The following is a 57,671-nucleotide window of genomic DNA, read 5'->3' as shown; positions in this document are numbered from 1 at the left end:
GACGAGTTGTCGACAACAACAATGCCGGCTTCGGCAAACTTAGGGGCTAGGGCTAACGAGGTACCACCACCCGCCGAAAAAATCGCAATGGCAGGTTTGGCAGCAATAGCATCTTCGAAGCTTACGACTGTGTACGGTTTACCCTTAAACTCAACCTGTTTACCAACCGAACGCTCGGAAGCGACGGGAAGAAGTTCAGATACAGGGAAGTTCCGTTCTGCCAGAACCTTCAGGATTTCGCCACCGACCAGGCCTGTGGCGCCAACGACTGCGATTTTCATACTTGTATGCGGGTGGAAACCCGCTTTTAACTAGTTAATAAAAAGCGGGTTTCTACCCGCACTCTGAATTGGAGTGCAAAAGTACGGTAAAACTTTGACGGTCAGGAATTATATTCTAAAAAAATCAGAATCGTCCTATTAATCCTATTCCAGAATTAGACAGTGATGAATAAGGTGTTACTTGCCAGGAAATGCCTTGCTGCTTCAGAGAGCGGTTATAATACTGAACCGATCGACGAAGATGAGGGCCTGGCCGTAACATAAATCCGCCAATAGCGGCTACAATCAGCCCAGAGAAGAAAGTTGTTACGCCTGCTTTTACGGCCGCCGTGTTTGTGCGGTCTGGGACAGAATTACAATACCCATAGCATATGGTGCCATTGGTGACAACCCCGGTTGACGAAAAAGTCCCCTTGCTGGCTTCGCCTGAGTGATCGTTAGAGACGCCCACGATTAAGCCAACGCCCGCTGTTACGAGACCTCCCGCAATTAGCCAGCCACCCGCATGTCGGCTGGTCATATAGCTTTTAAATTCTCGAATGGCATCGGGGTCATTGGAGGCCATGATGTAGGGACCTAAATCTTTGGCGTGCCGAACATCTATCCCGTCATACACATACTGTGTTCGTATTCCACCCCCGTAACGGCCATTGTAAGTAGGAATAAGATCGCTTTCAATAGGCTTAAGATTCTCGGCAGAAACAGGCGGAGGTATTCTGTCTTGTTGTGCCCATACATGTAGTGGGCCTAGAAGCAGTAAAAGCAGAATTTTTTTCATAGTTGTTGTTCTTTTGAGAAAGTTAACAACAGCTAGGTACTTATTGTATTAAAATATAAATAAACTTTGATTAGATATTGCTAATCCTGATTAAATGTTATTAATGGGAGTTTTTAAAAATCTTAACTGCCTAAAAGCTAAATAATTGCCTAGGTGTGATGCAAATGTTCAGCCTGAAATCAGTCACTTCAATACTGTCGATTGCTTCAATCGGTTTAAAAAACGAAAGTCCCACTTTCAAGCAGTCTGGTCGACAGTTGGCTAAAAAACGGTCATAATAGCCTCCGCCATAACCAACCCGGTGTCCTTGTGTATCGAATACCAAAAGTGGTACGAGAACCAGATCGATTTGACGACTATCAATGGCCGATTTTTGCGTAACATCAATCGGCTCGGGAATGCCCCAGCGATTTTCCTGTAAACGAGTATCAGGATAGAAAGGATAGTGGGTGAGCTGATTAGCTGCGATATCGGTTACTGAGATGGCAAGCGTTATTTGTGGGAACTGTTTCCAGATGGAATCAATAATCAGCCACGTATCCACTTCATGCTGCCGCCGAATTGGCAAGAACGTATGAATCAGTAACGGTTTTGTGGCCAAATCCGTCTGGATAAGAAAATTTAGAAAACGCTGTGCTATTGCCTGACTCCGGTGCGCGACCTCATCGACTGTCAACGCTTTGCGCCTGCCCAAATACTCGCGACGTAGCTCCGCTTTATTCATACTCCGCGTTCCTTACTCCAGACAAAGCTGCATCCGGTAATCGAATGGATTGAAAGCGGCCAGCATTTTCTGGAGAAACTGGCGATCCGTCAGGTAAAATGTCAGGAAGTTTTCGCTTCGTTCCTGTAAACCTCCATTGGGAAAAAGCTCGTTTTTAACGGCCAGTAACTGGCGAACACCCGTTTCCTGATTTCGCTCTTCGGCCCGTCGCATTTTCTTTTCAAGTCGGGCAACGGCGTTGGCAAACCGCTTAGTTTCGGCCAGAACGGCTTTTTCGAGCGTTGGATCGACCATCTGCGCTTTATGCAAAATAGCATCCAATGCTTTATTTACGGTCTTGTTCTCATTGTCGAACTTGAGCGCATGTCGAGCATGGTGTTCTACATAGGCATGTTTGAGTGTAAGGGTATCCTGAAAGAGTTCTTCGGGTGTGAGACCGAGTTTGCCAATGCGTTTTGCGCTTACCGATGGAACATACATGGCAAAATTACGCGGCATCAGTATTGGAAATGGTGTCCGAAAATGGTCAAAAACACCTTTCAACTGCAACCAGTAAGGCACTTCAGAAGGCCCACCGATATAGGCCAGATTTGGCAGAATTGTTTCCTGATAAAGTGGACGTAAGACAACGTTTGGGCTGAAGCGTTCGGGGTTCTGTTCTAAAATGTTCAGTAACTCAGACTCCGAAAATTTTAGCTGCGTATTGATTACTTTATACGTACCATCTTCCTTACGTTCAATACGTTCACGAAGTTGATCGTCGAGGTAAAACAGGTTGATATCCCGAGGGGTAATTACGGTTTTATAGCCTAAACTTTCCAGCTCCTGCGTTTTCTGTTGGACTAACTCCCCTGACTGATGATGGATAAGCTCATCGCGCATGACAGGCGCAAAAAGGCGCTTGAGATCTGCATCGTCGGCGTCCAGACAAACTAACCCTTCGGCACCAAACAATTCATTGATGTAATACCGAACAGCATTCGCTAAGGTGTCCTGTTTGAAATAGGCTTCTTCAAACAAAGCTAGTTTCTCCGGAATCTGGGTAAACAGCGTTTTTAGCTCCCGTGGATTCATTCGCCCGACAGCACCACGCTGTTCGGTTTGCCAGACGTAACTTCTCCCGAACATCGAGAAATGGTTGATTTCGGCGAAGTCATGGTCTTCGGTGGCCATCCAGTACACTGGCACGAAATTGTAATCAGGATACGTTTCTTTCAGCTTTCGGGCCAGATTAATGGTCGTAATGAGCTTATAAACAATGTATAACGGTCCCGTAAAAATATTCAGTTGGTGACCCGTCGTAACGGTGAATGTATTGGGCTGGAGTAATGCGGAAAAGTCAGGTTTGTTGGCAATACCCGCATATTGCCGCTCAAGCGTATTGACTAAAACCTGCCGTTTCGATGCATCAAATGACTTATCAGCAATCTGCCCGCCAAAAGCAGCTACGTCCGGAAAGCGATTGTAAAAAGGAGTTAAACTATCTTTTTTGTTGATGTAATCGAGGAATAGTGACGAAAACTGGCCGGTCGAGGTAAGCGGCAGGTACTGACAGTCCATGCGATGGGCGGGGGTTGGGATTTATTCGGCTCAACAACGGAAAAACCCGCAAGGTTCGGGTTTTTCCGTCATTAAACTTCTACGTTTATAGAAAGCTAGGTTGCTTTTTGTCATCCCGACGCAGGAGGGATCTTCGATAAAGGGTTATTTATAGGCTCTACCGAAGATCCCTCCTGCGTCGGGATGACAAAAACACGCTAACCCTAATCTAGAAAAAGACAAATTTAGATAGCTTTAATCTATAGAATCTCTTTTGCCAAAGCACTAGTTTACACAACCTCTCCGTATAAATCAAAATCGTCGGCTCGGTTAATGCGCACGTTCGCAAAATCGCCCATCCGAACGTACTGACTGGCTGGTACCAAGACTTCGTTGTCCACTTCGGGTGAGTCAGCTTCGGTACGACCAATAAAATAGCCTCCTTCTTTCCGATCGAATAACACTTTGTAGGTTTGCCCGACTTTCTTCTGATTCAATTCGTGCGAAATGCCTTGTTGAAGCTCCATTAACTCGTCGGCGCGTTCCTGTTTAATATCGGCAGGAACATCGTCGGGCATCGTAAACGAGTGGGTCTGATCTTCATGAGAGTAGGTAAACACGCCCATCCGATCGAAACGCATCCGTTCTACGAATTCGTACGTTTCGCCAAACATGGCTTCCGTTTCGCCGGGGTGACCCACGATTAGCGTTGTACGGAGCGTAATACCCGGCACTCGATCGCGGATGGTATGAATCAGGTCTTCGGTTTTTTCCCGCGTAATACCCCGGCGCATGAGTTTCAGCAGCTCGGTTGAGCCTGTCTGTAAAGGCATGTCCAAGTAATTACAAACGTTTGGACGATCGCGCATCACATCCAGTACTTCCAGCGGGAAGCCTGACGGATAGGCATACTGCAACCGAATCCAGTCAATGCCTTCCACATCGGCTAACTGATTGATAAGGTCCGCAAGGTTACGTTTTCTATAGAGATCAAGCCCATAATAGGTTAGGTCCTGGGCGATAAGAATCAATTCTTTGGTGCCCCGCCTAGCTAATGACTTTGCCTCGGTGATCAGCTCTTCTATTGGGCGCGACACATGGCCTCCCCGCATCAACGGAATGGCACAGAATGAACAAGGTCGATCGCAGCCTTCGGCAATTTTCAGGTAGGCATAGTGAGCTGGGGTTGTCAGGAGCCGTTCGCCAACGAGTTCGTGTTTGTAATCGGCTCGGAGCGTTTTCAGCATTCGGGGCAGCTCGTTGGTACCAAACCAGGCATCAACGGTTGGCATTTCGACTTCGAGTTCGTCTTTATAACGGTGCGACAGACAACCTGTTACGTAAACTTTGTCGACAATGCCCGCTTCCTTCGCATCGACATAGCGCAGAATGGTGTTTATCGACTCTTCTTTCGCATTGTCTATAAAACCGCACGTGTTGATCACGACGATGTTGGCATCGTCTTTTTTCGATTCGTGCGTCACGTTCATACCATTGCCCTTGAGTTGCGTAAACAGCACCTCCGAATCCACAAGGTTCTTTGAGCAACCGAGCGTGACGATATTGATTTTATTAGTACGTACTCCTTTGGTTTTCATTCGTAATGCGGACATCCTGTCCGCTTTATTGAAAGCTATTGCGGACAGGATGTCCGCATTACTTATTTAAAACACGGCCTGATGCGTAATCTCGACCTTAATTTTCGCGCTCTTCCCTGACTCGACAGTCACCGGAAAAATATTATTCTTGGTGTCGTATAAGTTGGCGTATAAGCCTTTTGGTTCCTGCACAATGACTGAATATCGTCCCTTAGGAAGATTGACACAGAAGGTGCCATCTTTTCCCGATTTGACTGTCTTGATTGGTTTGGCCATACCAACCGAATGAATAAAGCCATTATCACCAGCTTCCACCTGACTCATATTCAACAAGGGGAAAATTAGTACCTCGCGCTCAGCAGGAGTACCATTGGCATTAGGTCTGGGTGAGCCTGGGCCTGGCATATAATTGCCCTGCTTTACCAACACAGTTCCGCATATTCCCTGAAGCGCAGCGGTGCTGGCGATTTTTTGCCGTTGAATTTTCTGGGCGTAGGCAGAATTTACCAATAATGGCACTAAGGCTAGTAAAAGGCCCAATTCTTGTGTTATCATAAACCCAATTCTTTTTTTACCTCATCTAACGTATGCCAAGTTGTTGTTGCATTTTTTACGTTTAGCGAATGAACGTAATCGGCAAAATCTTCAAGGCTGTCAAAAGACGAAAGACTTTGTTGAATAGCTTCGTATTCTTCGTAAGCAATAACCGCAAATGCTGGCTTGCCTTCTGATTGAATAATTTGAGCGTTAAGTGTCATTCGTAAATATCCTTTCGATGTCCAACATCAATTACTGCAATTATGCGGAGTGCGTCATGTTTGTCATACAAAACGCGGTAATTACCTACTCGTATCTGAAGATGGCTTCTGCATGATTATTCAATCGCTTTACATTGGTTTTGCTATCGGGAGCTATTGCCAATTCTTCGAGTGCTGTAATAATTCGTTCACTATCAGATTTGGGGATACGTTTAAGACTTTTAAGTGCTTTATCTGAGAAAGAAAGAGAATAAGCCATTCAAAAATCATTTCTTAAAGAACGAATCCACGAACTCCATCTTGTTGAACGTTTGCAAGTCCTCTATTTTCTCGCCAACACCAATATACTTAACCGGGATTTTAAACTGATCTGAAATTCCGATGACTACACCACCTTTGGCTGTGCCATCTAGTTTCGTGATCGCCAGTGCCGTAACCTCGGTTGCTTTTGTGAATTCGGTTGCCTGAATAAACGCGTTTTGCCCGGTTGATCCGTCTAAAACCAAAAGTACCTCGTGCGGTGCATCGGGGGTGAACTTCTGCATGACGCGCTTGATCTTGGTCAACTCGTTCATCAGGTTGATTTTGGTATGTAGTCGGCCAGCTGTGTCAATAATGACCACATCGGCATTCATATCGGTTGCTTTTTTAACAGCATCGAAGGCCACTGCCGAAGGATCGGTGTTCATTCCATGCGAAATGACGGGTACACCAACGCGATCACCCCAGAGCTTGAGTTGATCTACGGCTGCTGCCCGGAACGTATCGCCAGCACCCAAGACAACCTGTTTGCCGCGTTTGTGAAATTGAGCCGCCAATTTGCCAATCGTTGTGGTTTTGCCAACACCATTGACACCGACGACCATAATTACATAGGGCTTTTTCCCAACGGGCAAATCAAAGTCGTCCGACACATCGGTCGTGTTATTATCTGAAAGCAGCGTGGCAATCTCTTCGCGAAGTATTCGGTCGAGTTCATCGGTGCCCATATACTTGTCACGAGCAACACGTTCTTCGATCTGGCGAATAATTTTAACCGTTGTTTCAACGCCTACATCCGATGAAATCAGAACGTTCTCGAGTTCGTCGAGGACTTCTTCGTCAACGGTCGATTTGCCAACGACGGCCCGGCCAAGTTTCGAGAAAAAACTGTCTTTCGTTTTCTCTAATCCTTTGTCGAGTGTTTCTTTTTTTTCTTTCGAGAATAAGCCGAATAGAGCCATAAAAATGGGGCCGCTCGTGCGGTCGTGAGTCGATAGTGGATTAGCAATCAATGATTAACTTTACTGTGTCAGCCTGTGTATAGGCAGGCGCGGGCATAGTATATTAACTATTGACTGGTTCAACAAAACTACAGCAAAAAAAGTCCCACAGAACCATGAAGGCTGTGGGACAAATTTCTTTGTACAGAAACGGGTTCTCCAGGGCGCCGATTCGTCGACGTGGTTAACGTAGTCAAGACTAGCTTTTCAGCGCAGCCTGAATTTCATCAACGGGAACCATTTCTTCTTTGAAGGTATAAGCGCCAGTTTTAGGCGATTTAACGGCTTTGATGATTTTGGCAAATGCCTTACCGTTATCCTTCGTTTTCAGGGTTGCAACTACCTTTTTTGCCATGTCGATTTTGCAGTTTATGGTTTACGGTTCTCGGTTTTCGGATTCAAATTCAGATTATTATCTGCTGTAAACCGAAAACTATAAACCTAAAACCTATTTAATTTCTTTATGTACCGTTACTTTCTTCAGAAACGGGTTGTATTTTTTCCGTTCGATACGCGCTGGCGTATTTTTCCGGTTTTTCGTGGTGATGTACCGGGACATGCCGGGTACACCGCTGTCTTTTTGCTCGGTGCATTCCAGAATAACCTGGATTCTATTGGCGCCTTTCTTTGCCATCGCTAATGTTCGTTTTCTCGATAAGGAGCGCAAAGGTACGGAATTACTTTTATTTAGCCAATAGCTTTTTAAGAAAAACTGATGATTTGTAATGAATTAGGTCAGAAAAGTGCGTAAAGTTTGGCAATCGGATTCCCGCTTTCGACCTTTGGGGTTGTCATGACCACGCAAACAATTCAATACGAGTACGCTCCCGGCCATTTTCGGGCTTCGGAACCTGGTGTCTATCGCCCCGACATGCTTCAGGAAGGGGAGATGATTCTGAATATGGGGCCGCAACACCCATCAACGCATGGGGTATTGCGGCTCGAAGTGGTTACCGATGGAGAAATTATTGTCGATGTGATTCCGCATCTAGGTTATCTCCACCGTTGTTTTGAGAAACATGCGCAGTCGTTACCCTTCAATCAGGCAATTCCGTTCGTAGATCGGCTCGATTATCTGGCTGCTATGAACTGCGAACATGCCTTTGTGATGGGTGTGGAGCGAATGCTTGGTATTCAGAACGATATTCCGAAACGCACCGAATACATCCGGGTGCTGGTAGCCGAATTAAATCGTATTGCGGCACACTTTGTCGGCATTGGGACATACGCACTCGATATTGGTGCTTATACGCCTTTTCTCTGGCTCATGCGCGATCGTGAACACATTCAGCGGCTGCTCGAATGGGTAAGCGGGGCTCGAATGTTGTACAACTATATTTGGGTAGGGGGCTTATTTTATGATCTTCCGGTGGGTTTTGAAGAACGGTGCCGGGAATTCATTACCTACTTGAAACCCAAATTAGTAGAGCTGCAACAACTGGTTATTGAGAACGAGATTTTCGTAAAACGAACGGCTAATGTTGGGGTACTTCCATTGCCCGTTGCCATCAATTATGGCTGTACGGGTCCGATGCTTCGGGGCTCGGGTTTACGCTATGACCTGCGTCGGGTAGATGGCTATTCGGTTTACCCTGAACTGGATTTCGATATTCCGATTGGCGAAGGCAAAATGGGAACCGTTGGCGATTGTTGGGATCGCAATAATGTTCGGGTACTGGAGTGCCACGAATCCATTCGCATCATTGAACAGTGTCTGGATCAGCTTATGGGCGATCATAAACGAACGCGCGACTATGATCCACAAGCGGTTGTGCCGAAGAAAATTCGCCCGAAGGCGATGGATTTCTATGCTCGCGCGGAAAGTGCCAAAGGAGAGTTAGGGTTTTTCTTTCGTACGGATGGCAAATCAGACGTCCCCGTGCGCTGCAAATCCCGTTCGTGTTGCTTTCACAACCTATCCGTCATTCACGAAATCAGCCGTGGCGCTATGCTAGCCGATTTGGTGGCAATAATCGGATCAATTGATGTCGTGATGGGGGAGGTGGATCGATAAGTATTAGGAGCGAGGAGTTAGGACTGAGAATCCATTCGGCAGCAATTTGCTTGCGTCAGCCATTCTCAGTCCTAACTCCTCGCTCCTAATACTAGCTTATTCAAGCACCAAAATATTGGGTGTATTTCGACCTAGTCCATCATAATCCAGACCATACCCTAAAACGAATTTATTTTCGATTTCAAACCCAACGTACTGCAAATCAATTGGTTTTTGTAGGGCTTCGGGCTTGAAGAGTAGTGTAGCAATGGCAAGCGACGAAGGGCCTTGCGCCTGAAGTTGATCGCGGATATCGCAGAGGGTTTTGCCTGTATCAACAATATCTTCGACCACAATAAGGTCACGGCCGGCAACAGATTCGGTAAGGCCCAGGATTTCTTTCAGTTGCCCGGTCGATTCCGTTCCTTTGTAGGAAGAAACCCGTAAAAACGTGATTTCGCAAGGAATTGTTAAGTGCTTCGCCAGGTCAGCGGCAAACAGAAAAGCCCCATTCAGGATAACGACCATGAGAGGAGTTTTGCCAGCGTATGTCTGGTTAATCTGTTCGGCTAGTTCCTGAATGCGCGTCTGAATAGCTTCGGCAGTAATAAACGGGACGAACGTTTTATCTTTTATCGTTATCATATCGATGTCTGTGGGGCGGCAAAGATACGCCGATAGTAAGGTCGTGGACAAAAAAACGATTGAAAAATAACAATTGGCAAACGCAGAGCCAGCAGATTACGTTGATATACTAACTAATTGATTTTGACGAAATGAAGAAACTCGTGTTGACGGTTTGGCTGATGAGTATGGCTAGTTTAGCCCAGGCTCAGCTTTATGATCCGTCGGCGTTTGATAAAAAGTATGATGGTCTATTGAAGCATCCGGGCGTTCAAATTGAATCGGCGGAGGCTATCAACCAGATGTATAACTACAAATTCTACGAAGCCGATAAGGAGTTTCGGTGGTTACGGCTGCGTTATCCCAAACATCCGATGCCGACGTTCCTGATGGGACTGGCCGAGTGGTGGAAAATTGTTCCGAATACTGATGTGACGGATTACGATGACCAGTGCTTAATGTATATGGACTCGACAATCACGCTGGCCGAAGAATTATACGATAACAGTGAGAATAAACTCGAACCGGCTTTTTTCCTGGCTGCTGCTTACGCCTTTAAAAGTCGACTGTATTCGGAGCGAAAAAAATGGGCAAAAGCCACGTTTGCGGGTAAAAATGCCCTGAAGTATTTTGAAAAATGTAAGGGCAACGCCGATTTCAGTCCTGAGTTGCTCTTTGGGGATGGCATGTATAACTATTATGCCCAGTGGATTCCCGAAAATTACCCCCTGCTGAAGCCAATTCTGATCTTTTTTCCCAAAGGCAATAAGGCGACCGGTATCAAGGAGTTAGAGAAAACGGCGAATACGGCCTTCTATACGCGCGTTGAGGCCCGTTACTTTCTGGTTCAGATTTATAGTATGGAGAATCAGTACGATAAAGCGTATCAGATGTCAAAGTACATGGCCGAGCAGTACCCTGATAATCCATTTTTTGAGCGGTACTTTGCCCGGTCGGCCTTTGTAACAGGGCGCTTGAACGAAGCCGAACGGATTTCTAAAGATATTCTGGAAAAAGTGAGTCGCACGCAATCGGGTTATGAGGGCGTTAGCGGACGGACAGCGGCTTATATACTAGGCTACGTTAACAGCGTGTTTTATAACAACGTAGCCGAAGCGAAGAAATACTACCAGCAATCGGTCGACTTCTCAAAGCAGACAAATTCGACAACGTCGGGCTATTACTTGTCGTCGTTGATCGGATTGGCGAAGATTGCGAATGGAGAGAAAAATTACGACCTGGCCCAGACCTACTTTAATGAAGTACTAGACAAAGCGGAACGAAAATCCAGTCAGTACAAGGAGGCTAAGAAAGCGCTTGATGACGCGAAAAAAGCAAGACGAGAGGAGCGAAGGAAGAGGAAGGATTAGGCTTATGCTTATGTATGCTATAGGATGTATGATATAGTCGTTGTCTAAATATATCATACATCCTATAGCATACATCAAGGAATTGGTAACACTTTGCTTTCCTTGAAGGTCGACATGATTACCATCGTTTGGGTGCTGGCTACCTCATCGATTTCGTTAATGACGTCGAGCATTAGAGCCTGATACGATGAGATATCTTTCGAAATCACTTTTAACAGAAAGTCTCCTGAGCCAGTAATGTGGTGGCATTCGATAATTTCGGGAATCTGATTCACCCGATCCACAAACGACATTGTTGTGTCTTTTTTGTGGCCAACCAGCGTCACCATAACGAATGTGGTTACGCCCAGGCCAATTTTCTCCCGGCTTAACTGAGCATGATAGCTCTGAATAATTCCTGAGGTTTCTAGTTTTTTTACCCGCTCAAGTGTAGGGGCTGGCGAAAGGCCAATTTCTTTAGAAAGCTGTGCGTTAGTAATTTTAGCGTTAGCTTGTAAAATCTCTAATACGTTGCGATCTATCTGATCTAATTTATGAATTGACATAAACGGAGGTCGTCTGTTGAATTAGAATTTGTGTGCAGAACGGTGCAAATCTACTATCTTTTACAATAGAAAATTCTTAAAAACCTATGAATATTTAAAAAAGGCGAAACAAATATTGCATATCTTCCTCATAAACGGCACAATATTAAGATTTATAGACTAGTTGCCAAATCCTATTTTTATCATTCGGTAGTATTCGTATGATGTAGAGTTCGTTACTTCTTGTTGTTAATGAACTTCTTTGATTTAATAACCTCATTTGTTCGGGCTAATCCAGCTTTTCAAACGGTTCGATTTTTTCTATTGCCGTATATTGTTTGTACGGTTTATACCGAATAGGATTTGATGTTCGTATTAATAAAGTCGAATGTCATACAACCATTGCTTAGGCATGTGAACCAATCGAGTTGCGTTGTATGAAAATGCAGAAAAAGGAAAATCTGCCAACTAAACTTTGCCCGGCTTGTAATCGGCCGTTTAGCTGGCGAAAAAAATGGGAGAAGAATTGGGAACATGTCGTGTATTGTAGCGAGGCTTGTCGACGAAGTGGCAAGCGGCAAAAAACAAGCCCAGATCCAGAACAGGTATGACAAATCTAAACTATCGTTATTTTTGTCGATTAACCCGCCTTCATTAATGCGTCCAATTGCTTATTTGTTTCTGTTAGTTGCGGTTATTGGCTGGGATAGTTGCCGTCAGGCCAAGCCAGTGCCTGTTGTTACACGAAGACCGCCTGCCAGAGCTGTTAGCCCTGCTCGTCCAACTACCACGCAGCCTCCGGTTGCTCAAAAACCTGCGGTTGTTAAAACTACCCCGCCTAAGCCAGCAACGGTTGTGGTGGCAGTCCCTGAGGATTCGCTTGAAATGGATGGCGTGACGTTTCAAACACCAGCACCACCTAAACGGGAGTTTCGGGCGGTTTGGGTAGCTACGGTCGATAATATTGACTGGCCAAGTAAAAAAGGTTTACCAGTGGCCGATCAGCAGCGCGAAATTCTGAGTATGTTCGATATGTACCAGCAAATGGGGCTGAATGCTGTAATTGTCCAGATACGATCGGCGGCTGATGCATTTTACGCTAAAAGTTCGGAACCCTGGTCAGAATGGCTAATGGGGAAGCAAGGGCTGGCACCTGAGCCATTCTACGACCCAATGGAACTGATGATTGATCAGGCGCATCAGCGTGGACTTGAGTTTCATGCCTGGTTTAACCTCGATAGGGCCACATTCAGCAAATATTCCAGCATTGCACCGACCAATATTATTTACCGGAAGCCAGGTTGGATGTTAAGCTATGGCGGACGTAAATTATTTAATCTGGGTATACCCGAAGTGCGTTCATACGTGGCTGGTATTGTTGCCAATGTGGTTCGGGAGTATGATATCGATGGGATTCATTTCGACGATTATTTTTATCCCTATGCCGAGCCTGGCCAGGTTTTGCGGGACGACAGCACCTACAAGGCTAATTACAATGGCATGACCAAAGGTGACTGGCGACGAGATAACGTGAACAAACTCATCGTTGAAATTCGGGATTCGATTCGGGCCAATAAACCGTGGATAAAGTTTGGCGTTAGCCCGTTTGGCATCTGGAAAAACCAGAGTAATGATCCCGAAGGGTCGGCTACCAACGGTGGGCAATCTTATTACGATAATTACGCTGATTCGCGGAAATGGGCGCGTGAAGGCACAATTGACTACATCGTACCACAGGTTTATTTCAGTTCGGAATTTGGCCGAGTGCCTTATAAAACCTTGATCGATTGGTGGAAACGCAATTCAGGAAAGGCGCATTTATACATTGGCCATGCCGTTTACCGGGTTGGTCGGGGTTCTGAGCGTGATCCGGGCTGGGGGCGAGCCACGGAGTTCCCAAATCAGATACGTTATAATCGTCAGCATCAGGTTGTTCAGGGCAGCGTTTTGTTCAGTGCAAAAAATTTAAAACTTAACCCGCTGTCTTTCCGCGATTCGCTGCAAACAAATCTCTATCGGCATATGGCTTTAGTACCTGCCATGCCCTGGCTAGACAGTATTCCACCTTTGCCACCCCGCGATTTGAAAGCGGCTATCATACCCGAAGGCGTAGAGCTATTCTGGCAGGAATCGGCTGAAGCCTCTGATGGCGATGGGGCGAATGAGTACCTGATTTATCGTTTCGAAGGACGGCGCCCACGATTGGAACTGAACGACCCCCGTTATATTTTAGCCCGTTGTATTGGCGAATCGACCACGCGTTTTGTTGACAAGACCGCTGATCCGAAGAAGAAGTACGTGTACGCTATAACAGCCATAGATCGCCTTCATAACGAAAGCCAGGTTTCTGTCATAAAAGTGCAGTAGTTACCCCATCACATTTTCCATCACCTCGCCGATTGAACGGGCGTTTGGGAAAAAGCTGACGAGTTTTAACAAAATACCTTCAACAATAGCATCGGGGCATGAGGCTCCACAGGTTAGTAAGACTGTAACCGGCTCCGCGTTATCACGTTGAGGAATGAAGTTTTCGGTGACAACTTCTTGTTTGGTATGCCCATCGAAATGGCGGATTAGCTTGTCGGACAGGATTTTCTGCTCCGACTCAATAAAATAGGTCGGCAATTTCTCTTCGCAAAGCTCAACAATGTGCGATGTGTTGGAGGAGTTATATCCACCCGCCACAATAGCGAAATCGGCTGGGTAGTTGAGCAACGCATAGGTAGCATCCTGATTGTCGTTGGTTGCGTAACAGAGGGTATCACGCGTATTGGCAAAGTGTGTGTCAACCGAATCGGCGGTTAGCCCATACTTTTGAATCATCACCTGCTTTAAATAATCAGCAATGCTCTGCGTATCGGAGGCTAACATGGTTGTTTGATTCACAACCCCAATGCGCTCCAGATCACGGGTTGGGTCGAAACCAACCGAGTATTGATTGACAAACTCAGCGTAAAAGGCATCGGGTGGTAACTCGCCTAACATGTACTTTGCCAGGCGTTGTGTCTGAGCCATGTCTTTCACAACAACCGTTGGGGCCCCTTCTTTACTATGTGAGAAAGTAGCTCGGGTTTCTTCGTGGCTTGGCTTGCCATGCACAACAACGGTATAGTTTTTCTGCCCAATCTGGCCCGCTTTGTTCCATACTTTCTCAACAAATGGGCAAGTGGTATCATACTTGGCAACATCTAGACCCAGAGACGACAATTGATGCTGCGTTTCCAGCGTTGTTCCGAATGCCGGAATAATAACGACATCCTCAGGCTTAAGGTCCGACCAGGAAATAAGTTGTTTGCTTTTGGTATCCATAATGAAGCGAATGCCCCGACTCTGCAAGTCGGCATTGACGTCGGGGTTATGGATCATTTCACTCAACAGAAAAATCCGTTTGCCAGGATTTTCGGCAATTGCTTTATAGGCAATCTCAACTGCATTTTCGACACCGTAACAAAAGCCAAAATGCCGGGCAATCAATATCCGGATCGGACCAAAATCGAGTAGGGTAGGGGTGAAGTCCCTTTTCAGTTTATCCCGCTTCCGGCGAAATTCCTTCAGAGGGGTGATAATGCTACTACGGTAATAGTCGGGTATGTCAAACGATTTCATTAGCTGAAAGAGCGAACAAGTGGACTGGTGAAAGAATGAAACTCAGCTATCAGTATAGAGTGACAAGAAGGTCTAACACCTGACTCGATCATTTTAATAACAGAACGATAAATGGCTTCGTTCGCTGCAAAGGTAGCGACTAGATGTATTGATCTGTAACCTGTTAATCAATCCTGTTTAATGTAATTTGACTCTTTCGTTTATATTTGGCTATCGTTACCGCAACCTCCTCTTAGCCAATTCGTTTATGATAAATGCTCCTACTCACTCGCCCGAACAGTGGCCCGTGTGGCGTAAGTTGCTCTTTCGGTTTTTCTGCATTTATCTTCTTCTATATATGTCGCCCCTGAACTGGTTGGGCGATATTCCTTTCCTGAATCTGGTTGGTGAGTATTATAGTAGTGCCGAGGATTGGCTTGTTAACCTTGCCAATACCTATATTTTTCACGTAAAAGACGTGCTGGTTCCACTAAATGGTAGTGGTGATACCTCCTATGGATATGCTCAGCTTTGTTTTTTTATTCTGGCAGCATTTGTCGGAACGATTATCTGGACAATTGTCGATAAGCGTACGAATTACGATACGGCTTACTACTGGCTGTTAATCTTGGTTAGATATTACGTCGCCATGTTCGCCTTGAGCTATGGGTTGATCAAGCTCTTTGGACAGCAGATGGTCTTTCCGTCATTAAGCGCCTTGGCAACGCCCTTGGGTGATTTATTACCCATGCGTTTATCCTGGTATTTTATTGGTTATTCTACGCCTTATCAATTTTTCTCTGGAGCGGTTGAAGTACTAGCGGGCGTGCTGCTTCTGTTTCGCCGTACCAGCACGTTAGGGGCATTTGTTGCAGCAAGTGTATTTCTCAATGTGATGGTGATGAATTTCTGTTATGACATTCCCGTAAAGCTGTTCTCCACCCATCTGTTTCTATTCAGCAATTTTCTGTTGCTGGGCGATGTCAAACGACTACTCAACTTCTTCGTTTTTAATAAACCTACCCAACCGGCCGCTCGTATTGTATTGCCCAAAAAATGGATGCGAACGGGACAACTCGTTCTGAAGATTGCTTTTGTTGGTATATTTCTGATAATGCCTCTGATAAGATTATACTTAGGTTCTCGAAGTCCTCAAAGTGCATCAACATCGAAGAAACTAACAACGGGCTTTTTTGTCGTCGATCAATTTCGGGGTAACCCGGTGGATAGCCTGCGTTGGAAGGATGTTATTTTTGAACATAATAACGCAGGAAGTATTCAAACGACCGATACCTTGTTCCGGCAGCGGTATCGACGCGGGTATTTTAGCTATTCACTGGATTCACTCCAGCATACGATTGCGTTTAAAAAATTTGCTACCGATTCGTTGCCCCTGTTTACCATGCACTATAGCATGCCCGATACCAATAATATCGTGTTGCAGGGAAAAATCCGCAATGACTCAGTGGTAGTAGGACTCAAACGCCAGAAACGGCATTTTCAATTAGCAGAACGGCAATTTCATTGGCTCTCTGAGGCCAATCGATAGTATGAAAAGCTTATTCAACACAGAGACACGGAGAACGCAGAATTTAACGGCTGTTTTTTCTTTGTGTTTGATGATCTTGAACCTGTTTGAATTTGCAAGATTCCCTTTAGAAAGGGTAGTTTTTTGTCATTCCGACGCCAGGAGGAATCTCAACGTTGTGTACTAGTCAAGCTTGAGATTCCTCCTGGCGTCGGAATGACAAAAAACGGGCTAGTATTTTCTAAAAAAGAAAAGTCTAAACAGCTTCCTTATTTACAGCTCAAGGACTTTCCCCAGAATATCATCTAAATATTCACGGGAATTAGCCAGACGAGGCACTTTATGCTGTCCACCGACTTTTCCGCGTTGCTTCATCCAGGCGTAAAACGTACCCGGTTGCACGACATGAATGCGGGGATGCTTGAGCACCATATCATTGTAGCGCTTAGCGTCGTAATCCGAATTAACTTGCCGGAGTGTTTCGTCCAGAATTTGATTGAACCGCTGTTGATTGTCGGGCTCGTGGGTAAACTCAATCACCCATTCATGGCAACCAGTAGCTCCATTGCTCATGTAAACGGGGCCAGCGGTATAGTCGGCAATAATAGCACCTGTAGCTTCGCAAGCTCGTGTAATGGCAGTTTCAGCGTTTTCAACGATCACTTCTTCCCCAAAAGCATTAATAAAATGCTTGGTACGACCACTTACTTTCAGGCGATGTGGGTAGAGCGATGTAAATCGGACGGTGTCGCCTATCTTATAACGCCATAAACCGCCGTTGGTCGAAACGACAAGGGCATAGTTTTTATCCAGTTCAACTTCGTCGATAGTCAACGCGGTTGGAAAGGGCTGATCGGCTTCGTGAAAAGGGACGAACTCGTAGAAAATGCCATAGTCGAGCATCAGTAGCATTTCGCCCACGCGGGTCAAGTCGTCCTGAATGGCAAAAAAGCCTTCGGAGGCATTGTAAATTTCCTGATACCGAACCGTTGGTGAAGGGAACACCTGTTGCTGAAACAACTCTCGATACGGCTGGAAGTTGACCGCTCCGTGCATCATGACCTCAAAATTTGGCCAAACCTCCAGAATATTCGATTTGCCCGTACGCGCCAGAATTTTGTCAATCAGCACCATGCCCCAGGTAGGTACGCCTAGCATGCTGGTCACATTTTCTTCCGACGTGATTTCGGCCATACGCTCCAGTTTCGATTCCCACTCGTCCATGAGCGCAACCTGAATAGAAGGTGTTCGAATATACTGCGCCCAGCTAGGCAGGTTTTTCATCACTACTGCCGATACGTCGCCTGCTGCGCTATTGGAACCATATGGATTTGGATGAAGACTGCCGCCAATCGATAACCCTTTACCCTCAAACGCCTTACTATCGGGATTATTCGCGATATAAAGTGCCATCATATCCTTGCCACCTTTGAAATGACTTTCATCGAGCGACTCGGTGGTGACGGGAATGAATTTGCTACGGGCATTGGTTGTACCCGACGATTTGGCAAACCAGCGAACGGGCGAAGGCCAGAGGACTTTGCTTTCGCCTTTCATGACTCGTTCGATGTAGGGAAACAAATCTTCGTAGCTTGAAACCGGAACCTGTTGTTGGAAATCCCGAATCGTCTGGATGGATTTGTAGTGGTATTTTTGGCCCCATTCTGTCCGACGACCTGATCGGATCAGTTGATTGAAAACCTTCTGTTGCGCCACACCAGGCTCTTTCATCATTGCCTCAATACGCGGCAATCTCCGTTGCAGGAGCCATTTAAGGGTGGTGTTTAGGGCAGTCATAGGGCTAAAAATAGCATAAACTAACTGTATTGAACTAGTTAGCGACACAAATTTAATGGTACGGGTTGATTTATAAACCGATGGCTCGGTCGGGGTAATCCGTAATTAAGCCATCGACTCCCCACTCCTTGAGCCGGGCCATATCCTTGCGTTGATTCACCGTCCAGGGAATAACCTTGATTCCCTGTTCATGAAGTTGGGCAATTTTTCTTCGACTTAATAGCCGAAAATAAGGGCTATAAATGTCGGGTTTGAAACCAAGATCTTCTAAATTCTTCTCAGAGCTGCGGAGGTTTTCAACCAGAGCTGATAGCCTGACTTTAGGATACTTACCCGCATCGGCGCCCTGTTTCCAGTGCTTTAATATGGCAAAGTCGAAACTTTGAATTACTACCCGGTCTAGACTGACCCGATCTGGATTGATCCGGTCCGCTGCAAGATGCTCTTTTAGAATTGCTTGGACAAGATCACAGAAGGCGGCTGGTTCTGGCTGACTCTTATTGTATTCAGAAGGTTCGCTTTTTAACTCAATGTTATAGGAGAACAGAGGCAGATTTTTGGCTTTTCGATAAGTTTCAGCCTGCTCAATCACATCGCTTAATAGCGGTTTGTTTGTTTTTAACTTCTGTTGTTCTGGGTAAGCTGAATTACCGTTAGCCCCAACATCGTAGCGTTTAATATCGTCATAAGTCATCTGATATAAGATCAGGTTTTTCTGATCTTGTTTCGATACTGGTTGCCCATCAGGAGCGATGCTAAAAGCCGAATTGAAGTAAGGATCGTGCGAAACCACCACCTGATTATCCTTGCTGATGACTACGTCCATCTCCAGAGTCGTAACACCAAGATCTAAAGCTTTTAGAAAAGCTGGTACTGTATTTTCTGGCATCAACCCCCGGCAACCTCGATGCCCTTGTAAATCCAAACCCGTTGGTGGCTGAGCAAGAGTTAAAGTCGTCATGCAGAAAAACAATAGAGGAACACGCATAGATATGGACGGTAGGCTCAAAAGTACTGGTTCTTTTAATTGACACGGCCTCTGTTAATTTTAACAACTAGAATTCGTACGGGCTGCGTTGCAAAAATTGACCAAACGGCCATTATTCTTATATTTAAGAACGATTTTTCTGCTTCAGAAAAGGAATATTTTTTATTTGTTAAGTACAATAGTAAACTTGCGATAATACTACTTTCGTTCACCTTCACTCTATCATGCGTTATACAAAGGCTGTAGCCAGCTCTCTATTTACACTAGTACTGATTTGGGCCTTGAGCCGATCCTGGGGAAGTATCCCTGCCTTTGGGCCACTTCTAAGTCCATTTGTAGGTTTCTGGCAAAACGCCGAATCTGCAACTAGTGCGGACGAGGAAATCACGCTGAATGGTACCAAAGCACCCGTAACCGTTATTTTTGACGACTTAGCCATTCCGCACGTTTTCGCGCAGAATGATCACGACGCTTATTTCGCACAGGGTTATTTAACAGCCCGTGACCGACTTTGGCAGATGGAATTTCAAACCCATGCTGCGGCTGGGCGGGTTGCCGAACTAGTAGGCGACAAAGCCTTAGAACTAGATCGGTTTAATCGACATCTTGGTATGGGTTTCGGCGCTGAAAAAGCGGTAAAAGCAATGATGGCTGACCCGCGCTCCCGAGAATCAGTAGAAGCGTATACTGCGGGTGTAAATGCCTACATCAAAGAACTAAGCCCCGCCCATTATCCACTTGAGTACAAATTATTAGGCTATGCGCCAGAACCCTGGCAACCGATTAAGTGCGCTTACTTCCTGAAATACATGTCGGGTGTGCTGGCCCTCGGTGCTGATGACCTGAACATGAGCAATGTCCTTAAAAAATATGGCACCGTTGTAACGACTGACCTTTTCCCCGATTACCCGTTTCGGGAAGACCCCATTATACCTGTTGGAACGAAGTGGGATTTTACGCCTGTCAAAATCCCTGCCGTCCCTGCTAATACATCGCCAGATGGGAAGTCAGTTGCAATCAATTGGCCCGAACAGGACCCAACTATCGGCAGCAACAACTGGGCAGTTGGACCGCAAAAATCAGCGTCGGGTTATCCAATTCTGGCCAACGACCCCCACTTATCGCTGAGTTTGCCGTCAATCTGGTATCAGATGCAATTAGTAACGCCAACTATGAATGTATACGGGGCCACCATGCCAGGTTCACCGGGGGTAATTATTGGCTTTAATAAGCAAGTGGCCTGGGGTGTTACGAATGTGGGTGCCGATGTGCTGGATTTTTACCAGATTCGATTCAAAGACGCTTCGCGGAAAGAATACTGGCACGATAACAAATGGAAGCCCGTTACCCGGCGGCTAGAAGTGATTAAAGTGAAGGGTATGCCCGATGTGGTCGATACCGTTCTGTATACCCACCACGGCCCCGTTATGTACGAAGTGGGGCAAAAACCTTTTGCCAAAAATGTTCCGGTGGGTTATGCCGCTCGTTGGATAGCGCACGAAGCCTCTAACGATTTCCTGACCTATTATTTACTCGATCGCGCTAAAAATCACGACGATTATCGGAAAGCACTGAGTTATTATGGCGCACCAGCCCAGAATTTTGTTTTTGCCGATACAGCTAAAGACATTGCCATTTCACCGAATGGCCGTTTCCCGCTTAAATGGAAAGATCAGGGTAAGTTTTTATTAGATGGCACTAACCCTGCTCACGACTGGCAGGGTTGGATTCCGGCCGATCAGAATCCGCACGTGAAAAACCCACCGCGAGGATTTGTCAGCTCGGCCAACCAATCCTCAACCGATCCAACCTATCCTTACTATATCAACTGGCAGTTTGCGCCATCTGAGCGAGGTACGAGAATAAATCAACGCTTAACGGCAATGAAACAGGCTACGCCCGATAGCCTGCGGTCTTTGCAAAATGATAACTTCAATCTTCAGGCGGCCAATGCGTTGCCTGTGTTTCTGCCTTACATGCAGGAAAAATCGTTATCGGGTGAACAGAAAAAAGTCCTTGATATCATGAAGAAGTGGCATTATAACAATGACATTGCTGAAATAGGCCCGACCGTTTTTACCGAATGGATGCGTCAGTATCTGGATGGTGTTTGGAAAGATGATTTCCCTAGTAATGATACCATACCGATGCGTTATCCAAGTTTTGACCGTACGCTGCATATGGCCGAAAAAGAACCGACCGCCCACTGGTTCGATGATATAACAACTCCGGCTAAAGAGACCATTGGTAGTGTGCTAACACAAAGTTTTCAGATGGCCGTTGATTCGCTTACTAAGCAGCATGGTGCTATTGGGACAGCCTGGCAGTGGGGACCGCATAAGGCCACGCGAATTACTCACTTAGCCCGTTTGGATGCGCTTAGTGCATTGAACGTACAAATTGGCGGTGGCAGAAGTGTGGTCAATGCTACGAGTGAACGACATGGGCCGTCCTGGCGAATGGTTGTAGCATTAGGGCCAACGCCAAAAGCTTATGGGGTTTACCCCGGTGGGCAATCGGGTAACCCCGGTAGCCCTTATTACCTGAACATGCTCGAAACCTGGCGCACGGGGCAGCTTAATGAGTTGCTGTTTCTGCAAACCGCTCAGGATGCAAATCCGAGAATTAAACGGAAGATGGTTATTAGGTAACACGGCCAGTCGGCGCCCGATGGAAAGCCACGATTTTTAATCGACATACAACTTATTAAAAGCGGCTTTTCTGCCGCAGTACACGATGATTCAAATTATTCTCATAGCTGTTTTAAGCTTATTGGCTCAATTAATACTCCCCTGGTGGAGCTTGGCTATTGTGGCATTTCTGGTTTGTGTCTGGCGTAGCGCGAGTGCTGGTCAGGCGTTTTTTGCTGGCTTTTACGGAGTAGCGCTTGTGTGGTTGATCTATGCCGTAATCCTCCATACGCGTACCGATGGCGTTTTTACGGGTCGCATGAGCGAATTGCTTTTCAAAACCAATAGCGCCATTTTACCAGGGCTAGTGACTGCCATCGTTGGGGGGCTGGTTGGCGGGCTAGCTGGGTTATCGGGTTACTTTGTTAAAGAGGCTATCGGAAATGAAATCGCAAATCGTACCTCGTAACCGCGACGGCGGACCGTTCGTAATTTCCTCTATCTTTGTAGAATAAACTAATAACTAACTGATTCATTTCCTGTGAAGAATGCCTCGTTGATTCTAAACGTCATCCTGACGATTGCCGTAGCTGTACTGTATTACCTACATTTTAAAGGCGCCCAGCCTGAATCGGCGGCCCCCGTTGCAACAACGCCTGCCGATGCGAAGGGCAAATCCATTGTTTATGTGAATGTCGATTCACTGTTAACCAAATACGATTACTTTAAAGACACGCAGAAAGTCCTTGAAAGCAAGCGGTTCCAATTAGAAAATGACCTGGCTAGCAAAGGTCGGAACCTGCAGAATAAAGTAACGTTCTTCCAACAACGGGCTGCTACCATGACGCAGGAACAAGGTCGGGCAACGGAAGCTGCGCTTCAGAAAGAACAACAGGATATTCTGGCTTACCGTGAGCGGGCTGCCCAAAGTCTGGCTGGTGAAGAACAGGCTAAAAACAAGCAACTATACGATCAGATTTACGACTATCTGAAAAAGATAAATGGCCAAAACAAATACGAGTTCGTACTTGGCTATACCAAAGGTGGTGGCATTTTGTTCGCTGATTCGTCGGTCGATCAGACAAAAGCGATTCTGGATGGCCTGAACAAAGAATATGCGGCTAAGCAAACGAAAAAATAGGCTTCCTGTACTAGTTTAGATTGCTGCTTACTTCAAACCCGGCTTGCTGAACAAGAGCGTTCAACGAGCCGGGTTTGTTTATAAACCTGATTACAAAATTATTTTCCAGGCACAAACCTCCTTTGAGTTTCCTGTGTTCTTGAACTTACCCGGTTACCTTTTCGGCCCGGAATTTAGTCTAACGTATTTTCTCTTAGTTTCAACGTAGCTGAAAATCAGAAGGAAATACAGCATATATCCTACATCCTATATCAGAAATATGGCTTCTGCTTCTATTGTTAAACAAGTTGATATTCGAAATCGTCGTGCTTCTTTTGAGTATGCGTTTCTGGATAAGTATACGGCAGGCATTGTGCTTACCGGTACTGAAATTAAGTCCGTTCGGCAGGGGAAAGTGAATTTACAGGATGCTTACTGCCTGATTCATAATGACGAGATGTTCATCCGGCAAATGAGCATTGCCGTTTATACTGAAGGCACTCACTACAACCACGAGCCTCTGCGCGATCGAAAACTTTTGCTTACCAAACGGGAGATTAAGCGTCTTACCGAGAAATTGAAGGATCAGGGCTTGACAATTGTGCCCATCCGGCTTTTTACCAGCGAACGAGGCTTTGCTAAGCTTGAAATTGCGTTGGCAAAAGGTAAAAAACTGTATGATAAGCGGGATAGCATTAAAGAGCGTGAAGTGGAACGGGATCTTCAACGAGAGCGGTATTAGTTTCAGTCGGCAGTCGCTGGTCAGGAGTCATTAGTTAGCGGCAATTCCTAGGTTATTGAGTCGCCACTATTGATTAGCGACTAAGGACTATCGACTAATCCGACTAAATTTTCTGGAACTATTGCCGATATGTGGATAAGTCTGTAACTTGCTACCGTACAGAGGCATCTAAACGCGATATGGGTAGGAAAGTATTAGTCTTAAATCAAGATTACAGTGCTCTCAGCATTTGCTCCGTTCCCAAAGCATTCCTGCTGGTTTTTTTAGATAAAGCTGAACTCGTTGCCGAATCGGAACAGTTTATGCTTCGAACCGTCTCCGCCGAGTTTCCAATGCCGACCGTTATTCGGCTTCATCGGTATGTGAATCTGCCTTACAAAGGCGTCATGCTTACCCGGCAAAACATCTTCAAGCGCGACGGTCATCATTGTCAGTATTGTGGAACCACTGAAGACCTGACACTCGACCACGTACTGCCAAAATCGCGGGGTGGTAAGACCAGTTGGGATAACCTGGCCACAGCCTGCAAACGATGTAACTCGCGTAAAGGCGACTTTACGCCTGAAGAGGCCAATCTGAAACTTCGTCAAACGCCATTTAAGCCCACATTTTTGGTTTTTTTGCGTGAGTTCTCAGGGTCTATTGAGCAAAGCTGGATGCCCTTTTTAGCGAAGAAAGAAAAGGCATTCCGATAATATCCGCTAATAAAGGAGAAAAGGGAAGAAGGGGACGAGCGGGAAAAGGGGTCTGTCATAAGCAAATCCTTTCTCCCACTCGTCCCCTTCTTCCCTTTTCTGCCTCTAATTCAAAGACTTTTACTGATTTCGAAACTTTTTTCAGAAAGCAATTGCTATCTTTGCAGTCCTTTTTTGAGGACAAAATTTTACAACTAAAAGTCAGTTCGCCATTGACCCACGAACTGATGTACCGAGCGGGTCAGGGAAACATTTTTTATGAGCAAAACGCAGCAACGCGAACTGCCGGCATTTGATTGGGACCGGGCAGACAACAAAGGGTTTGGTAGTGGCTATTCGGTTGAAGAACATAACCGGATGTTGGAAATGTACGACAACACGTTGTCGGAGGTTAAAGAGAAAGAAGTAGTAATGGGAACCGTCGTTGGGATAACGGATCGGGAAGTATTACTCAACATCGGTTTCAAATCGGATGGTTTGGTTCCAGCTTCTGAGTTCCGGGATATGCCGGATCTGAAGATGGGTGATGAAATTGAAGTTTACGTAGAAAATCAGGAAGACCCGAACGGCCAGCTGGTTCTTTCGCGTAAGAAAGCGAAAGTGATTACCGCATGGCAGAAAATTCAGCGTGCGCTTGATGAAGACCTCGTTATTGATGGCTTTGTGAAACGCCGGACGAAAGGTGGTCTTATTGTTGATATTTTCAGCATTGAGGCTTTCTTGCCAGGTTCGCAAATCGATGTGAAGCCAATTCGTGACTTCGACATCTTTGTTGGTAAGAAAATGGAGGTTAAAGTCGTCAAGATCAATTATGCTAACGATAACGTAGTCGTTTCGCACAAAGTCCTGATCGAGAAAGACCTCGAAGCACAACGTGCTCAAATCCTGAACAACCTTGAAAAAGGTCAGGTATTGGAAGGTGTTATTAAAAACATGACCAACTTCGGTGTATTCATCGATCTTGGTGGTGTAGATGGTCTGTTGCACATCACGGATATTTCGTGGGGTCGTATCAGCCACCCATCTGAAGTTCTGCACCTCGACCAGAAAGTTAACGTGGTTGTTCTTGATTTCGATGAAGACAAGAAGCGTATCTCTTTGGGCATGAAGCAACTTCAGGCTCATCCTTGGGATGCTCTGGCCGAAGACATTCAGGTTGGTTCGAAAGTGAAAGGCAAAATCGTAAACGTTGCCGATTACGGTGCATTCCTCGAAATCCAACCAGGCGTAGAAGGATTGATCCACGTTTCAGAAATGTCGTGGTCGCAACACCTGCGTAACCCACAGGAATTCCTGAAAGTTGGTGATGAAGTAGAAGCCGTTGTGCTGACACTTGATCGTGCCGATCGCAAAATGTCGTTAGGTATCAAACAACTGACCGAAGATCCTTGGACTCGTCCAGAACTGCGTACGAAATACGCTGTTGGTACGAAACATAAAGGTGTTGTTCGTAACCTAACCAACTTCGGCCTGTTCCTTGAACTGGAAGAAGGTATCGATGGTCTGGTACACGTGTCTGATTTGTCTTGGACCAAGAAAATCAAACATCCTTCGGATTTCATCAAAGTTGGTGAAGACCTCGAAGTTGTTGTTCTGGAGCTTGACGTTGACAACCGTCGTCTTGCCCTGGGTCACAAACAACTGGAAGAGAACCCATGGGATACGTTTGAAAGCGTATTTGCCGTTGGTACCGTTCACCGTTGCACGATCCTGAGCAAAAACGATAAGATGGCCACGCTCGAACTGCCTTATGGTATCGAAGGCTTCTCGTCGCTTAAGAACCTGGGTAAAGAAGACGGTACGTTTGCCGAAGTTGGCGAAACGCTCGACTTTAAAGTAACGGAGTTCTCGAAAGAAGAAAAACGGATTATGCTCTCGCACACGAAAACGTGGCAGGAGAAAAATGAGCCTGTTAAAGAACAGAAAGCACCGAAAGCCGCAGCAAAAACTGCTTCGGCACCGGCGCAGGCTGAGCGTGGTGCTACCTTAGGTGATCTTGATGCATTAGCTGCATTGAAAGAGCAACTGGAAGGTCGTAACTAAGCTAAACAGGCTCTAAACGATAAAATGCCTCTGGACTTTTTAGTTTAGGGGCATTTTTTTGTGATTGGTTATTCTACATTACAGATAAAATCGTATGTTTGCACTCCCGAATCCAGGGCCTGTCCTGAATTCGGATTTTATAAGGTTCCGTGGCCGAGTGGCTAGGCAGTGGTCTGCAAAACCTCGTACAGCGGTTCGAATCCGCTCGGAACCTCTCCTTATATAAAAAGGCTAACCCGTTATAGAGTAGTAAAACTCAAACTAAACGGATTAGCCTTTTTTGTTTATTCGGTATCAGCCTGCAATTAGGCTTTGAATGGATAGGAGTCTTCGAGGAGTATCGTATACTACCCATAGTTGTATTCACAGGTGGTTTATGTATTGCTATTCCTGTCACCCCCAATAAATGTCCTGTTTAAACTACTTAACGCTAATCTATAAACCATATATAGAAGTGAATGTGGCTTGTCATTAGTCAGCCTGTGATCTCGTTTTAGACCGCTTACTACTTATTTAATCGCTGTAACTTGATTACACATTAGTAATTTTAATCTATACACTAAATTTTTAATGTGTGCCATCTTTTATAAACACACGGATTATATCCCTGCTGAATGGTATTTTTTTTAGTATAAACAGTATTGATAAGTTGCCGTTCGCTAAAAATACGTCTTTATTTTCCTTGTTAATTAGAAACGATATAAATAAAAACGGTGGCTCAAATAACTAAACATCAATTTTTGCCTATACAGTAATCGTGTCGTACTTTTGGGCGCTAATAAAAAATTAGTGGTGATTTATGTTGATTCACTCAATTAATATAGTTCATAAAATGAGTTGTTTATACAAGCTTTGCGGAGTCGTAGTTCTATCACTTATGCTGCTGATTTCTGGTGGCCAAGTGAAGGCACAGGATGCAGCTGCTCCAGCAGGCGGTGGTGATGCTGAAAAAGGAAAGACCCTGTTTACTAACAACTGCGCCCAATGTCACGCGGTGACTGGCGAGAAAGTAGTAGGTCCTGGTCTGAAAGGAATTGAAAGCCGTGCTCCAAGTAAAGATTGGTTGCACAAATGGATTCGGAACTCATCGGCGGTTATTGCCAGCGGTGATGCTTATGCCAACCAGGTGTTCAATGCCAATGGTAAAATTCAAATGTCAAGCTTCCCAAGCTTGACAGATGCAGACATCGATGGTATCTTAGCATACATTGACGGAGCGAACAAAGCACCGGCTCCGGGTCCCGGAAAAGAACAAGTTGGACCTGGAGAACCATCTACTCCTGCTTCTTCTGGCCCGTCAGAACTTTTTACATTTGTATTGATCGCTTTGTTACTAGTAATGTTGCTGGTTCTGGGCGTTCTGTTAGCAATTGTATCAATTCTGTCGAAAGCCGTATCACCTGTTGCCGACGGAACACAAGTTACGTCTACATTTGGCCAACGCCTTAAAACAGGCTTGTCTGATGCCTTCAACAACCCAACGCTTCGTTCGATTGTTATTTGGCTGTTTCTTTTAGTGGCGGCAAAAGAAACGATCGATGGTGCATATAGTGTTGGTATTCAGCAAGGTTATGCCCCAAAGCAACCTATTGCTTACTCGCATAAACTGCACGCGGGTCAATACAAAATTGATTGTAACTACTGCCATACAGGTGCTCAGAAGGGGAAGAATGCTACGATCCCTGCGGCTAACATCTGTATGAACTGTCACGGTGTCATCAAGAAAGAGTCACCAGAGATTCAAAAGATTTACACGGCTATTGAAGAGAATCGCCCTATCGAATGGGTTCGGGTTCACAATCTACCTGACTTGGCTTACTTCAACCACTCACAACACGTAAACGTTGGTAATGTTGCCTGTCAGACTTGTCACGGAGAAATTGAGAAGATGGAAGTAGTAGAAGCTCGTTCATCGTTGACGATGGGCTGGTGTATCGACTGCCACCGTCGGACCGAGGTGAACACCAAAGACAACGCGTACTATGACAAACTCGTTGCTCTTCACCGGAAAGAAAGCAAAGAACCGCTCAAGGTAGCTAACATTGGCGGTCTGGAATGTTCTAAATGTCACTATTAATCCACGGGGCCTAATCTGGCCAGCTCACCAATAGTAGGGTACTTACCGCATACAACACGCATGGAAAATACATCTAAACGGTATTGGAAAGGGGTTGAGGAGTTACGCAATGATGAGACGTTTGTTAAGAACGCCAACAGCGAATTTGCGAATCCTGACCTGAGCGAATCGTCGAACGACCTGGATGGTTTGCTCGGGGGTTCTAACACCCAACGCCGTGACTTCCTCAAAGTAATGGGCTTTGGCATGGCAGCCGTATCATTGGCCGCTTGTGAAACGCCAGTCCATAAAGCCATTCCGTACATCAACAAGCCGGAATTTACATTCCCATCAATATCTGACTATTACGCGTCTACGTTTAGTGAAGGCGGAGATTATGCAGCTATTTTAGTAGAAACCCGCGAAGGTCGACCCATTAAAATAGAAGGTAATACATCGTCAAGCGTATCGAAAGGCGGAACAACACCCCGCTCGCAGGCTGCAGTTCTGTCGCTTTACGATATCGATAAATTGAAAGGACCAAAGCGTGGAGATGCTGACCTCGATTGGGCAACCGCCGATAAAGAGATCATCAGTCAATTAAATTCGATTGCTGCAAAAGGTGGAGCAATTCGTATTGTAACCTCTACGATTCTTAGCCCAGCGACTAAAGCTGTTATTGCTGATTTCGCTGCGAAATACCCAACAACCCGCCACATTACGTACGATGCCCATTCTGTATTTGGTATTGTACAGGCTAACCAGGCTTCGTTTGGTAAAGCAGTAATCCCATCTTATGATTTTGGCAAAGCGCAGACAATTGTTAGCGTTGGCGCCGATTTCCTGGGTACTTGGGTTGGCCCTATCGAATATATGGGACCTTATGCCCAAGGTCGTAAAATTGGTGCTGTAGGTGATGGTAAGAAAACCATGTCGCGCCATTATCAATTCGAGACCGGTCTTTCTATGACAGGTGCGAATGCTGATTATCGTACTGCTATCAAACCTTCGCAGGAAGGGTTGGTTGTTGCCGCTCTTTATAACAAAGTAGCAGCTAAATTGGGTGGAACGGCTATTAGCACAGCATCGGTTGACGTTGCTCATTTAGATAAGGCAGCTACAGACTTAGCTAATTCTAAAGGTAAAGCACTGGTCGTATCTGGATCGAATGACCCGAATGTTCAGATCGTTGTTAATGCGCTGAATAACCTACTAGGTAGCTACGGTACAACAATCGATATTAACACCCCCGTTAATTATCGGCAGGGTAACGATCAGCAAATGAGTGCCTTCATTAGTGAAGCTAAAGCTGGTCAGGTTGGTGCAGTGTTGTTCTATGGATCGAATCCTGTATACGACCACCCAAATGGTGCTGAACTTGCTGAAGCACTGCCTAAAATTGCTTTATCTGTTTCGTTTGCTGATCGTGCAGATGAAACGGCTTCTTTATCAAAATATATTACACCAGCTCCTCACTTCCTGGAATGCTGGGATGACGCTGAGCCAAAACAAGGTTTTTATAGCCTTACGCAGCCAGCGATCACGCTTATTTTCAAAACACGTCAATTCCAGTCTAGTCTGTTGACCTGGGCTGGTAAATCGAACGATTACCAGGCTTATCTGAAGAATTACTGGCGTGCTAACCAGTATCCAAAGGCATCTGGTTTTAGCTCGTTTGAAGCATTCTGGGTAAAATGCCTGAACGACGGCGTGTTTGAGCCTAACAAAGGTGCTGTGACAGCAGGTGGCGCTTCGTTCACCGGAAATGTGGCACAAGCCGCTGCTGGAATTGCTCAACGTTACAAACCAACAACAGGAATGGAGTTGTCTTTGTACGAAAAAGTGGGTATCGGCACAGGCGCTATGGCGAATAACCCATGGTTGCAAGAATTACCTGATTCAATTTCAAAAGCTTGTTGGGATAACTACGCGGCCATTTCGCAAAAAACGGCCAAAGCGATCGGTGTTGCCCAAAATGATCTGGTCACTGTTTCAGTAAATGGCAAGTCGGTTGAGCTTCCTGTATTGATTCAACCTGGTCAGGCCGATGATACTGTATCCATAGCTATTGGTTACGGTCGTGAGAAAGGCGGTAAGGCAGCCAATGGTGTTGGTAAAAACGTGTTCCCATTTGTTAGTCTGACAGGTGGTTATGCTACTTACTCGTCTACCTCAGCTAAAGTAGAAAAAGCAAGTGGTTCGCATGTAATAGCTCAGACCCAAACGCACGAAACTGTAATGGGCCGTCGGGCGGTTTTACAGGAAAGTGTTCTGTCTGAATACGTAAAAAATCCGAAGGCAGGTCGCTACGAGCCTAAAGTACAAACGTCAGTAGGCCCAACTGATCCAAACGATATTACACTTTGGAACGGTTATGGTAAGCCAAACCACTCATGGGGCATGGTCATTGACCTAAACTCCTGCTTAGGTTGTGGTACTTGTATTGTTGCCTGTAACGCTGAAAACAATATTCAGGTAGTTGGCCGTAAAGAGGTTATTAATCGCCGTGAAATGCACTGGCTCCGGATTGACCGATACTACAGCAGCGATGCCGAGCCTGAGGATTACTCGGCACTGGAAATTGCATCTGCTAACCCAGAGGTAACGTTCCAACCAATGCTTTGCCAACATTGCAGTAACGCTCCTTGCGAAACGGTTTGTCCAGTTCTTGCAACAACCCACAGCACGGAAGGTCTGAACCAAATGACTTATAACCGTTGTATCGGAACTCGTTACTGTGCTAACAACTGCCCGTATAAAGTTCGTCGTTTCAACTGGTTTAAGTATTTTGACAATGATAACTTTGATTATCATTTCAATAATGACCTGGGCAAAATGGTCATCAACCCAGATGTAACGGTTCGTTCGCGTGGTGTTATCGAAAAATGCTCTTTCTGTGTTCAACGGATTCAGGAAAGCAAGTTAACTGCCAAGAAAGAGCGTCGTAAACTGGGGGCTGATGAAGTTCAAACCGCTTGTTCGCAGGCTTGTTCTACCGGAGCTATTATCTTTGGTGATATGAACAATCCCGAAAGCACAATCTCTAAAGTTCTTGCCGTTGAGTCAGAAGCACGTGCATTCCATGTACTGGAAGAAATCAATGTGAGACCACAAATCTCTTACTTGACCAAAATCCGGAACAAGGACGAAGAACCAAAGAAAGAAGCTACTAAAGAATCACACGCATAAAATCAATTACGATTTACGAATTGCGATTTTAATAACATCGTAATTCGTAAATCGGACATCGTCAATCGTAAATACAATAAGTATATGTCGCATGTTACAGCAGCCGTAAGAACTCCCCTCGTTACCGGTGGCAAAACCTACGCCGACGTGACGGAGGATATCAGCAAACAGGTTGAAGGCAACCCCACCCGCGAGTGGACAATCGCCTTTACCATTGCGGTGGTTGTGCTCATTTACGGAGCCGCCTGCGTGTTCTGGACCTGGTGGGAAGGATTAGGCGTTTGGGGACTTAATAAAACCGTCGGCTGGGCGTGGGACATCACCAACTTCGTATGGTGGGTTGGTATCGGTCACGCGGGTACGCTGATTTCTGCTATTCTCCTATTATTCCGTCAAAAATGGCGGACGGCTGTTAACCGGGCAGCTGAGGCCATGACCATCTTTGCCGTATTGTGTGCTGCTAGCTTTATCATGATGCACGCAGGTCGTCCATGGGTAGCTTACTGGTGTTTGCCATTACCTAATACACTCGGTTCACTTTGGGTAAACTTCAAATCGCCACTTGTTTGGGACGTATTCGCTATTAGCACATACTTTACCGTATCGTTAGTATTCTGGTATATGGGTCTTATCCCTGACTTGGCTACGATCCGTGACCGTGCGAAAAGCAAAATATCTCGTTACATCTACGGTGCTTTCTCATTAGGGTGGAATGGTTCGGCAAAAACCTGGGCTCGTTATGAATATATGAGCTTGATTCTAGCTGGTCTTTCTACGCCACTTGTACTTTCGGTACACACCATTGTAAGTATGGACTTTGCTACCTCGGTTATTCCGGGTTGGCACACAACCATCTTCCCTCCTTACTTCGTTGCCGGTGCTATCTTCTCTGGCTTTGCGATGGTACAAAACCTGGTGTTGATCATCCGTGTCGTTTTCAAACTGGAAGATTATATCACGCTTGAGCACATCGAGTCAATGAACAAGGTCATTACCCTGACTGGTTCGATTGTAGGAGTTGCTTATTTAACTGAGTTTTTCATTGCGTGGTACTCTGGCGTTGAATTTGAAGGCTACGCCTTTATCAACCGGGCTACGGGTCCATACTGGTGGGCTTACTGGGCCATGATGACCTGTAACGTAATTACCCCGCAGCTCTTCTGGTCACGGGCAATTCGTCGGAGCATTGTTTGGACTTTCGTGTTGTCGGTTATTGTAAATATTGGGATGTGGTTTGAGCGTTTCGTAATTATTGTAACCTCTTTACACCGTGATTACCTGCCATCAAGCTGGGCAATGTTCCACCCAACGTTGTTTGATATTAGCGATTATATTTTCTCGTTCGGATTCTTCTTTACCCTGTTCCTGCTGTTCTCGAAATTCCTCCCAGTTGTGAACATGGCTGAAGTTAAAACGATCATTAAATCGTCGTCTGAAATATTACCAGCTTCGGTATCAGGCGTTGCTAAAGGCGAACGCGTTACCAACCCAACATTTAATAAAGACGTAGAATAAAATTGGTTTAGCTTCCAGGTGGATACGTCTGGAGGCTACAAACTGAAATCTGAAACAAAAGAAAGGTATGTCAGACGTACATGGTAGCAGTAAATTCCTGGTCGGCATTTTTGATGATGACGATGTGGTACTGAAGGCCGTTAAAGAAGTAAGAAATTCTGGAGTACGGATTCAGGAGGTTTACTCCCCGTTCCCGATTCACGGATTAGATATTGCACTTGGCCACCCACGTTCTCGCCTTGGTATAGCCGCCTTTTTGTTTGGCCTATCAGGAACGCTTACGGCACTTTCCTTAACCTTTTATACGGAAGGTTTCGACTGGCCAATGATTGTTGGTGGTAAAGACTCTTACTCACCAGTGATTTATGTACCTGTTATTTTCGAATTAACAGTACTGTTTTGCGCCCTAGGTATGGTTGGTACATTCATTGTATCCAATGGCATGGGCCCTACGGTTAAGCCGCTGATGTACGATCTCAGAACCACTGATAATAAATTTGCGATGGCGATTGACCTAAGCAAAAACAATATTAGTGAAAGTGATATTGAGCAGATCCTGAAAAAGTCAGGTGCTGCTGAAGTTAATGTTAAGCAGTTCTAATGTTCAGGATGGGAATGATTACTAAACATACGAGCATAACAGCACTGGCTGTCATTGGACTACTGGTTGCGGGAACATCCTGCAAAAGAGGTCACGACAATACTGGTGTTGAATATGCCCCTCAGATGTATGATGCTGTCGGTTATGAACCCTATCGTCAGATCAAGCCAAATACTATAAATCCACAAGGATTGAACATGCGCCTTCCGGCGCGTGGAACAGTTTCCCGCCCTAACTATCATACAACATTCGGTGAAGGTAGCGAAGCTAAAACTGACCTGATGATATATAATATTCCGGCGGATAGCATCGGGATTGCAGAGCGTGTATTGACAAACCCAATTCCTCAGACTGAGAAGTCACTGGCAGAAGGTCAAATTTTGTACACACGCTACTGTAGCCATTGTCATGGTGAAACAGGCAAAGGAGATGGATTAGTAGCCGCTCAATATAAGGGCGTGCCTAACTATACAACCGATGCGTACAAGTCATTAAACGACGGCCATATTTTCCACGTAATTACGCACGGAAAAGGTCGCATGTGGCCTCATGGTTCTCAGATTACACCAGAGGACAGATGGAAAATTGTGCAATACGTACATAAACTCCAACAAGGTTAATTCAACGCCAGACGTGCAGTGAACGACACTGACAATCGGCAGTTTCTATAACAGACGTCTACCGTTTTTTTATTAATTGACAACCAAATAAGAATGGCATCGGCTCACGCAATACCGTCCTTAGACGAAGAATTTGAATTTACTGCGGAATCCAAACGTCGATTACTGATCGGCATCGGAGCCGGAGTCGCGTTGGTAGCAATTGGCGCGTACTTACTGGCATCAGGTGCTGGTTCGCATGAAGCTCATGGAGCTGCTCACGCTGCAGGAGCGCATGAAGCACATGGTGGAGGGCACCATGAGTACAAATGGACTACTCGCCTATGGGCAAACGTCTGGGTAAACGCTGTTTATTTCACAGGAGCGTCTGTTGTAGGGATGTTTTTCATGTCGTACAACTATCTAGCTCAAGCTGGCTGGTCTGTTGCGTTCAAACGCATTCCTGAGGCCATGCCTGCTTATTTGCCTTTCATGGCTGTAGCTATATTTTTAACATATTTTGTTGCTGGCCATGACATGTTTCACTGGCTTAATCCGAATCTTTTTGACAAAGCCAGCCCAGAGTTTGATCCAATTATTAATGGCAAGAAAGGTTTTCTTAACCCAGCTTTCTATTTAATTCGAATTGGCCTATACTTTCTATTATGGTACATGCTGTGGCGTATGCTACGTAATTTCTCCTTACAGGAAGATCTGTATGGTGGTACCGAATACTATGAAAAGAGCATTAAATTTGGTGTAGCCTTTCTATTAGTTTTTGGCGTAACATCTTCTACCTCGGCTTGGGATTTTGTCATGTCGATCGATACACACTGGTTCAGTACGATGTTCGGTTGGTATACGCTCGCAAGTTGGCATGTAACCGGCTTGGCTATCATTACGCTGACAGTAGTAACTTTAAAAGAGAAGGGTTATATGCCGTGGGTTAATGAAAGCCATCTGCATGATTTAGGTAAATTCATGTTTGCGTTCAGTATCTTCTGGACTTATGTATGGTTTGCACAATTTATGCTGATCTACTACGCTAACCTACCTGAAGAGACCATTTACTATCGTGAGCGTTTTAGTGGTTTTGGTGGTATCTACAAGGCTCCATTCTTTATAAATATCCTCCTAAACTTTGTATTCCCCTTCCTCGTTTTAATGACTCGCGATGCAAAGCGAACATTTATCATCTTGAAAGTGGCTGCGTGGGGTATTATTATCGGTCACTACTTTGACTTCTATACGAACATTATGCCGGGAACGGTAGGTGCGCATGGTGGTTTTGGACCAGTTGAATTCGGTATGATTTTGATTTTTGCGTGTGGATTTGCTTATAGTCTGTTTTCACAATTGACGAAGGCTAATCTGATTCCTAAGAATCACCCGATGTTAGAGGAAACCCTGCATCACGATATTTAAACATTAACCTTTAGAAAGCATGGTTTATATAGTCGCTTTGTTGACGGTAATCTTTTTGGGACTGGCAGCTGTTGTTGTTTCCCGGATGGCAGCCGTTGTGAAGAACGCAAGTGGCCCAGTTGAAGAAGGGCATATTGGCTTGAGTAACCGTATTAACGGGATACTAATGATCGTTTTTTTTGTGTTGGGTATGATTGGCGCTGCCTGGTCATTCATTTACGCAAAGCAATTCTTTTTACCTGAAGCATCGTCCCCACACGGTCGGCACACAGATTTTCTGTTTTGGTTGGGGATGAGTATTATCACAGTCGCTTTTGTCGTTACAAATGCCTTGTTGTTTTTCTTCGCCTGGCGTTATCAGCATCGGGATGGCTACAAAGCTGCTTATTACCCAGAAAATCATAAACTGGAATTAATCTGGACAGTAATTCCAGCAGTGGTGATGGCGTTATTAGTATTCACAGGATGGAAAGCATGGCGTGATATCATGGCAGAAGCTCCTGAAAATGCACAAGTGTTTGAAATCGTTGGTAAGCAATTCAACTGGATCGCACGTTACCCTGGTGTTGATAACAACAAATTGGGTTCGTTCAACTACAAATTGATTGACAACAATAACGAAACAGGAATTGACTATACCGATGAAGCATCATTTGATGATTTTGTCTCTACTTCGGAATTACACATTCCTGTTAATAAGCCAATTTTATTGAAGATTCGTGCTCGTGATGTACTGCACAGCGTATTTATTCCTCACCTACGCGTGAAGATGGATGCTGTGCCAGGTATGCCAACTCGTTTTCAGTTCACTGCTGATAAGACAACAGACGAAATGAAAAACATAACCGGCAATCCTAACTTTACATACGAGATTGCATGTACGGAAGTATGCGGTCAAGGCCACTTCTCGATGCGGATACGTTTAGTAGTTGAAGATGAAGCGTCGTGGCAAGCCTGGTGCAAAGAGCAGAAGCCTTTGTTAACATCAACACCTGAGCTGGCAAGTCGTGTTCCCGCTAATCTAAAAGCGAAAGCTGCCAAGTATTTGCCTGCTGACGCAACGGCTGCCCCAGCAGATAGTGTAACCGCATCAATATTACCAAAGGGTGTAATTGTAGCTAGTGCCACCCATTAATTTCTAAACTTACATTCAACCAAATACTATGGCGACTGTATCAGCTAACTCGGCAACCGTGGCACATGCAGCAGAGCATGACCATCACGAGCCGCAAAGTTTTTGGCGCACGTATATTTTCTCGGAAGACCATAAAACAATTGCCAAGCAGTACCTGATCTCGGGTATCTTCTGGTCAATTATTGGAATTAGCCTGTCGGTGATGTTCCGTCTTCAGTTGGGCTTTCCTGGCATGAAGTTAGATTTCCTGCGTCCAATTCTTGGAACCTGGATTAATGACACTGGCAAGCTTGATCCTGATTTTTACCTGGCATTGGTAACGATGCACGGTACAATCATGGTATTCTTCGTACTGACTGCCGGTTTGAGTGGTACGTTTTCGAACTTCCTGATTCCGCTTCAAGTAGGTGCTCGGGATATGGCTTCGGGGTTCCTAAACATGTTATCATACTGGTTCTTCTTTTTGGCCAGTGTTATCATGTTTGGTTCGTTGTTCATTGAGACCGGACCAGCGTCAGGTGGTTGGGTAATTTATCCACCATTGAGTGCTTTGCCACAAGCTCATAAAGGATCGGAGCTGGGTATGACGTTGTGGTTGGTAAGTATGGCCCTGTTTATTGTATCGCAGTTGCTTGGTGGTATCAACTACATCACTACAGTAATCAACCTGCGCACACGGGGTATGTCCTTCAGCAAACTGCCATTAACAATTTGGGCTTTCTTGCTGACGGCTATATTGGGCTTGATCTCTTTCCCTGTATTACTTTCAGCTGCCCTACTGCTTATTTTTGACCGTAGTTTTGGTACTAGCTTCTATCTTTCTGAAATTTATATCAAAGGAGAAGCGCTTCCAAACGTAGGTGGTAGCCCAATTTTATTCCAACACTTATTCTGGTTCCTGGGGCACCCTGAAGTATATATTGTGTTGCTTCCTGCACTTGGTATGACTTCTGAAATCATTGCAACCAATTCACGGAAGCCGATTTTCGGATACCGTGCCATGATTGCATCTATGATGGGTATCGCTTTCCTTGCCTTTATCGTATGGGCTCACCATATGTTCGTAACGGGTATGAACCCATTCCTGGGATCGATTTTCATGTTCTTGACGCTGATCATCGCTGTTCCATCAGCCGTTAAAGCGTTCAACTACATTACGACACTATGGCGGGGTAACATCCGGTTCACACCGGCCATGTTGTTCTCTATTGGTTTGGTATCGTTCTTTATCTCTGGTGGTCTTACAGGTATTATCCTGGGTAACTCAGCGCTTGATATCCAATTGCACGATACGTATTTCGTAGTAGCTCACTTCCACTTAGTAATGGGAGCTGCGTCGGCCTTTGGCTTATTGGCTGGTGTTTATCACTGGTTCCCCAAGATGTTCGGCAAAATGATGAACGAGAAGCTCGGTTATATCCACTTCTGGTTGACGTTTATCGGTATCTACCTCGTATTCTTCCCGATGCACTATATTGGTATCGCAGGTTTCCCTCGTCGGTACTACGCATTTACAAGCTACGATTTCACGAAGAACATCTTCGCTGATATGAATGCCTTCATCAGCCTGGCTGCCATTTTTACCTTCACAGCTCAGTGGATATTCATCTATAACTTTGTTTATAGCTTAATCAAAGGAAAGAAAGCTCCTCAAAATCCATGGCGGTCAAATACCCTGGAATGGACGGCTCCAATCAATCCTGGACATGGTAACTGGCCTGGTGAAATTCCTGCTGTGTACCGCTGGCCATATGATTACAGCAAGCCAGGTGCCAAGGATGACTTCATTCCTCAAAACGTGCCATATTCACAAACTCCAGAATCTAATCTGCCTCACGAAAATGAGCTGATTGGTATGGAAAAAGAGATTGAGGCACAAAATCTGAATGACCAGTTCAATCAGCCTCACTAATAAAAAAGAACAGCGTTTCCGGAGCCTGGCTCTACTGACAGTAATTGCTATCTATCTGGTTATATTGGCCGGTGGAATTGTCAGAGGAACAGGCTCCGGAATGGGCTGTCCTGATTGGCCAAAGTGTTTTGGGCGTTGGGTACCACCTACTGAAATTTCGCAACTTCCGGCAAACTATCAGGAGATTTATGGTGCTAAACTAAAAGGAGAAATTGAGTTTAACGCTGCAAAAACCTGGATAGAATACGCCAATCGATTAGTAGGTGTTTTATCCGGTTTTTTTGTTTTTGCCACGTTACTATCGTCCATAACCTATCTTCGGAAAGATGGTGCAATCTTTTGGGGAAGTCTGGCCGCATTTCTTTTAATTGGTGTTAATGGCTGGTTAGGTGCCCGTGTAGTCGCTACGGAATTAGCTCATTACATGATTACCATACACATGCTTCTAGCTTTAGTGGTGGTCTTTTCGTTGCTTTTTGTCCTGATTCGTTCTAACGTTGGTCAATTGCAAATTGACTATCCAAAATCTTCCTCATTAAGCTGGTTATTGTTTACGGCATTAATGGTGACACTGGGTCAGATTGTATTAGGAACACAGGTGAGAGATGCCTTAGATGAAGTCGTTAAACGATTAGGGTATTCGCAACGAGATAATTGGATTGGCAGCTTAGATTGGCGTTTTTATATTCATCGCTCGTTTTCATTAGCTCTGTTAATCTTTCACGTAATTGTTGTTTACCAACTACGTAAAACAGTCAAAGGTGGTTTAGTATCTACGTTGACTACGGCGCTAATTGCTGTTATTACGATAGAAATTGTATCAGGTGTTATAATGGCTTATTGGGGAGTGCCAGCATTTGCGCAACCCGTCCATTTGGAGCTTGCCACAATATTAATTGGATTACAATTTTCGATATGGTTGCTGGTAACGCCAGCATTGATAGTGTCTGGTCATAAATCTGAGAGGTCGCGATTAGTAGAGGCATAATATGGAAAAGACATTGGCAATAGCAGTTATTAACGTAAAAGCTAAAGCTTACATTGAGCTATTGAAACTTAAGCTTACACTGGCAGTCGTTTTTTCCGGTGTATTTGGCTATTGTTTGGCAGTAGATCAGATTAACTGGTGGATGATTGGGGTATTAGTTATAGCTTCTATAAGCATGACAGGAGCGGCTAATATCATTAATCAAATAATAGAAAAAGATTCGGATAAGGTAATGAAACGAACCGCAGTTCGGCCATTACCAACTGGACGGCTAACCGTTCGTGAAGCGGCAACCTTTGCCTTTATTCTCTTTGGAGCAGCGTGTTACTTATACGTTCAGTTCTTTAATATTAGAGCGGCTGCTTTAGCTGTACTCTCTTTATTGCTGTATGGGTTTGTTTATACACCGCTCAAACGAAAAGGCCAAATCGCGGTATTTGTAGGTGCTCTGCCTGGCGCTTTTCCGCCAATGATAGGGTGGGTGGCCGCAACAAACCATTTTGGTTGGATACCAGGTATTTTATTTGCGGTACAGTTTTTCTGGCAGTTTCCTCATTTCTGGTCTATTGGCTGGCTGGCTTTTGATGAATACAAAAAAGCCGGTATTCAAATGATGCCCGGAAATGGCAAAACAACCGATACAGCTTTTAGAATCATGATTTATACGCTATTCCTGTTACCTATAGGATGGCTTCCTTTCCTTTTGGGAGTGACAGGAATATATTCAGCTTTAGTTGCGACGCTAGGCGGAATCTTGTTCTTAGCACAAACGTTTCACTTGATGAGAACGTGTACGGATAAGGCAGCTTTACAAATGATGTTCGGATCATTGTTGTATTTGCCTGTTGTACAGATTGTTTACCTATTAGATAAAGTATAACAACAAATCATGAGTGAATTAGTAAACGACATTACATTAGTTGAAGAGCCGCAGGAAACGCTCTCGATGAATCCCCGCAAGTTTATCCTGTGGTTATTCATTGTTAGTATCATTATGCTTTTTGCCGCGATGACCAGTGCTTATCTGGTTCGTAGAGCCGAAGGTAACTGGCTGGAGTATGATATACCCGCAATATTTAAGTACAGTTCAATTGTATTGATTGCGAGTAGTCTGACGATGCACTGGGCTTATCTGTCTGCAAAAAAAGACAATTTTGGCAGTCTGAAAATTGCGATAACTATTACTTTTGTGCTTGGAGTGGTTTTCCTGTACATGCAATTTCAGGGTTGGGTTGCTTTGGTTAACGAAAACGTTTTCTTCGTTGGTAATCCGGCTGGGTCATTCATGTATATTTTTACGGGCCTGCATGGGTTCCACCTAATCTCTGGCCTTGTCGTATTAGTCGTAGCATTAATAGCGTCTTTTCGGCTTCGCATTCATGCCAAGAGCATGAACCAGATTGAGATTGCGGCCGCTTACTGGCATTTTTTAGATATTTTGTGGTTGTATTTGTTTTTCTTTTTAGTCTATTTCCATTGATAATCTCTTAGACGCATGGCGGCTACTGTAACACACGATACCCTGACGCACGAATCGGATCAAATATTCGACAAGAAAACCTGGATGGGTGGGGTTGAACCAATGAAAGTGAGCTACGGCAAGCTGATGATGTGGTTCTTCCTGATCTCCGATACATTCACGTTTTCGGCTTTGTTGGTCACGTATGGCTTAATTCGCTATAGCTACCCCGCCTGGGACCCAGCTATCTACGGCGAGGTATTTAAGTTTTCGAACTTATACTGGCCAACACCCGAGATGGTTTATGCGTCAGTACCCTTCTTGCATGGCGTACACGCTCCGCTGATTTTCGTAGGTATCATGACCTTCATCCTTATCTTCAGTAGCGTTACGATGGTACTCGCTGTTGAAGCTGGACACCGGATGGATCGTGCCGATGTAGAAAAGTACATGCTTTGGACGATTCTGGGTGGATTCACTTTCCTAGGAAGCCAGGCTTGGGAGTGGTCTCACTTTATTCATGGAACAGAAACGGGTACAACCATTAGCGAACTCATAAATGGCCAAACCATTCAACGGACCATTTTCGGTGCTAACCTTGTCGAAAACCAATACGGCCCCCCTGCTTTTGCTGACCTGTTTTTCTTTATCACGGGCTTCCACGGTACACACGTATTAAGTGGTGTGGTATTGAACATCCTGATTTTCTATCGGACAGCAACAGGATTATATGATCGTCGTGGTCACTATGAAATGGTTGAGAAAGTAGGTCTCTACTGGCACTTTGTCGATCTGGTTTGGGTATTTGTATTTACGTTCTTTTATCTGGTATAATAACTGTCTATCATGTCTGATCATTCACACGGGACCCACGAGGTTGGCGAAATACCACCCGCTAATACCGGCCTTATCTGGCGCACGTTCATAATCCTGTCTGTCATTACAGCGTTTGAGTTTACGCTGGCTTACCTAATGAAAGCGGGTACATTAAGAACAACAATTTTCGTATTGATGACATTGGTTAAAGCTTTTTATATCGTTGGTGAATTTATGCACCTTAAGCACGAGGTAAAAAGTCTGATCTGGGCAATTGTCATTCCAATAGTTTTTGTCATTTGGTTACTGGTTGCTTTATTAACTGAAGGCGGAGCAATAGGCAACGCAGTTTTTGGCATTCATTAACGTATGACAACCATTCAAAAAGCCGGGATCCTGCTTGCTACGCTGCTGGTCCCGGCTTTGCTGTATCTTTTCCTCCGGTTTGGTACGCAGAATCATTATGTGCTGGGCCGTTATTTACCCAAAATTGACTCGACCCGAGGGGAGCCCTTAATGGGGAAAGTCAAGTTGCCCGATGGCAGCGAAATAGTCGATACGATTTACAATCACATTCCCCCATTCAAATTAATCGATCAGGATGGAAAAGTGATTGACCAATCTATTGTAAAGAATAAGATTTACGTAGCTAGCTTTTTCTTTACGCGTTGTGGGACAATCTGTCCTCGAATCTCCTCTCAGCTTACACGGGTGCAGGATATTTTTGTCAATAATCCTGATATCATTTTTCTCTCACATACGGTTGATCCCGAACATGACCGCCCTGAGCAATTAAAGGCATACGCACAGAAGTACAATGCGATCCCCGGCAGGTGGTATTTTCTGACAGGTAGTAAAACCGACATTTACAATCTGGCGATGCACGGCTATTATCTTCCAACCGTGGATGCAGGTCTTAAAGCAGGCAAACCCGACGAAACTTTTATTCATAGCGAAAAGTTGGTGTTGGTAGATAAAGAAGGGATTGTTAGAGGGTTTTACGACGGTACTGACAAGGAAGATGTAGACCGATTAGTACTGGAAATCCGTGTATTGTTGGATATTTATAGTAAAGAATAAATTTGTGAAAAAATGCAAACCGTACAACCAGTTCAGGAGCAAAAAGCAAATCGGGTAATCAACGCGTTAGCGCTGGCCATACCGCTTGCCGTAGCTGTTTTGCTTGGTATTCGACAGAAGGTTGATTTAGGAGACTGGACAACTTATTTACCGCATATTAATGGCATTATCAATTCCCTGACAACGGTCTTACTGTTAATGGGATTCTATTTTATCAAGCAAAAGAATATAGAGGCCCACAAACGTACGATGTTGGCCGCTTTTACGCTTGGGTCGCTATTTTTAATAAGTTATGTGCTCTATCACCTGACAAATGAATCAACTCCATTTGGCGGGCAGGGTTGGATTCGTCCGGTTTATTATTTCCTACTTATATCGCACATCGTGCTGTCAGTTGTGGTTGTTTGGTTTGTATTACGAGCTGTTTACTATGCGTTGAGTGGACAAATAGCTCGGCACAAGCAAACAGTAAAATATGCTTTTCCAATTTGGCTATACGTTAGCATTACAGGAGTCATAGTTTATTTGATGATCAAGCCGTATTACTTGCATTAATCTGGAGAAAGATATGAGAAGTTGGAAACTAGTTTTATTGGTAATAACCATGATGGTGATTGCCCCTGATTTAATGGCTCAATGCGCCATGTGCCGGGGCACGGTCGAAAGCACGGTTAGCAATGGCCGAAGCGTGGTGGCCTCTGATCTGAATGTGGGTATTTTATATTTGTTGTTGGCCCCTTACCTTATTGTTGCCTCCATTGGCTATCTATGGTACAGGAACAGTAAGCTAGAACATGGAAGACGTATCGAAATTGCAGGCCGCGTTAAACGGGCTATGTCCCAGATGTAGGCAGGGTAAGATTTTCAAAAAGCCCTTCTACGCACTGAAGGGTTTCGATGAAATGTATGAACATTGCCCCCACTGTGGATTACGATACGAAGTCGAACCAGGTTATTTTATAGGGTCAATGTATGTTAGTTACGCCATTTCAGGTGGAGTAGCTTTAGTCCTGGGCTTCTTATTATTCTACCTGGGGCATGATCCGGCAGGATGGATATATGCGGCTGTTATCATACCAGTTATGATTGTTATCGCCCCCGTTAATTTTCGAATATCGCGCGTTATCTGGCTGCATTATGTAGCCGGTATCCAGTATGTAAAAGGGCTTTAAGAGCCCTTTTTTTATGCTCAAAAAAAAATTGGTAGCCATGCAACCTGCACCCTATTATCTTGCATCTTGCTAGTGAACCTAAACGAATATGCTCCGACTAATACCGTTTTTTACGACTGAAGCGCAGTTGATTGCTGCCTTAAAGCGGGGCGAAAGCCGCGCTCATAAGGTCGTATATGAGCGGTTTGCGGGTAAAATGCTTGCCGTTTGCACACGCTATTGTGCTAATCGTGACGACGCTGAGGAAGTGATGATCGATGGGTTTATGCGCGTATTTGAAAAGATTGAGCAGTTTCGGGAGGATGGGAGTTTTGAGGGGTGGATACGGCGTGTGATGGTGACGGAGTCACTTATGTTTTTGCGAAAAAATAAACAATGGCGTCAGGAAATACCAATTGAGGATGTAACGGTTGAGCCAGATTACGCCTGGGCAGATACTGCGGTTAATGAAAACGATTTACTACGCATGGTGAATCAATTACCTGACGGTTATCGTACCGTATTTAACCTCTATGCCATTGAAGGGTACTCGCATGCAGAAATTGCCGAAATGTTGGGTATTTCCGAAGGTACGTCGAAATCCCAATTGAGTCGGGCGAGAATGCTGTTACAGGCAAATTTGAAGAAATTAGAACAGGAGCCAAAAGTACAACAACAGGTTGGCCAACATGGATATTATGAAAAAACAGCCAGAAAAGCAGCCCATTGATGATCTGTTTGCCCGGAAGCTGGGTAACATGTCTCTGCCACCTAGCGACGATGGTTTTGCGCGTCTACAGGCTCGCATGGGCCAGGGTAAACAGGAGGCAAAAGTAGTCTTCTGGCGCAATCCTGCTATGCAACGCTACATGGCAGCTGCGGCTTGTTTATTACTTGTCTGCTTATTTGGATGGCTATACTTGCCATCGAGTGGCACATCGCCGTTAAATGGCGTACAAGTGGCAACAACCCAGTCTAAAAAATCAACTTCGATAGCGAAAAAGTCTGCTCAAAAACAGATTGAAGAGGAGTCGTCTGTTGATAATAGATCGACCGATCTGGAAAATGATCGCTTAAATCTAGAGCAGCGTGGATCTACTGAACAAGTCGCACAGGTAAATAAATCGTCGGAAGTCGATAAGCAGAGCCATGAGTTGACTAATGTGCCAGTTAATACACATAAAGCAAGCCATAAGCCCCTATCGATTGCAACCGATCGGCCTGTATTAGCACAGACAAGTCCTGCCAATAATAAAGCAAATCCAGAAGTCATAAAACAGGAAGTTACTCAGCCTACTGTTCAACCAGTGATAGAGCAAATTGCTGAAAGTAAGCCAATTACAAAGCCTGCGCCAACTGCAGAACGGGTTCTGGTTGTCACAATTGCGGAGCCGGAAGCATTAGTCGCGGCTCGTGAAGCGGCTAGAACGGCGGTGGAAGAGAAATCGGTTGCTGCTGATAAACCTGAGAAAGAAACAAAATCAGGTGGGTTGTGGCAGCAGGTAAAACGCATTAAACAAGGGGAGGTATTCGCTCGTGGGGATAATACAAACGATGATGAGCGGGGTTTACTTGGCCGGGCTTATACTGGCCTAAAACATAGTCTTGATAAGGATAAATCAGCTAAACAATGAAAAGGGGATTGTTTTTTGTCGTTGTCTTTCATTCATTATTAATGGTATTGGTAGTTCAGGCCAAGCCATTAAGCCCCACCGACTCATTGGTTATTCGGTTTGCTAATCGTACACGTCTGGTTATCTATGGACCTGACAAGGCAAGTATTCAGGCTTTGTCGAATTACGACCTGAATAAAATTGTGCGTGAAATGGGGATGAAACTCGACTCCGTGTCGGGTGGGCCGACGGCCATTTCGCAGGATGGTGGCCGCTTCCTGAAAGATACTGTGCTCGTTGTGACCCAAAAGAGAGACGGGATGACGGTTATTATTAATGGAAACACCGATTCCACAAAACCATACGAATCACAGAAAGACAAGAATGATCAACAGGATAGGCAAACGTCTGAACGAGCGAAACGTAGGAGAGAAGGCGGCAACTTTGATTATGGAGTAAGTTTTGGGCTTAACAACTTCATTCAACAAAGTGCATTACCTGCATACCCTGAAGATGGCTATGATCTGCAGCCATTGGGATCACGTTATTTTGCGTTATCTGTAGGGGCAATGCCGACGATTATCCGGGGTAAATATGCGTCGTTTAAACTGTATTACGGTGTTGAATTGGCTTGGAACAATTTTATGTTCGAAGGCAACAACATAGTCGAAAAAACGGCGACAGGAGTGGCCTTCCCCGATGCCGGTCGGGATTTACAAAAAAGTAAATTGACGGTTTGTACCATTGGAGTGCCCGTTGTCCCACGCGTAACGTTCTACAATAGCGACGGTCGCAAAGTATGCCACATCGGTTTGGGAGGCTATGTGAATTATCGTCTCGATAGCTATCGGAAAATCAAAGAAGCGGATGGGAGCAAAAACCGTCTGCATTCAGATTATTATTTGAACAACATCCGATATGGTTTAGTGGCGCATCTGGGTATTCGAAGCTTTGATTTCTTTGTGAAGTATGACCTAAATCCTTTATTCGAAGTGGGTAAAGGACCGGACCTTCGAACCCTTACGTTTGGTATTGGCTTCTAAATAGTATGCAAGATAAAACAATATCAGTTATTGGACTGGGTTGGTTAGGATTACCCCTCGCAAAGCAATTAGTGATCGAGGGATTTCAAGTGAAAGGAAGTGCGACCACAAACGAAAAAGTAGATTTATTAAGGCAGGAAGCTATTGACGCTTATCTGCTTCAATTGAATCCAGAGCCTATTGGTGATTTGGCGAGCTTGCTTCAGGCAGATACGCTTGTTGTCAATATTCCACCTAAAGCCGGAAAATTGGGAGATGATTTTCATCCGATGCAAATTGAGCACTTAACTCAGGCAATACGGCAATCGCCGGTAAAGCATGTGATCTACGTTAGCTCGACATCGGTCTATCCAGAACTTAACCGAACAGTGGTTGAAGACGATGTTGTTGAACCAAATCAATCGGCAGCGCCTGGGTTCATCAAAGCTGAGCAATTGATGCAAAATCTTGCTCCAGAGAAATCCGTTACGATAGTTCGTAGCGGAGGCCTGGTGGGCTACAACCGTATTCCCGGAAAGTATGTGGCCGGACGAACAGTAGAGAGCGGCTTGGCGCCCGTAAATTACCTCCACCGCGACGATGCCGTGGCGCTTTTGATAGCGCTAATTCGACAGCCAATAGGCGGTACGTTCAATGCCATTTCGCCAATCCACCCCACGCGGGAAGCGATCTACCGCAAAAGCTGCGCCGATTTTGGGTATGAATTACCTACGTTCGTTACGCCTGCCGAGCCAGTTCCGTATAAAGTAGTGAGTCCCGAAAAATTAATAGTGGCAACGAACTACCAGTTTAAATACCCTGATCCACTTACGTTTTTCTATAAACTATGAGCGGAGCAAATGACGCATGCGTGTCAGGAAGAATCCGCCTGATGAGGGTTTACTAGTTGGAGTAACTGCTCGGTTTAAAGCTGCCAGAAACAGAAAGTATCCCTGGGCATGCCACGCTCGAAAACGCTCGCTGAGCTGTTTATCGTGCTGAGGTAGGTAATTGATCAGTTTATCTAAATCGAAGCGATCTGAAGCAACGCCAACGCCTGCCCGTTGCCCATCAATGGCATTGCAAGCTTGTTCATAATGGTTTGCCTGTGGGATCATCAACGCCGGTTTTCCCAAATAAGCGGCTTCGCAAACCGATTCAAACCCCGCTGTTGTAACGATGGCTTTACAACGAGCCATAAACTCGACAAAACGTTTGCCATCGATAGCATGAAAGGTGAGCGTATCGTCGACTGGTTGGTCAGGTAGTGTTATCCCCGAATGAAAACCATCCATGCGAATTTCTGGATGCTGCTCGTGTGCTTTGAGTAGCTCAACCTTAAGGCCGGGTTGTGTAACATAAGCCAACAGGAAATCGCCAACGGTGGGCCTCAATTCGGTAACCTCCTGTCGGAGCAAAGGCGGTACAATACGTAGCCGCTGACGTGGCTCGTCAGCTTGTTTGTCGAAGGATAACGCCAATAATTCTCTGGCTCCAAAACAAGTCAGGCGGGTGTTTATTTTAAAGGCCTGACGGTATAACCACTGACCTTTGGGGCGCTGAAAATTCGGGTGGAAAGCCATATACTGATGGGCAATACACACCATCGGAGCGGAGGGGCGTAGCAGCGCATAAGTCATGCCACCAAGCATCTCAAAAAAATTGACAACTACATCTGGTCGTTCTGCTTCAATTATATCCCGAACTTTTACCAAACTTCGCCAGAAGGGTTTTGCGTAGCGAATAGCCTGTAAGGTAGTTTTAACAGGCTCTAGTGCATTTGTACCTGCGTTGTAAACTAACCCCGGACTAAAAATAGGCGTGATAGGCGCTGAAAATTTCTCACTGAAGAATTGGGGTACATCCCGATCCGCAGTTACGCCAACAATTGCCCCAACAACCTCATGCCCAGCCATCTGTAAAATCTGAGCCAGTGATAATGCTTGTGTCAAATGACCTCGACCCTCACCTTGTACTAAGAATAATACGCGCATAATGCAATGAGAAATTAAATTGTTGGTACAGGAATGGAGCGGTTTATAAGAGAACTTGGGGATTGCCTTGCTGGAACTGGCGAGCTAACCTCATCGTCTTCGGCTGAAGTCATGGTGTAATAAAGTAGACTCCAGTTGCCATCGTGATCTTCAACGAGTGCACTCAATGATTCAACCCAGTCGCCGGAATTCATGTAAATGACCCCATCGATCTCGCGAATGGCGGGTTGATGAATATGGCCGCAGATAACGCCATCGCAATAACGGGCGCGCGCTAGTTCGGTAAGTTTCTGTTCGTAATCGGAGATATAGCTTACCGCTTTTTTGATGCGCGATTTAATCTGCTGGGAGAGCGAATAGTAAGGTAATCCCCGCCAGGCACGGTAATGATTATAAAACTTGTTGACCCAGAGCAGAAAGGTGTATCCCATATCGCCCAGATAGGCCAGCCATTTCATTTGCGATGTGATCGAATCGAAGACATCACCGTGCGTGACATAAAACTTTTTATCGCCGGAAGTAAGGGTATAATCTTTTCGAATCGAAAAATTCTTACCCACTTTGAGCGGCATTATCTGATCCAGAAAATCGTCATGATTACCCCGCAGGTAAACAACTTTCGTGTTATAGTGAACGATTTGTCGTAAAACCGTTTTAAAAAAAGCAGTGTGTTTTTTCTTCCAGGTCCCGTACTGTTTCAACTGCCATCCATCAATGATATCGCCATTGAGAATAAGCTTTTGACAGGAGTAATTTCGCAAAAACTCGGTAGCCTCCTTTGCTTTCGACCCAGCAGTGCCGAGGTGAATATCGGAGAGCACAATTGTGCGGAATTGAGTGCTTACTTGCATGAACGAAACTAGACATCACATGTGACGTAAGATTTATCGCAGTGTTACCAAATTGACAAGATTATAGCTCTAAGTGGGCAATGGTTCATATTGACTTAACAAACGACAACTAATGGAAAATCCGGTGCTTATTTTCGGAGCAGGAAGTTTGGGCCTGACAGCTTTAGACCTGTTTCAACGCAATAATGTGGTAGTGTATGGACTACTGGATGATAATAAAGAATTACATGGAAAGGAATTCGGAGATATATCTGTGTTGGGCGAAACGGACGACGATGGCTTCTTAAAGCTGATTGGTCATAAGTGCGAAGCCTTTGTTGCTATTAGCGATACCCGTGTGCGAAAACGGCTTGTGAAGATGCTGAACGAACGGCGGAAGGTGCAACCTGTAAATGCTATTCATGACACGGCCACCGTTTCAATCATGGCCACTATCGGTCACGGTAATTTGATTGCTGCTCGTGTAGTGGTCAACCCCTATGCCGAAATAGGACAGCACTGCATTATTCAATCGGGTGCTATTATTGAAAGCCAGGCCAAACTTGGCGATTACGTTCAGATTGGAACTGGAAGTATTGTAAACAGTGGAGTAACGATTGAAGAGGGTGTTTTTATCGGAACCGGTGCCACACTAATTGCTGGAGTTACTATTGGAAAGGGGGCTCGTGTAGGAGCAGGCTCAGTTGTAGTCGAGAATGTTGAGGCTGGCGCTACTGTGTTTGGCAATCCAGCTAAGAAACTTTAGGAGTCATAAATTAAATCGGGTATCGTAAGTGAATCAGGAATTAACCTTATTTCACTTACGATACCCGATTTAGTAATGTGTTAAGATTATTCTACGTACAATACCTCGTTCGCCAGGAAATCCTGATAGGTACGTTCGAGTCCTTCTTTGAGCTCAGTCGTGTGTTTCCAGCCCATGTCATGAAGTCGGGACACATCCATCAGTTTGCGTGGCGTACCGTCGGGTTTGTCCGTATTCCAGCGTAGCTCGCCTTCGAAGCCCACAATTTCCTTAATAAGTTCGGCAACCTCTTTGATCGTCACATCTTCACCCGTGCCGATATTGACAAACAGCTCACCGTTATAATGCTCCATCAAAAAGAAGCAGGCATCAGCTAAGTCGTCGGCATGAAGGAATTCACGCATGGGCGAACCCGTACCCCAAACTTCAACCGTTGGCTGGTTATTGATTTTCGCTTCGTGAAACTTACGAATCAAAGCGGGTAATACATGCGAACCGTTCAAATCGTAATTGTCATTGGGGCCGTACAAGTTGGTAGGCATCGCCGAAATGAAATCGCAGCCATATTGGCTTCGGTAGGCTTCGCAGAGTTTGATTCCCGTAATTTTAGCAATAGCGTAAGGCTCGTTCGTTGATTCGAGAAAACCACTAAGCAGATATTCTTCTTTAAGCGGTTGCGGTGCTAATTTTGGGTAAATACAAGACGAACCCAGGAACAACAATTTCTTAACACCTGTTTTATAAGCCTGATGAATGATATTTGATTCAATCATCAAGTTATCGTACAGAAATTCGGCACGATAGGTGTTATTAGCCATAATGCCACCAACTTTAGCAGCAGCCAGAAACACATATTCAGGACGCTCCTGTTCGAAAAAGTCAACAACTGCCTCCTGATTGCGTAAATCTAGTTCAGATGATGTCCGTGTAATAATAGTCGTGTAGCCTTCTTCTTGAAGTTTACGAATAATAGCCGACCCGACCATACCTCGGTGTCCGGCAACATAAATACGAGCCTGTTTTTCCACAAGAATTGATTATAAGTAAACCGCCAACTACTAGGCGGACGAGTTGATAAAATAATACGTCTTTATAATGCGTTGCAAAACTAACAAACTTTAGGGATCAATCATTTCCCCATATTATGTTTGCATTTGACTTAAAGTTACCGACTTTATTATTCGGCGTTGTTAGTCTTACGGTATATAGTGTTCAGGCACAAACTGTAAACACAGCACCCTCTTCACTGACAACGGCTTCGAAACCCGTGTTGGCACCTTCTGGGGCTGCCCCGTCTCCATTTGCCCCTTTCTCATCGGTGCCTTCATCGCTCACAACACTTGGTTTACCAACTATGTCGTCGTTAAAAGAGCAGAAAGACGCTTATGTGGCTGGGATTATGCCCGATCTAGGGCTAAAGGTTAAACAATTAAAGAAACTAAAGGCCGACCGGAAATCCAAAAATAAATTGTCAAAAACGGAGTATGAAGGCCTATCGATGGTTAAGGCATACACGAAATTTGGCAGTGGCGACCGGACTATTGTTGAGGAGTTTCACGTTCTGCGTGATAATGATGCGGCTAAACCACTGGCTTATGTTCGGGAGATATTTCGGTATTACCAGAAATCAGCTCGTGTGACAAGCTCGATTGTTAAGGACGAGGGGACCGGGTTACTATTGCATGGACCCTATAAGCGTTATCAGAACGGCGATTTGGTGGAGGAGGGTTATTATTATGCGGGAATGAAAGATGGGCGCTGGGAGAAATACGATGGTAATTTTATGCTGGTCGATAAAACCCGGTGGCACTGGGGAATGCCCGCCGAATCTCAGTTAGTATATTATGACTCGGCTCACCATAAGATTAAGGAGATTATCCCCAAAGAGTATGGGAAAATAAAGGGAACCTACATGGCATTTCACGAAAATGGCCTGTTAGCGGAAGAGGGGAAGTATGATAACGGCGTGAAAGTTGGCCGTTGGACAGAATATTATCCCATCAATCCAAGTGGTCGGCGGATGCGCCGAAAGCTCATTCAATATGCTAGTGATCAGTGGGATACCGAATTCGAACCGTATACTATTACGGAATGGGACGAAAAAGGTAAAGTCACTTTTGAGCAATCGAAGAAAAAGGTTGTAGAAGACAACGAAACGGAAAACTAGCTATTGTTAGTTGCAATAGAGAGTCGCCAGTCCACTAACGACTATTTATTTAAACACACCTTTTGGGTCGGGGGCTTTGGCTAATAACTCATTGAGGTAGCCTAAATCAAGCGAAGCAAAGTCAAGATTTCGAGCCTGGTGGAAATACTCCCACGCTTGCTGATAGCTTGCTTTTAAATAATAAATCATCGAAATCTTCTGATAAGATAGGGCATTGGGATTCAGCGAAACGGCCCGCTGAAGATGCCCTTCGGCTTCGGTCAGCATATCCTCATCCGGTTTTTCCTGGTATTGTTTAATCTGTACCGTTGCCAGGTCAGTCATTAGAACCGTGTTACTATCGTCCACGGCGATGCCTTTTTTCATCATCCGAATTGCTTCTGGTAGCCGATTTTTTTGGTAACAAACCACACCCAATCCCCAATAAGCATCGGCATTTCGGTCATTAAGTAACCAGGAAAGGTTGAAGCGATGAGCGGCTGTGTCTAATTGACCATCACCAATATAGTCCCATCCTCGGGCAGCAAAGAAAGTGCTGGCTTCGGTTCGGGTGGCAAAATTACGGTCACAGTCGTTCAGAAAATGAATTTCTTCATCGATCTGAGCGGTTGTTTTAGGGCGTTCGCCAAAAAGAGGTAACGTATTGACAGCCTCTCCTGTATCAGCTGATCCGCCTGAATTAGCCGCTTCCGTTGACTGAATCGACTCTTCCAGGTTTTCGTGTACCGATTTGGCGTGTTGTACTGCATCGCCCGATCGTACCGATGTAATGAACTGCTTAGTTTGGGCAGCCGCAAAAAACGGTAACACAACTAAAGTACACTGTATCAGACTAAACCGAACGCTCATAGTAAATCAATATACCTGGGGTACATGCTTTGGTAAAACGAAAGGAGTATCCAAATTAGTGCATTATCTGCAAATTAGCGCCGGCCTCCTCGTGATCCAGATCGCTTTGCTCCGCCAGCTTTATGGCTAACTCCACCAGAGCGTGACCACGTAGTGCTTGAAACAGGCTTTTTAGCACCCGTTTCCTTGGCTTTAGCGATTGATCGGGCTTTGCCGGGGGGCAGATTTTTTGCTTTCTTCTCGTGAAATGCACCCTGAAACTCTGGGTTTTCTTTTCGGCGCTGCTCATCAACTTCACGGAGCATCGCTTGTTGTTCATCGAAAGGAGTTTCTGCAACCTCAACATTCGCAGGTAACGGCTCACGAGGAATGCTCATGCGGATAATCCGTTCAATTTTCTGAACATGATATTCTTCAGCCATGGTCAGAAACGTAATTGCTGCCCCTGTATGATTGGCACGGCCCGTACGGCCAATCCGGTGTACATAATCTTCATAGATCAGTGGTAAGTCGAAATTAATAACATGGCTCACCTCGGCGACATCAATACCTCTGGCAGCCACGTCTGTAGCTACCAACACCTGAACATTGCCTTCTTTAAATGCATCCACGGCGTTGATGCGCGTATTCTGACCTTTGTTGGCATGAATCACCCTGATCTTATCGGTCTCTACCACTTTACGTGCCAGAAATTTATAAATGTTCTCGGCGGTGGTTTTCGTTCGGGCAAAAATGATAACTCGCTGAAAGGCATCTTTACTGATCAGGTAATCGAGCAAATTGATTTTGGTGCGAAAATTAGGGACCTCGTAAATAACCTGACTAACCATCTCGGCGGTTGAAGCCTGAGGGGTCACTTCTACTTTGACGGGTGATTCCAGAAACTCAGCAGACAGTCGTTCTACTCGTCCGCCAAATGTTGCTGAGAAGAGTAAATTTTGCCGCTTGGTAGGTATAATCTCCAGAATTGAACGGATTTGGGGCATAAAGCCCATATCCATCATTTTATCGGCTTCGTCCAGTACCAGCGTCCGAATATTTTTTGTTACAATCTCACCTAGTCTGTACAGGTCCATAAAGCGGCCAGGCGTAGCCACTAACAGGTCAACGCCTTTTTTGAGCGTCTCAATCTGTGTTTTGGGACCTAAACCGCCATAAAGCGCTAGATGCCGTAACCCTGTATATTTTCCTAATTCGCTCACCGCTTCATTAATCTGCATGACTAATTCGCGTGTTGGCGCAAGGATTAGAGCGCGAGGAGCCTCTCCTTGCGGATACTTTATTTTCATGAGCAACGGCAGTAAATAAGCCGCTGTTTTTCCCGTACCCGTTTGAGCAATGCCCAATACGTCATGATTGCCTAAACTCAACGGAATCGTTTGTTGCTGAATAGGCGTTGGTTCGGTATAGCCGAGTTCTGCTACAGCATTAAGGAGCTGGCGGTTCAACTCGAATTGCTCAAAAGAGGTAATTTCCATAGACATAGTTTATGGTATTCGGTTTATGGTATTCGGTTTATGGTGGCGCGGTGCGGCCTGTCATCTCTGTTTATTCTTATCAGATAGCACCGCGCCACTGTAAACCAAATACCATAAACTTAGAACTGTTTCAGTATTCGTTCCACGGCACTAACATAACCCGAGCCAAAGAGATTCAAATGAACGAGTAGTGGATAGAGATTATAGATGGATACGCGTTCGTTGAAACCGCTTTGTAGGGGGAATGCTTCATCATAAGCATCGTAAAAGCGCTCATCAAATCCAGCGAATAATTTGGTAAAAGCGAGTTCTGCTTCTCTGAACCCGTAATAAACAGCAGGATCAATGAGAGCAGGAGCCCCTTCTTCGTTAATCAACACATTGCCCGACCATAAATCACCGTGAAGCAGTGCTGGTCGTTCGTCAGGAATAAGATCGGGTAAGCGCTCTCGTAAACGAAACAAGGCATCGTAGGCTTGCTTGGACAATAAACCTTTATAGAACGCTAAGCCTGCCTGAGGCAACAACCGGTGGTCGAAAAAGAAATCGAAGCCATTGTCCGTAAGCTTGTTGTTCTGATGCAATGATCCAATATAGTTGTCAAAATGTAAACCAAACTGGGGCTGTGTGTGAGAATGTAAGATGGTTAGCTTCTGACCAAGTGTTTCCCAATACGTTTTGGCCGGTTTTCCGAAATCAATGTATTCCAGAATCAAATAACATTTTCCCTGATAATGGCCATGCCCAATCACTTGCGGAATTTGAAATGCGCCAGTTGGGCGGAGTAGATCGAGCCCCCAGGCCTCGGATTCAAACATGCTGGGGCTTCCCACAGCAGAATTGTCGACATGATTCCATTTAATGAAAAATATCCCTGCCGACGAAAATACCTGAGCCGCCGTATTAATATCTCCCCCCGATAGAAACTGGGCTTCAATGACATCAACGGATTGACCTAATGCTGAAAACAGAATGTTTTCAAAGAAGGAAAATTGCTCGTCGCCCCAGAAATCCATGTGTTATTTAGTGTGTGGTTTAGGCGGTTCCTCGTCAGGATTTTCGGTAGTTTGCTGATTCAAGTTGGCCAACTACTCGATTTGAGATAATCTGTAAACGATAAATCAGGAACCGTTAATTTAAAATGAACTCACAAATTCAACAGTTATATCATATTGCGCAGAAACCCGAGCGTCGAATTATTGGTCTGATGTCGGGTACCTCACTCGATGGCCTTGATATTGCCCTGTGTCGTATTTCTGACTCTGGTCCCGATACTTTTGTCACACTTGAGCGATTTTCTACGGTGCCGTATGATGATGAGTTGAAGGCCGACATTCGTACCATCTTTGCCAAAACAGAAATTGAATTTGAACAGCTGTGTTTGCTCAATCCATACATCGGACGGCTACACGGACAAATGATACTTGACTGTCTGCGTAGCTGGGGCATCGAGCCTCACGAGGTCGATATTGTTGCCAGTCATGGTCAGACGGTATATCATGCACCCAAAAGTCAGCACCGACGCGATAAGTTCCCAAATGCGACCCTTCAGATTGGGGACGGTGATCACGTAGCGGCAGTAACGGGTGTTATTACCCTCAGTGATTTTCGGCAGAAACATGTGGCACACGGTGGCGAGGGGGCTCCTTTAGCAGTTTATGGGGACTATTTTATGTTTTCTAAAAAAGGTGAAAACCGTCTTCTGCTCAATATGGGTGGTATTGCCAATTTTACCTATTTACCCGCCGACGAAGACGCTAACCGTGTTTTTACAACCGATACAGGGCCTGGGAACACGATTTTAGACGCTTATGCCCGAAAATTGCTTAACAAGCCGTATGATGAAGATGGGAAATTTGCGGCCCAGGGGCAGGTAAACGCTGAATTGCTGAGCGCTTTAAAAATAAACCCTTTTTTCGAGGCTCCATTTCCAAAAACAACAGGGCCTGAAGTTTTCAACACTGCTTACGTAGAAGAGGCACAAAGCCGTAGCCAAACCATTGGCTTATCGGGCGCCGATTTAATGGCTACGCTTGTTCAATTTAGTGCCGATACTATTGTCGATGCTAGTAAACGTGTAATGCAGGAAGGGGAAACCTATCAAGTTTATATGAGTGGGGGAGGAATGCATAATCCCGTGCTAACCGAAGCTCTCCAAAAAATGCTGCCTAATTGTGTATTTGGGCGTACAGACGATCTGGGTATCAGTGGCGATGCGAAAGAAGCTGTTTTATTTGCTGTACTGGCGAACGAAAGTCTGGCAGGAGGAAAAACCTCATTTGGAGATAGACAAGGCGTACCAACTGTTTCGATGGGGAAAGTCAGTTTCCCTGGATAATTTTTTGTTTCAGGTTCAATGTTCCAAGTTTAATCCAACGATGATAATAACGAGGCTGTTTAAACTTTACGGAAAATCCCCAAAGCTGTGTGAATTTTGAGGTGCGAAC

General features: G+C 45.1%; 57 protein-coding genes and 1 tRNA gene (1 of these 58 running past the window's edge). 36 read left to right on the top strand and 22 right to left on the bottom strand.

From position 1 onward, the window contains the following. The 11 genes from ACYVGR_RS27655 to rpmG all read right to left on the bottom strand — a co-directional run. Positions 1-281, bottom strand: partial view of an aspartate-semialdehyde dehydrogenase gene (locus ACYVGR_RS27655; RefSeq protein WP_460962921.1) — the beginning only. The gene continues 733 nt to the left of window position 1, outside the view; the window shows 281 of its 1,014 coding nt (coding positions 1-281); its start codon is at positions 279-281; the stop codon falls past the left edge of the window. A gap of 124 nt (positions 282-405) precedes the next feature. Continuing rightward, positions 406-1,059 (bottom strand): hypothetical protein, encoded by a 654-nt coding sequence (locus ACYVGR_RS27650; protein WP_460962919.1) that lies wholly within the window; start codon positions 1,057-1,059, stop codon positions 406-408. Positions 1,060-1,189: 130 nt separating this feature from the next. Next, entirely contained in the window at positions 1,190-1,783 is a 594-nt protein-coding gene (locus tag ACYVGR_RS27645; RefSeq protein WP_460962917.1) for a 5-formyltetrahydrofolate cyclo-ligase, read from the bottom strand. 12 nt (positions 1,784-1,795) lie between these two features. Further along, a complete protein-coding gene (gene bshC, locus ACYVGR_RS27640) occupies positions 1,796-3,343 on the bottom strand; it encodes a bacillithiol biosynthesis cysteine-adding enzyme BshC (RefSeq protein ID WP_460962915.1) in 1,548 nt (515 codons plus the stop codon). Positions 3,344-3,612: 269 nt separating this feature from the next. Then, positions 3,613-4,920, bottom strand: coding sequence for a 30S ribosomal protein S12 methylthiotransferase RimO (gene rimO, locus ACYVGR_RS27635; protein ID WP_460962913.1), 1,308 nt, complete (start codon positions 4,918-4,920; stop codon positions 3,613-3,615). Positions 4,921-4,986: 66 nt separating this feature from the next. Continuing rightward, the gene (locus ACYVGR_RS27630; RefSeq protein WP_460962911.1) at positions 4,987-5,475 is read right to left on the bottom strand and encodes a hypothetical protein; all 489 of its coding nucleotides are present in this window, start codon (positions 5,473-5,475) and stop codon (positions 4,987-4,989) included. Continuing rightward, positions 5,472-5,678 (bottom strand): prevent-host-death family protein, encoded by a 207-nt coding sequence (locus tag ACYVGR_RS27625; protein WP_460962909.1) that lies wholly within the window; start codon positions 5,676-5,678, stop codon positions 5,472-5,474. Before ACYVGR_RS27625 ends, ACYVGR_RS27630 begins: the two co-directional genes overlap by 4 nt. Beyond that, positions 5,675-5,773: a type II toxin-antitoxin system RelE family toxin gene (locus tag ACYVGR_RS27620; protein ID WP_460962963.1), complete on the bottom strand. Its 99-nt coding sequence runs from the start codon at positions 5,771-5,773 to the stop codon at positions 5,675-5,677. The genes ACYVGR_RS27625 and ACYVGR_RS27620 overlap by 4 nt, the downstream gene beginning before the upstream one ends. Positions 5,774-5,944: 171 nt before the next feature. After that, positions 5,945-6,901 carry a signal recognition particle-docking protein FtsY gene (ftsY, locus tag ACYVGR_RS27615; RefSeq protein ID WP_460962961.1) on the bottom strand — a complete coding sequence of 319 codons (957 nt, stop codon included), beginning with the start codon at positions 6,899-6,901 and terminating at the stop codon, positions 5,945-5,947. Between the two features lie 238 nt (positions 6,902-7,139). Then, on the bottom strand, positions 7,140-7,295 hold the full coding sequence (locus tag ACYVGR_RS27610) for a DUF4295 domain-containing protein (RefSeq protein ID WP_182459765.1): 156 nt from the start codon (positions 7,293-7,295) through the stop codon (positions 7,140-7,142). Positions 7,296-7,388: 93 nt separating this feature from the next. Then, the gene (rpmG, locus tag ACYVGR_RS27605) at positions 7,389-7,574 is read right to left on the bottom strand and encodes a 50S ribosomal protein L33 (protein ID WP_111346404.1); all 186 of its coding nucleotides are present in this window, start codon (positions 7,572-7,574) and stop codon (positions 7,389-7,391) included. 159 nt (positions 7,575-7,733) lie between these two features. Here rpmG and ACYVGR_RS27600 point away from each other — a divergent pair, with 159 nt between their 5' ends. Continuing rightward, positions 7,734-8,954: an NADH-quinone oxidoreductase subunit D gene (locus ACYVGR_RS27600; protein WP_460962906.1), complete on the top strand. Its 1,221-nt coding sequence runs from the start codon at positions 7,734-7,736 to the stop codon at positions 8,952-8,954. A 96-nt stretch (positions 8,955-9,050) separates the two neighbouring features. On the opposite strand, the gene hpt is transcribed toward ACYVGR_RS27600, so the two are convergent. Continuing rightward, the gene (gene hpt / locus ACYVGR_RS27595) at positions 9,051-9,578 is read right to left on the bottom strand and encodes a hypoxanthine phosphoribosyltransferase (RefSeq protein WP_460962904.1); all 528 of its coding nucleotides are present in this window, start codon (positions 9,576-9,578) and stop codon (positions 9,051-9,053) included. Positions 9,579-9,709: 131 nt separating this feature from the next. Between hpt and ACYVGR_RS27590 the strand changes: the two genes are divergently transcribed. Beyond that, complete coding sequence (locus ACYVGR_RS27590; protein WP_460962902.1) at positions 9,710-10,927, top strand: tetratricopeptide repeat protein; 1,218 nt, start codon at positions 9,710-9,712, stop codon at positions 10,925-10,927. 74 nt (positions 10,928-11,001) lie between these two features. Here the strand turns inward: ACYVGR_RS27590 and ACYVGR_RS27585 are convergent, their stop codons facing one another. Further along, the gene (locus ACYVGR_RS27585) at positions 11,002-11,472 is read right to left on the bottom strand and encodes an Lrp/AsnC family transcriptional regulator (protein ID WP_157587953.1); all 471 of its coding nucleotides are present in this window, start codon (positions 11,470-11,472) and stop codon (positions 11,002-11,004) included. A 416-nt stretch (positions 11,473-11,888) separates the two neighbouring features. Here ACYVGR_RS27585 and ACYVGR_RS27580 point away from each other — a divergent pair, with 416 nt between their 5' ends. Both ACYVGR_RS27580 and ACYVGR_RS27575 read left to right on the top strand, forming a co-directional pair. Further along, on the top strand, positions 11,889-12,062 hold the full coding sequence (locus tag ACYVGR_RS27580; RefSeq protein ID WP_460962900.1) for a DUF2256 domain-containing protein: 174 nt from the start codon (positions 11,889-11,891) through the stop codon (positions 12,060-12,062). A gap of 46 nt (positions 12,063-12,108) precedes the next feature. Then, a complete protein-coding gene (locus ACYVGR_RS27575) occupies positions 12,109-13,818 on the top strand; it encodes a glycoside hydrolase family 10 protein (protein WP_460962898.1) in 1,710 nt (569 codons plus the stop codon). Here ACYVGR_RS27575 and ACYVGR_RS27570 read toward each other — a convergent pair whose 3' ends face one another. Continuing rightward, positions 13,819-15,057, bottom strand: coding sequence for a 4-hydroxy-3-methylbut-2-enyl diphosphate reductase (locus ACYVGR_RS27570; RefSeq protein ID WP_460962896.1), 1,239 nt, complete (start codon positions 15,055-15,057; stop codon positions 13,819-13,821). It abuts the gene before it with no gap. A 247-nt stretch (positions 15,058-15,304) separates the two neighbouring features. On the opposite strand from ACYVGR_RS27570, the gene ACYVGR_RS27565 reads away from it, so the two are divergent. After that, positions 15,305-16,585: a hypothetical protein gene (locus ACYVGR_RS27565; RefSeq protein WP_460962894.1), complete on the top strand. Its 1,281-nt coding sequence runs from the start codon at positions 15,305-15,307 to the stop codon at positions 16,583-16,585. A gap of 252 nt (positions 16,586-16,837) precedes the next feature. Here ACYVGR_RS27565 and ACYVGR_RS27560 read toward each other — a convergent pair whose 3' ends face one another. Together ACYVGR_RS27560 and ACYVGR_RS27555 are read right to left on the bottom strand one after the other, a co-directional pair. Next, complete coding sequence (locus ACYVGR_RS27560; RefSeq protein ID WP_460962892.1) at positions 16,838-18,361, bottom strand: GH3 auxin-responsive promoter family protein; 1,524 nt, start codon at positions 18,359-18,361, stop codon at positions 16,838-16,840. A gap of 70 nt (positions 18,362-18,431) precedes the next feature. Continuing rightward, positions 18,432-19,322, bottom strand: a complete 891-nt coding sequence (locus ACYVGR_RS27555; protein WP_460962890.1) for a glycerophosphodiester phosphodiesterase family protein — start codon at positions 19,320-19,322, stop codon at positions 18,432-18,434. A gap of 251 nt (positions 19,323-19,573) precedes the next feature. On the opposite strand from ACYVGR_RS27555, the gene ACYVGR_RS27550 reads away from it, so the two are divergent. The 28 genes from ACYVGR_RS27550 (at position 19,574) to ACYVGR_RS27415 (ending at position 47,991) form a co-directional block, all read left to right on the top strand. Then, the gene (locus ACYVGR_RS27550; protein ID WP_460962888.1) at positions 19,574-22,000 is read left to right on the top strand and encodes a penicillin acylase family protein; all 2,427 of its coding nucleotides are present in this window, start codon (positions 19,574-19,576) and stop codon (positions 21,998-22,000) included. Positions 22,001-22,085: 85 nt separating this feature from the next. After that, entirely contained in the window at positions 22,086-22,448 is a 363-nt protein-coding gene (locus ACYVGR_RS27545; protein ID WP_460962886.1) for a hypothetical protein, read from the top strand. A gap of 72 nt (positions 22,449-22,520) precedes the next feature. Next, positions 22,521-23,120 carry an OmpH/Skp family outer membrane protein gene (locus tag ACYVGR_RS27540; RefSeq protein WP_460962884.1) on the top strand — a complete coding sequence of 200 codons (600 nt, stop codon included), beginning with the start codon at positions 22,521-22,523 and terminating at the stop codon, positions 23,118-23,120. Positions 23,121-23,379: 259 nt separating this feature from the next. Further along, a complete protein-coding gene (gene smpB / locus ACYVGR_RS27535) occupies positions 23,380-23,841 on the top strand; it encodes an SsrA-binding protein SmpB (protein WP_460962882.1) in 462 nt (153 codons plus the stop codon). A gap of 179 nt (positions 23,842-24,020) precedes the next feature. Continuing rightward, entirely contained in the window at positions 24,021-24,536 is a 516-nt protein-coding gene (locus ACYVGR_RS27530; protein WP_182459777.1) for an HNH endonuclease, read from the top strand. A gap of 258 nt (positions 24,537-24,794) precedes the next feature. After that, positions 24,795-26,579: a 30S ribosomal protein S1 gene (gene rpsA, locus ACYVGR_RS27525; protein ID WP_182459778.1), complete on the top strand. Its 1,785-nt coding sequence runs from the start codon at positions 24,795-24,797 to the stop codon at positions 26,577-26,579. A 143-nt stretch (positions 26,580-26,722) separates the two neighbouring features. After that, positions 26,723-26,793 (top strand) — tRNA-Cys (locus ACYVGR_RS27520). A 585-nt stretch (positions 26,794-27,378) separates the two neighbouring features. Beyond that, entirely contained in the window at positions 27,379-28,656 is a 1,278-nt protein-coding gene (locus ACYVGR_RS27515) for a c-type cytochrome (protein WP_460962879.1), read from the top strand. Between the two features lie 60 nt (positions 28,657-28,716). Continuing rightward, complete coding sequence (locus tag ACYVGR_RS27510) at positions 28,717-31,824, top strand: TAT-variant-translocated molybdopterin oxidoreductase (protein WP_460962878.1); 3,108 nt, start codon at positions 28,717-28,719, stop codon at positions 31,822-31,824. A gap of 84 nt (positions 31,825-31,908) precedes the next feature. Then, entirely contained in the window at positions 31,909-33,339 is a 1,431-nt protein-coding gene (gene nrfD / locus ACYVGR_RS27505) for an NrfD/PsrC family molybdoenzyme membrane anchor subunit (protein ID WP_460962876.1), read from the top strand. 67 nt (positions 33,340-33,406) lie between these two features. Beyond that, on the top strand, positions 33,407-33,940 hold the full coding sequence (locus tag ACYVGR_RS27500; protein WP_460962874.1) for a DUF3341 domain-containing protein: 534 nt from the start codon (positions 33,407-33,409) through the stop codon (positions 33,938-33,940). Between the two features lie 14 nt (positions 33,941-33,954). After that, positions 33,955-34,560, top strand: a complete 606-nt coding sequence (locus ACYVGR_RS27495) for a c-type cytochrome (RefSeq protein ID WP_460962872.1) — start codon at positions 33,955-33,957, stop codon at positions 34,558-34,560. Between the two features lie 93 nt (positions 34,561-34,653). Continuing rightward, positions 34,654-35,964, top strand: coding sequence for a quinol:cytochrome C oxidoreductase (locus ACYVGR_RS27490; RefSeq protein ID WP_460962870.1), 1,311 nt, complete (start codon positions 34,654-34,656; stop codon positions 35,962-35,964). Positions 35,965-35,983: 19 nt separating this feature from the next. Next, a complete protein-coding gene (locus tag ACYVGR_RS27485; protein WP_460962868.1) occupies positions 35,984-37,099 on the top strand; it encodes a cytochrome c oxidase subunit II in 1,116 nt (371 codons plus the stop codon). Between the two features lie 28 nt (positions 37,100-37,127). After that, complete coding sequence (locus ACYVGR_RS27480; RefSeq protein ID WP_460962866.1) at positions 37,128-39,011, top strand: cytochrome c oxidase subunit I; 1,884 nt, start codon at positions 37,128-37,130, stop codon at positions 39,009-39,011. After that, on the top strand, positions 38,986-39,999 hold the full coding sequence (locus ACYVGR_RS27475; protein WP_460962864.1) for a COX15/CtaA family protein: 1,014 nt from the start codon (positions 38,986-38,988) through the stop codon (positions 39,997-39,999). The genes ACYVGR_RS27480 and ACYVGR_RS27475 overlap by 26 nt, the downstream gene beginning before the upstream one ends. Position 40,000: 1 nt before the next feature. Then, positions 40,001-40,879, top strand: coding sequence for a heme o synthase (gene cyoE / locus ACYVGR_RS27470; RefSeq protein WP_460962862.1), 879 nt, complete (start codon positions 40,001-40,003; stop codon positions 40,877-40,879). 9 nt (positions 40,880-40,888) lie between these two features. Next, positions 40,889-41,479 (top strand): cytochrome c oxidase subunit 3, encoded by a 591-nt coding sequence (locus ACYVGR_RS27465; protein WP_460962860.1) that lies wholly within the window; start codon positions 40,889-40,891, stop codon positions 41,477-41,479. Positions 41,480-41,494: 15 nt separating this feature from the next. Further along, positions 41,495-42,292 carry a cytochrome c oxidase subunit 3 gene (locus tag ACYVGR_RS27460; protein ID WP_460962858.1) on the top strand — a complete coding sequence of 266 codons (798 nt, stop codon included), beginning with the start codon at positions 41,495-41,497 and terminating at the stop codon, positions 42,290-42,292. Positions 42,293-42,304: 12 nt separating this feature from the next. Beyond that, the gene (locus ACYVGR_RS27455) at positions 42,305-42,640 is read left to right on the top strand and encodes a cytochrome C oxidase subunit IV family protein (RefSeq protein ID WP_460962856.1); all 336 of its coding nucleotides are present in this window, start codon (positions 42,305-42,307) and stop codon (positions 42,638-42,640) included. 3 nt (positions 42,641-42,643) lie between these two features. Then, positions 42,644-43,354 (top strand): SCO family protein, encoded by a 711-nt coding sequence (locus tag ACYVGR_RS27450; RefSeq protein WP_182459825.1) that lies wholly within the window; start codon positions 42,644-42,646, stop codon positions 43,352-43,354. A 12-nt stretch (positions 43,355-43,366) separates the two neighbouring features. Beyond that, positions 43,367-43,909, top strand: a complete 543-nt coding sequence (locus ACYVGR_RS27445) for a DUF420 domain-containing protein (RefSeq protein WP_182459826.1) — start codon at positions 43,367-43,369, stop codon at positions 43,907-43,909. A gap of 13 nt (positions 43,910-43,922) precedes the next feature. Further along, positions 43,923-44,204 (top strand): hypothetical protein, encoded by a 282-nt coding sequence (locus ACYVGR_RS27440; protein WP_460962853.1) that lies wholly within the window; start codon positions 43,923-43,925, stop codon positions 44,202-44,204. Then, positions 44,149-44,526, top strand: a complete 378-nt coding sequence (locus tag ACYVGR_RS27435) for a DUF983 domain-containing protein (protein WP_460962851.1) — start codon at positions 44,149-44,151, stop codon at positions 44,524-44,526. The genes ACYVGR_RS27440 and ACYVGR_RS27435 overlap by 56 nt, the downstream gene beginning before the upstream one ends. Positions 44,527-44,614: 88 nt before the next feature. Further along, on the top strand, positions 44,615-45,235 hold the full coding sequence (locus ACYVGR_RS27430; protein ID WP_460962849.1) for an RNA polymerase sigma factor: 621 nt from the start codon (positions 44,615-44,617) through the stop codon (positions 45,233-45,235). Then, entirely contained in the window at positions 45,204-46,139 is a 936-nt protein-coding gene (locus ACYVGR_RS27425; protein WP_460962847.1) for a hypothetical protein, read from the top strand. Before ACYVGR_RS27430 ends, ACYVGR_RS27425 begins: the two co-directional genes overlap by 32 nt. Next, the gene (locus ACYVGR_RS27420) at positions 46,136-47,161 is read left to right on the top strand and encodes an outer membrane beta-barrel protein (protein ID WP_460962845.1); all 1,026 of its coding nucleotides are present in this window, start codon (positions 46,136-46,138) and stop codon (positions 47,159-47,161) included. Before ACYVGR_RS27425 ends, ACYVGR_RS27420 begins: the two co-directional genes overlap by 4 nt. A gap of 5 nt (positions 47,162-47,166) precedes the next feature. Continuing rightward, on the top strand, positions 47,167-47,991 hold the full coding sequence (locus tag ACYVGR_RS27415) for an NAD(P)H-binding protein (RefSeq protein ID WP_460962843.1): 825 nt from the start codon (positions 47,167-47,169) through the stop codon (positions 47,989-47,991). On the opposite strand, the gene ACYVGR_RS27410 is transcribed toward ACYVGR_RS27415, so the two are convergent. Together ACYVGR_RS27410 and ACYVGR_RS27405 are read right to left on the bottom strand one after the other, a co-directional pair. Then, positions 47,986-49,134 (bottom strand): glycosyltransferase family protein, encoded by a 1,149-nt coding sequence (locus tag ACYVGR_RS27410; protein ID WP_460962841.1) that lies wholly within the window; start codon positions 49,132-49,134, stop codon positions 47,986-47,988. The two genes, ACYVGR_RS27415 and ACYVGR_RS27410, sit on opposite strands and share 6 nt — an antisense overlap. Positions 49,135-49,148: 14 nt before the next feature. Next, complete coding sequence (locus ACYVGR_RS27405) at positions 49,149-49,985, bottom strand: UDP-2,3-diacylglucosamine diphosphatase (RefSeq protein ID WP_460962839.1); 837 nt, start codon at positions 49,983-49,985, stop codon at positions 49,149-49,151. A 112-nt stretch (positions 49,986-50,097) separates the two neighbouring features. On the opposite strand from ACYVGR_RS27405, the gene ACYVGR_RS27400 reads away from it, so the two are divergent. Then, a complete protein-coding gene (locus ACYVGR_RS27400; RefSeq protein ID WP_460962837.1) occupies positions 50,098-50,730 on the top strand; it encodes an acetyltransferase in 633 nt (210 codons plus the stop codon). 86 nt (positions 50,731-50,816) lie between these two features. Here ACYVGR_RS27400 and fcl read toward each other — a convergent pair whose 3' ends face one another. After that, positions 50,817-51,758 (bottom strand): GDP-L-fucose synthase, encoded by a 942-nt coding sequence (gene fcl, locus ACYVGR_RS27395; protein ID WP_460962835.1) that lies wholly within the window; start codon positions 51,756-51,758, stop codon positions 50,817-50,819. 116 nt (positions 51,759-51,874) lie between these two features. Here fcl and ACYVGR_RS27390 point away from each other — a divergent pair, with 116 nt between their 5' ends. Next, a complete protein-coding gene (locus ACYVGR_RS27390; RefSeq protein WP_460962833.1) occupies positions 51,875-52,897 on the top strand; it encodes a toxin-antitoxin system YwqK family antitoxin in 1,023 nt (340 codons plus the stop codon). Positions 52,898-52,942: 45 nt separating this feature from the next. Here ACYVGR_RS27390 and ACYVGR_RS27385 read toward each other — a convergent pair whose 3' ends face one another. From ACYVGR_RS27385 to ACYVGR_RS27375, 3 genes are all read right to left on the bottom strand, one after another. Beyond that, complete coding sequence (locus ACYVGR_RS27385) at positions 52,943-53,746, bottom strand: tetratricopeptide repeat protein (protein ID WP_460962831.1); 804 nt, start codon at positions 53,744-53,746, stop codon at positions 52,943-52,945. A gap of 74 nt (positions 53,747-53,820) precedes the next feature. Further along, positions 53,821-55,224 (bottom strand): DEAD/DEAH box helicase, encoded by a 1,404-nt coding sequence (locus ACYVGR_RS27380; RefSeq protein ID WP_460962829.1) that lies wholly within the window; start codon positions 55,222-55,224, stop codon positions 53,821-53,823. A gap of 119 nt (positions 55,225-55,343) precedes the next feature. Further along, complete coding sequence (locus tag ACYVGR_RS27375; protein ID WP_460962827.1) at positions 55,344-56,240, bottom strand: fructosamine kinase family protein; 897 nt, start codon at positions 56,238-56,240, stop codon at positions 55,344-55,346. A gap of 125 nt (positions 56,241-56,365) precedes the next feature. Here ACYVGR_RS27375 and ACYVGR_RS27370 point away from each other — a divergent pair, with 125 nt between their 5' ends. Further along, positions 56,366-57,562 carry an anhydro-N-acetylmuramic acid kinase gene (locus ACYVGR_RS27370; RefSeq protein WP_460962825.1) on the top strand — a complete coding sequence of 399 codons (1,197 nt, stop codon included), beginning with the start codon at positions 56,366-56,368 and terminating at the stop codon, positions 57,560-57,562. The last annotated feature ends 109 nt before the right edge of the window (positions 57,563-57,671 follow it).

The organism is Spirosoma litoris (assembly GCF_054776755.1).
This window is presented reverse-complemented; position numbering and strand designations above follow the sequence as displayed.

Excerpts from the sequence above, each read along its gene's own strand:
- ACYVGR_RS27475 (WP_460962864.1), top strand. The coding sequence starts at position 38,986 with ATGACCAGTTCAATCAGCCTCACTAATAAAAAAGAACAGCGTTTCCGG.
- ACYVGR_RS27415 (WP_460962843.1), top strand. The coding sequence starts at position 47,167 with ATGCAAGATAAAACAATATCAGTTATTGGACTGGGTTGGTTAGGATTA.
- ACYVGR_RS27500 (WP_460962874.1), top strand. The coding sequence starts at position 33,407 with ATGTCAGACGTACATGGTAGCAGTAAATTCCTGGTCGGCATTTTTGAT.
- ACYVGR_RS27555 (WP_460962890.1), bottom strand. The coding sequence starts at position 19,322 with ATGACGACTTTAACTCTTGCTCAGCCACCAACGGGTTTGGATTTACAA.
- ACYVGR_RS27400 (WP_460962837.1), top strand. The coding sequence starts at position 50,098 with ATGGAAAATCCGGTGCTTATTTTCGGAGCAGGAAGTTTGGGCCTGACA.
- ACYVGR_RS27455 (WP_460962856.1), top strand. The coding sequence starts at position 42,305 with ATGTCTGATCATTCACACGGGACCCACGAGGTTGGCGAAATACCACCC.
- ACYVGR_RS27425 (WP_460962847.1), top strand. The coding sequence starts at position 45,204 with ATGAAAAAACAGCCAGAAAAGCAGCCCATTGATGATCTGTTTGCCCGG.
- ACYVGR_RS27590 (WP_460962902.1), top strand. The coding sequence starts at position 9,710 with ATGAAGAAACTCGTGTTGACGGTTTGGCTGATGAGTATGGCTAGTTTA.
- ACYVGR_RS27480 (WP_460962866.1), top strand. The coding sequence starts at position 37,128 with ATGGCGACTGTATCAGCTAACTCGGCAACCGTGGCACATGCAGCAGAG.
- hpt (WP_460962904.1), bottom strand. The coding sequence starts at position 9,578 with ATGATAACGATAAAAGATAAAACGTTCGTCCCGTTTATTACTGCCGAA.
- ACYVGR_RS27565 (WP_460962894.1), top strand. The coding sequence starts at position 15,305 with ATGATAAATGCTCCTACTCACTCGCCCGAACAGTGGCCCGTGTGGCGT.
- cyoE (WP_460962862.1), top strand. The coding sequence starts at position 40,001 with ATGGAAAAGACATTGGCAATAGCAGTTATTAACGTAAAAGCTAAAGCT.
- ACYVGR_RS27600 (WP_460962906.1), top strand. The coding sequence starts at position 7,734 with ATGACCACGCAAACAATTCAATACGAGTACGCTCCCGGCCATTTTCGG.
- bshC (WP_460962915.1), bottom strand. The coding sequence starts at position 3,343 with ATGGACTGTCAGTACCTGCCGCTTACCTCGACCGGCCAGTTTTCGTCA.
- nrfD (WP_460962876.1), top strand. The coding sequence starts at position 31,909 with ATGTCGCATGTTACAGCAGCCGTAAGAACTCCCCTCGTTACCGGTGGC.
- ACYVGR_RS27580 (WP_460962900.1), top strand. The coding sequence starts at position 11,889 with ATGAAAATGCAGAAAAAGGAAAATCTGCCAACTAAACTTTGCCCGGCT.
- ACYVGR_RS27390 (WP_460962833.1), top strand. The coding sequence starts at position 51,875 with ATGTTTGCATTTGACTTAAAGTTACCGACTTTATTATTCGGCGTTGTT.
- ftsY (WP_460962961.1), bottom strand. The coding sequence starts at position 6,901 with ATGGCTCTATTCGGCTTATTCTCGAAAGAAAAAAAAGAAACACTCGAC.
- rimO (WP_460962913.1), bottom strand. The coding sequence starts at position 4,920 with ATGAAAACCAAAGGAGTACGTACTAATAAAATCAATATCGTCACGCTC.
- ACYVGR_RS27420 (WP_460962845.1), top strand. The coding sequence starts at position 46,136 with ATGAAAAGGGGATTGTTTTTTGTCGTTGTCTTTCATTCATTATTAATG.
- ACYVGR_RS27610 (WP_182459765.1), bottom strand. The coding sequence starts at position 7,295 with ATGGCAAAAAAGGTAGTTGCAACCCTGAAAACGAAGGATAACGGTAAG.
- ACYVGR_RS27645 (WP_460962917.1), bottom strand. The coding sequence starts at position 1,783 with ATGAATAAAGCGGAGCTACGTCGCGAGTATTTGGGCAGGCGCAAAGCG.
- ACYVGR_RS27375 (WP_460962827.1), bottom strand. The coding sequence starts at position 56,240 with ATGGATTTCTGGGGCGACGAGCAATTTTCCTTCTTTGAAAACATTCTG.
- ACYVGR_RS27435 (WP_460962851.1), top strand. The coding sequence starts at position 44,149 with ATGGAAGACGTATCGAAATTGCAGGCCGCGTTAAACGGGCTATGTCCC.
- ACYVGR_RS27495 (WP_460962872.1), top strand. The coding sequence starts at position 33,955 with ATGATTACTAAACATACGAGCATAACAGCACTGGCTGTCATTGGACTA.
- ACYVGR_RS27560 (WP_460962892.1), bottom strand. The coding sequence starts at position 18,361 with ATGACTGCCCTAAACACCACCCTTAAATGGCTCCTGCAACGGAGATTG.
- ACYVGR_RS27630 (WP_460962911.1), bottom strand. The coding sequence starts at position 5,475 with ATGATAACACAAGAATTGGGCCTTTTACTAGCCTTAGTGCCATTATTG.
- ACYVGR_RS27625 (WP_460962909.1), bottom strand. The coding sequence starts at position 5,678 with ATGACACTTAACGCTCAAATTATTCAATCAGAAGGCAAGCCAGCATTT.
- rpmG (WP_111346404.1), bottom strand. The coding sequence starts at position 7,574 with ATGGCAAAGAAAGGCGCCAATAGAATCCAGGTTATTCTGGAATGCACC.
- ACYVGR_RS27510 (WP_460962878.1), top strand. The coding sequence starts at position 28,717 with ATGGAAAATACATCTAAACGGTATTGGAAAGGGGTTGAGGAGTTACGC.
- ACYVGR_RS27485 (WP_460962868.1), top strand. The coding sequence starts at position 35,984 with ATGGTTTATATAGTCGCTTTGTTGACGGTAATCTTTTTGGGACTGGCA.
- ACYVGR_RS27585 (WP_157587953.1), bottom strand. The coding sequence starts at position 11,472 with ATGTCAATTCATAAATTAGATCAGATAGATCGCAACGTATTAGAGATT.
- rpsA (WP_182459778.1), top strand. The coding sequence starts at position 24,795 with ATGAGCAAAACGCAGCAACGCGAACTGCCGGCATTTGATTGGGACCGG.
- ACYVGR_RS27370 (WP_460962825.1), top strand. The coding sequence starts at position 56,366 with ATGAACTCACAAATTCAACAGTTATATCATATTGCGCAGAAACCCGAG.
- ACYVGR_RS27490 (WP_460962870.1), top strand. The coding sequence starts at position 34,654 with ATGGCATCGGCTCACGCAATACCGTCCTTAGACGAAGAATTTGAATTT.
- ACYVGR_RS27530 (WP_182459777.1), top strand. The coding sequence starts at position 24,021 with ATGGGTAGGAAAGTATTAGTCTTAAATCAAGATTACAGTGCTCTCAGC.
- ACYVGR_RS27450 (WP_182459825.1), top strand. The coding sequence starts at position 42,644 with ATGACAACCATTCAAAAAGCCGGGATCCTGCTTGCTACGCTGCTGGTC.
- ACYVGR_RS27410 (WP_460962841.1), bottom strand. The coding sequence starts at position 49,134 with ATGCGCGTATTATTCTTAGTACAAGGTGAGGGTCGAGGTCATTTGACA.
- ACYVGR_RS27430 (WP_460962849.1), top strand. The coding sequence starts at position 44,615 with ATGCTCCGACTAATACCGTTTTTTACGACTGAAGCGCAGTTGATTGCT.
- ACYVGR_RS27570 (WP_460962896.1), bottom strand. The coding sequence starts at position 15,057 with ATGAAATCGTTTGACATACCCGACTATTACCGTAGTAGCATTATCACC.
- ACYVGR_RS27405 (WP_460962839.1), bottom strand. The coding sequence starts at position 49,985 with ATGCAAGTAAGCACTCAATTCCGCACAATTGTGCTCTCCGATATTCAC.
- ACYVGR_RS27550 (WP_460962888.1), top strand. The coding sequence starts at position 19,574 with ATGCGTTATACAAAGGCTGTAGCCAGCTCTCTATTTACACTAGTACTG.
- ACYVGR_RS27385 (WP_460962831.1), bottom strand. The coding sequence starts at position 53,746 with ATGAGCGTTCGGTTTAGTCTGATACAGTGTACTTTAGTTGTGTTACCG.
- ACYVGR_RS27440 (WP_460962853.1), top strand. The coding sequence starts at position 43,923 with ATGAGAAGTTGGAAACTAGTTTTATTGGTAATAACCATGATGGTGATT.
- ACYVGR_RS27445 (WP_182459826.1), top strand. The coding sequence starts at position 43,367 with ATGCAAACCGTACAACCAGTTCAGGAGCAAAAAGCAAATCGGGTAATC.
- ACYVGR_RS27575 (WP_460962898.1), top strand. The coding sequence starts at position 12,109 with ATGCGTCCAATTGCTTATTTGTTTCTGTTAGTTGCGGTTATTGGCTGG.
- ACYVGR_RS27650 (WP_460962919.1), bottom strand. The coding sequence starts at position 1,059 with ATGAAAAAAATTCTGCTTTTACTGCTTCTAGGCCCACTACATGTATGG.
- ACYVGR_RS27465 (WP_460962860.1), top strand. The coding sequence starts at position 40,889 with ATGAGTGAATTAGTAAACGACATTACATTAGTTGAAGAGCCGCAGGAA.
- ACYVGR_RS27545 (WP_460962886.1), top strand. The coding sequence starts at position 22,086 with ATGATTCAAATTATTCTCATAGCTGTTTTAAGCTTATTGGCTCAATTA.
- ACYVGR_RS27460 (WP_460962858.1), top strand. The coding sequence starts at position 41,495 with ATGGCGGCTACTGTAACACACGATACCCTGACGCACGAATCGGATCAA.
- ACYVGR_RS27515 (WP_460962879.1), top strand. The coding sequence starts at position 27,379 with ATGTTGATTCACTCAATTAATATAGTTCATAAAATGAGTTGTTTATAC.
- ACYVGR_RS27380 (WP_460962829.1), bottom strand. The coding sequence starts at position 55,224 with ATGGAAATTACCTCTTTTGAGCAATTCGAGTTGAACCGCCAGCTCCTT.
- smpB (WP_460962882.1), top strand. The coding sequence starts at position 23,380 with ATGGCTTCTGCTTCTATTGTTAAACAAGTTGATATTCGAAATCGTCGT.